This is a genomic window from Kitasatospora sp. NPDC059327 (genome assembly GCF_042752535.1).
Classification (GTDB): Bacteria; Actinomycetota; Actinomycetes; order Streptomycetales; family Streptomycetaceae; genus Kitasatospora.
On the sequence record NZ_JBHYYB010000002.1, the window covers coordinates 49,162 to 104,826 of the forward strand.

Annotated in this window: 52 protein-coding genes, 1 pseudogene and 1 riboswitch (1 of these 54 only partly in view); of the genes and pseudogenes, 22 read left to right on the forward strand and 31 right to left on the reverse strand. The window is 73.0% G+C overall.

Annotation, left to right across the window (positions count from 1 at the left end):
* Positions 1-188: 188 nt before the first annotated feature.
* From ACFXHB_RS01415 to ACFXHB_RS01445, 7 genes are all read right to left on the reverse strand, one after another.
* On the reverse strand, positions 189-800 hold the full coding sequence (locus ACFXHB_RS01415; RefSeq protein WP_380571248.1) for a hypothetical protein: 612 nt from the start codon (positions 798-800) through the stop codon (positions 189-191).
* 179 nt (positions 801-979) lie between these two features.
* Positions 980-1,783: an exodeoxyribonuclease III gene (locus ACFXHB_RS01420; RefSeq protein ID WP_380571249.1), complete on the reverse strand. Its 804-nt coding sequence runs from the start codon at positions 1,781-1,783 to the stop codon at positions 980-982.
* A gap of 121 nt (positions 1,784-1,904) precedes the next feature.
* A complete protein-coding gene (ggt, locus tag ACFXHB_RS01425; protein WP_380571251.1) occupies positions 1,905-3,692 on the reverse strand; it encodes a gamma-glutamyltransferase in 1,788 nt (595 codons plus the stop codon).
* A gap of 112 nt (positions 3,693-3,804) precedes the next feature.
* Positions 3,805-4,866, reverse strand: a complete 1,062-nt coding sequence (locus ACFXHB_RS01430) for an ROK family glucokinase (protein ID WP_380571435.1) — start codon at positions 4,864-4,866, stop codon at positions 3,805-3,807.
* A gap of 41 nt (positions 4,867-4,907) precedes the next feature.
* Entirely contained in the window at positions 4,908-5,792 is an 885-nt protein-coding gene (locus ACFXHB_RS01435; RefSeq protein WP_380571252.1) for an ATP-binding cassette domain-containing protein, read from the reverse strand.
* Positions 5,789-6,820, reverse strand: coding sequence for an ABC transporter permease (locus tag ACFXHB_RS01440; RefSeq protein ID WP_380571253.1), 1,032 nt, complete (start codon positions 6,818-6,820; stop codon positions 5,789-5,791). Before ACFXHB_RS01440 ends, ACFXHB_RS01435 begins: the two co-directional genes overlap by 4 nt.
* Positions 6,817-7,836: a sugar ABC transporter substrate-binding protein gene (locus ACFXHB_RS01445; protein ID WP_380571254.1), complete on the reverse strand. Its 1,020-nt coding sequence runs from the start codon at positions 7,834-7,836 to the stop codon at positions 6,817-6,819. Before ACFXHB_RS01445 ends, ACFXHB_RS01440 begins: the two co-directional genes overlap by 4 nt.
* Before the next feature lie 357 nt (positions 7,837-8,193).
* Here ACFXHB_RS01445 and ACFXHB_RS01450 point away from each other — a divergent pair, with 357 nt between their 5' ends.
* Positions 8,194-9,291 (forward strand): alpha/beta hydrolase, encoded by a 1,098-nt coding sequence (locus ACFXHB_RS01450; protein ID WP_380571255.1) that lies wholly within the window; start codon positions 8,194-8,196, stop codon positions 9,289-9,291.
* Between the two features lie 70 nt (positions 9,292-9,361).
* Here the strand turns inward: ACFXHB_RS01450 and ACFXHB_RS01455 are convergent, their stop codons facing one another.
* On the reverse strand, positions 9,362-10,954 hold the full coding sequence (locus tag ACFXHB_RS01455; RefSeq protein WP_380571256.1) for a PucR family transcriptional regulator: 1,593 nt from the start codon (positions 10,952-10,954) through the stop codon (positions 9,362-9,364).
* Positions 10,955-11,377: 423 nt separating this feature from the next.
* Between ACFXHB_RS01455 and ACFXHB_RS01460 the strand changes: the two genes are divergently transcribed.
* The 5 genes from ACFXHB_RS01460 to ACFXHB_RS01480 all read left to right on the forward strand — a co-directional run bounded on the left by ACFXHB_RS01460 (position 11,378) and on the right by ACFXHB_RS01480 (position 18,184).
* Positions 11,378-12,265 carry an FAD binding domain-containing protein gene (locus tag ACFXHB_RS01460; RefSeq protein WP_329490618.1) on the forward strand — a complete coding sequence of 296 codons (888 nt, stop codon included), beginning with the start codon at positions 11,378-11,380 and terminating at the stop codon, positions 12,263-12,265.
* Entirely contained in the window at positions 12,262-12,750 is a 489-nt protein-coding gene (locus ACFXHB_RS01465) for a (2Fe-2S)-binding protein (protein WP_380571257.1), read from the forward strand. The genes ACFXHB_RS01460 and ACFXHB_RS01465 overlap by 4 nt, the downstream gene beginning before the upstream one ends.
* Positions 12,747-15,119 (forward strand): xanthine dehydrogenase subunit D, encoded by a 2,373-nt coding sequence (gene pucD, locus ACFXHB_RS01470; RefSeq protein ID WP_380571258.1) that lies wholly within the window; start codon positions 12,747-12,749, stop codon positions 15,117-15,119. Before ACFXHB_RS01465 ends, pucD begins: the two co-directional genes overlap by 4 nt.
* A 310-nt stretch (positions 15,120-15,429) precedes the next feature.
* Complete coding sequence (locus ACFXHB_RS01475) at positions 15,430-16,920, forward strand: NCS2 family permease (RefSeq protein ID WP_380571259.1); 1,491 nt, start codon at positions 15,430-15,432, stop codon at positions 16,918-16,920.
* Between the two features lie 82 nt (positions 16,921-17,002).
* Positions 17,003-18,184 carry an XdhC family protein gene (locus ACFXHB_RS01480; RefSeq protein ID WP_380571260.1) on the forward strand — a complete coding sequence of 394 codons (1,182 nt, stop codon included), beginning with the start codon at positions 17,003-17,005 and terminating at the stop codon, positions 18,182-18,184.
* A gap of 41 nt (positions 18,185-18,225) precedes the next feature.
* On the opposite strand, the gene ACFXHB_RS01485 is transcribed toward ACFXHB_RS01480, so the two are convergent.
* Positions 18,226-18,519 carry a hypothetical protein gene (locus tag ACFXHB_RS01485; RefSeq protein ID WP_380571261.1) on the reverse strand — a complete coding sequence of 98 codons (294 nt, stop codon included), beginning with the start codon at positions 18,517-18,519 and terminating at the stop codon, positions 18,226-18,228.
* Between the two features lie 161 nt (positions 18,520-18,680).
* Between ACFXHB_RS01485 and ACFXHB_RS01490 the strand changes: the two genes are divergently transcribed.
* Complete coding sequence (locus ACFXHB_RS01490) at positions 18,681-18,974, forward strand: hypothetical protein (RefSeq protein ID WP_380571262.1); 294 nt, start codon at positions 18,681-18,683, stop codon at positions 18,972-18,974.
* A gap of 1 nt (position 18,975) precedes the next feature.
* Here the strand turns inward: ACFXHB_RS01490 and ACFXHB_RS01495 are convergent, their stop codons facing one another.
* Together ACFXHB_RS01495 and ACFXHB_RS01500 are read right to left on the reverse strand one after the other, a co-directional pair.
* Positions 18,976-19,596, reverse strand: a complete 621-nt coding sequence (locus tag ACFXHB_RS01495) for a LysE family translocator (RefSeq protein WP_380571263.1) — start codon at positions 19,594-19,596, stop codon at positions 18,976-18,978.
* A 48-nt stretch (positions 19,597-19,644) separates the two neighbouring features.
* Positions 19,645-19,848: a cold-shock protein gene (locus ACFXHB_RS01500; RefSeq protein WP_380571264.1), complete on the reverse strand. Its 204-nt coding sequence runs from the start codon at positions 19,846-19,848 to the stop codon at positions 19,645-19,647.
* A 113-nt stretch (positions 19,849-19,961) separates the two neighbouring features.
* Here ACFXHB_RS01500 and ACFXHB_RS01505 point away from each other — a divergent pair, with 113 nt between their 5' ends.
* Positions 19,962-20,939 carry a helix-turn-helix transcriptional regulator gene (locus tag ACFXHB_RS01505; protein WP_380571265.1) on the forward strand — a complete coding sequence of 326 codons (978 nt, stop codon included), beginning with the start codon at positions 19,962-19,964 and terminating at the stop codon, positions 20,937-20,939.
* Here the strand turns inward: ACFXHB_RS01505 and ACFXHB_RS01510 are convergent.
* Complete coding sequence (locus tag ACFXHB_RS01510) at positions 20,930-21,844, reverse strand: SDR family oxidoreductase (protein ID WP_380571266.1); 915 nt, start codon at positions 21,842-21,844, stop codon at positions 20,930-20,932. The genes ACFXHB_RS01505 and ACFXHB_RS01510 overlap by 10 nt on opposite strands.
* A gap of 113 nt (positions 21,845-21,957) precedes the next feature.
* Between ACFXHB_RS01510 and ACFXHB_RS01515 the strand changes: the two genes are divergently transcribed.
* Positions 21,958-22,206, forward strand: coding sequence for a ribbon-helix-helix protein, CopG family (locus tag ACFXHB_RS01515; protein WP_380571267.1), 249 nt, complete (start codon positions 21,958-21,960; stop codon positions 22,204-22,206).
* Here the strand turns inward: ACFXHB_RS01515 and ACFXHB_RS01520 are convergent.
* The 13 genes and pseudogenes from ACFXHB_RS01520 to ACFXHB_RS01580 form a co-directional block, all read right to left on the reverse strand.
* Complete coding sequence (locus ACFXHB_RS01520) at positions 22,164-22,580, reverse strand: PIN domain nuclease (protein WP_380571268.1); 417 nt, start codon at positions 22,578-22,580, stop codon at positions 22,164-22,166. The genes ACFXHB_RS01515 and ACFXHB_RS01520 overlap by 43 nt on opposite strands.
* Positions 22,573-22,770 (reverse strand): type II toxin-antitoxin system VapB family antitoxin, encoded by a 198-nt coding sequence (locus ACFXHB_RS01525; RefSeq protein WP_380571269.1) that lies wholly within the window; start codon positions 22,768-22,770, stop codon positions 22,573-22,575. The genes ACFXHB_RS01520 and ACFXHB_RS01525 overlap by 8 nt, the downstream gene beginning before the upstream one ends.
* Before the next feature lie 79 nt (positions 22,771-22,849).
* Positions 22,850-24,571 (reverse strand): SDR family oxidoreductase, encoded by a 1,722-nt coding sequence (locus ACFXHB_RS01530; protein ID WP_380571270.1) that lies wholly within the window; start codon positions 24,569-24,571, stop codon positions 22,850-22,852.
* A complete protein-coding gene (locus tag ACFXHB_RS01535; RefSeq protein ID WP_380571271.1) occupies positions 24,568-25,470 on the reverse strand; it encodes a M24 family metallopeptidase in 903 nt (300 codons plus the stop codon). The genes ACFXHB_RS01530 and ACFXHB_RS01535 overlap by 4 nt, the downstream gene beginning before the upstream one ends.
* A 13-nt stretch (positions 25,471-25,483) precedes the next feature.
* Positions 25,484-26,572 (reverse strand): PDR/VanB family oxidoreductase, encoded by a 1,089-nt coding sequence (locus ACFXHB_RS01540; protein WP_380571272.1) that lies wholly within the window; start codon positions 26,570-26,572, stop codon positions 25,484-25,486.
* Positions 26,573-26,591: 19 nt separating this feature from the next.
* Entirely contained in the window at positions 26,592-27,506 is a 915-nt protein-coding gene (locus tag ACFXHB_RS01545) for a metal-dependent hydrolase (protein WP_380571273.1), read from the reverse strand.
* 240 nt (positions 27,507-27,746) lie between these two features.
* On the reverse strand, positions 27,747-28,526 hold the full coding sequence (locus ACFXHB_RS01550) for an IclR family transcriptional regulator (RefSeq protein WP_380571274.1): 780 nt from the start codon (positions 28,524-28,526) through the stop codon (positions 27,747-27,749).
* Positions 28,527-28,783: 257 nt separating this feature from the next.
* Entirely contained in the window at positions 28,784-30,244 is a 1,461-nt protein-coding gene (locus ACFXHB_RS01555) for a catalase (protein ID WP_380571275.1), read from the reverse strand.
* Between the two features lie 267 nt (positions 30,245-30,511).
* Positions 30,512-31,564, reverse strand: a pseudogene (gene alc / locus ACFXHB_RS01560) (allantoicase); the annotation flags it as partial.
* Positions 31,561-32,940: an allantoinase AllB gene (gene allB, locus ACFXHB_RS01565; RefSeq protein WP_380571276.1), complete on the reverse strand. Its 1,380-nt coding sequence runs from the start codon at positions 32,938-32,940 to the stop codon at positions 31,561-31,563. The gene allB and the pseudogene alc, both read right to left, overlap by 4 nt.
* Before the next feature lie 114 nt (positions 32,941-33,054).
* On the reverse strand, positions 33,055-34,197 hold the full coding sequence (locus tag ACFXHB_RS01570; protein WP_380571277.1) for a glycerate kinase: 1,143 nt from the start codon (positions 34,195-34,197) through the stop codon (positions 33,055-33,057).
* A gap of 408 nt (positions 34,198-34,605) precedes the next feature.
* Positions 34,606-35,493, reverse strand: a complete 888-nt coding sequence (locus tag ACFXHB_RS01575) for a 2-hydroxy-3-oxopropionate reductase (protein WP_380571278.1) — start codon at positions 35,491-35,493, stop codon at positions 34,606-34,608.
* 54 nt (positions 35,494-35,547) lie between these two features.
* Entirely contained in the window at positions 35,548-36,390 is an 843-nt protein-coding gene (locus tag ACFXHB_RS01580; RefSeq protein ID WP_380571279.1) for a TIM barrel protein, read from the reverse strand.
* Positions 36,391-36,660: 270 nt separating this feature from the next.
* On the opposite strand from ACFXHB_RS01580, the gene ACFXHB_RS01585 reads away from it, so the two are divergent.
* The 7 genes from ACFXHB_RS01585 (at position 36,661) to ACFXHB_RS01615 (ending at position 42,548) form a co-directional block, all read left to right on the forward strand.
* The gene (locus ACFXHB_RS01585; protein WP_380571436.1) at positions 36,661-36,906 is read left to right on the forward strand and encodes a thiamine-binding protein; all 246 of its coding nucleotides are present in this window, start codon (positions 36,661-36,663) and stop codon (positions 36,904-36,906) included.
* Entirely contained in the window at positions 36,903-37,283 is a 381-nt protein-coding gene (locus ACFXHB_RS01590) for a helix-turn-helix domain-containing protein (protein ID WP_380571280.1), read from the forward strand. Before ACFXHB_RS01585 ends, ACFXHB_RS01590 begins: the two co-directional genes overlap by 4 nt.
* Before the next feature lie 226 nt (positions 37,284-37,509).
* Positions 37,510-38,013 (forward strand): 2-oxo-4-hydroxy-4-carboxy-5-ureidoimidazoline decarboxylase, encoded by a 504-nt coding sequence (gene uraD / locus ACFXHB_RS01595; protein WP_380571281.1) that lies wholly within the window; start codon positions 37,510-37,512, stop codon positions 38,011-38,013.
* Positions 38,014-38,073: 60 nt separating this feature from the next.
* Positions 38,074-38,409: a hydroxyisourate hydrolase gene (gene uraH, locus ACFXHB_RS01600; protein ID WP_380571282.1), complete on the forward strand. Its 336-nt coding sequence runs from the start codon at positions 38,074-38,076 to the stop codon at positions 38,407-38,409.
* 26 nt (positions 38,410-38,435) lie between these two features.
* Entirely contained in the window at positions 38,436-39,350 is a 915-nt protein-coding gene (pucL, locus tag ACFXHB_RS01605) for a factor-independent urate hydroxylase (protein ID WP_380571283.1), read from the forward strand.
* A 265-nt stretch (positions 39,351-39,615) separates the two neighbouring features.
* A complete protein-coding gene (locus ACFXHB_RS01610; RefSeq protein WP_380571284.1) occupies positions 39,616-41,094 on the forward strand; it encodes a nucleobase:cation symporter-2 family protein in 1,479 nt (492 codons plus the stop codon).
* Between the two features lie 68 nt (positions 41,095-41,162).
* Complete coding sequence (locus tag ACFXHB_RS01615; protein WP_380571285.1) at positions 41,163-42,548, forward strand: 8-oxoguanine deaminase; 1,386 nt, start codon at positions 41,163-41,165, stop codon at positions 42,546-42,548.
* A 161-nt stretch (positions 42,549-42,709) separates the two neighbouring features.
* On the opposite strand, the gene ACFXHB_RS01620 is transcribed toward ACFXHB_RS01615, so the two are convergent.
* Complete coding sequence (locus ACFXHB_RS01620) at positions 42,710-43,954, reverse strand: MFS transporter (protein ID WP_380571286.1); 1,245 nt, start codon at positions 43,952-43,954, stop codon at positions 42,710-42,712.
* 55 nt (positions 43,955-44,009) lie between these two features.
* Here ACFXHB_RS01620 and ACFXHB_RS01625 point away from each other — a divergent pair, with 55 nt between their 5' ends.
* Complete coding sequence (locus ACFXHB_RS01625) at positions 44,010-45,026, forward strand: helix-turn-helix domain-containing protein (RefSeq protein ID WP_380571287.1); 1,017 nt, start codon at positions 44,010-44,012, stop codon at positions 45,024-45,026.
* A gap of 58 nt (positions 45,027-45,084) precedes the next feature.
* Here the strand turns inward: ACFXHB_RS01625 and ACFXHB_RS01630 are convergent, their stop codons facing one another.
* A complete protein-coding gene (locus ACFXHB_RS01630; protein ID WP_380571288.1) occupies positions 45,085-45,471 on the reverse strand; it encodes a gamma-glutamylcyclotransferase in 387 nt (128 codons plus the stop codon).
* Between the two features lie 141 nt (positions 45,472-45,612).
* Positions 45,613-47,265 (reverse strand): malate synthase A, encoded by a 1,653-nt coding sequence (gene aceB, locus ACFXHB_RS01635; RefSeq protein ID WP_380571289.1) that lies wholly within the window; start codon positions 47,263-47,265, stop codon positions 45,613-45,615.
* Positions 47,266-47,466: 201 nt separating this feature from the next.
* Between aceB and ACFXHB_RS01640 the strand changes: the two genes are divergently transcribed.
* Positions 47,467-48,264, forward strand: a complete 798-nt coding sequence (locus ACFXHB_RS01640; protein ID WP_380571290.1) for an IclR family transcriptional regulator — start codon at positions 47,467-47,469, stop codon at positions 48,262-48,264.
* A 210-nt stretch (positions 48,265-48,474) separates the two neighbouring features.
* Entirely contained in the window at positions 48,475-49,035 is a 561-nt protein-coding gene (locus tag ACFXHB_RS01645; RefSeq protein WP_380571291.1) for a hypothetical protein, read from the forward strand.
* Positions 49,036-49,124: 89 nt separating this feature from the next.
* Here ACFXHB_RS01645 and ACFXHB_RS01650 read toward each other — a convergent pair whose 3' ends face one another.
* Entirely contained in the window at positions 49,125-50,396 is a 1,272-nt protein-coding gene (locus ACFXHB_RS01650; RefSeq protein ID WP_380571292.1) for a hypothetical protein, read from the reverse strand.
* 2 nt (positions 50,397-50,398) lie between these two features.
* Positions 50,399-50,563: riboswitch (cyclic di-AMP (ydaO/yuaA leader) on the reverse strand.
* 1,149 nt (positions 50,564-51,712) lie between these two features.
* Between ACFXHB_RS01650 and ACFXHB_RS01655 the strand changes: the two genes are divergently transcribed.
* On the forward strand, positions 51,713-52,042 hold the full coding sequence (locus ACFXHB_RS01655; RefSeq protein WP_360639011.1) for a hypothetical protein: 330 nt from the start codon (positions 51,713-51,715) through the stop codon (positions 52,040-52,042).
* 63 nt (positions 52,043-52,105) lie between these two features.
* On the opposite strand, the gene ACFXHB_RS01660 is transcribed toward ACFXHB_RS01655, so the two are convergent.
* On the reverse strand, positions 52,106-53,248 hold the full coding sequence (locus ACFXHB_RS01660; RefSeq protein ID WP_380571293.1) for an alpha/beta hydrolase: 1,143 nt from the start codon (positions 53,246-53,248) through the stop codon (positions 52,106-52,108).
* A gap of 310 nt (positions 53,249-53,558) precedes the next feature.
* Positions 53,559-54,179 carry a TetR family transcriptional regulator gene (locus ACFXHB_RS01665; protein ID WP_380571294.1) on the reverse strand — a complete coding sequence of 207 codons (621 nt, stop codon included), beginning with the start codon at positions 54,177-54,179 and terminating at the stop codon, positions 53,559-53,561.
* A 498-nt stretch (positions 54,180-54,677) separates the two neighbouring features.
* Here ACFXHB_RS01665 and ACFXHB_RS01670 point away from each other — a divergent pair, with 498 nt between their 5' ends.
* Both ACFXHB_RS01670 and ACFXHB_RS01675 read left to right on the forward strand, forming a co-directional pair.
* Positions 54,678-55,442, forward strand: a complete 765-nt coding sequence (locus tag ACFXHB_RS01670) for an SDR family NAD(P)-dependent oxidoreductase (RefSeq protein ID WP_380571295.1) — start codon at positions 54,678-54,680, stop codon at positions 55,440-55,442.
* Between the two features lie 184 nt (positions 55,443-55,626).
* Positions 55,627-55,665 carry the 5' portion of an FHA domain-containing protein gene (locus tag ACFXHB_RS01675; RefSeq protein WP_380571296.1) on the forward strand. Its footprint extends 957 nt past the window's final position, so the window shows 39 of its 996 coding nt (coding positions 1-39); it begins with the start codon at positions 55,627-55,629; the stop codon falls past the right edge of the window.

Genomic DNA, 55,665 nt, shown 5'->3' on the forward strand with positions numbered 1-55,665 from the left:
CGCGGGCGCGGGGGCGGGGGCGGGGGGGGGGGGGGCGGCGGGCCCGTGGGGTGCCGGGGCCGCCGGCGCCGCCGCGCCCCCCCCGGGGGGGGCGGGGGGCCGCGGGTTCCCCCCACCGGCGGCGGCCCCGGCGCGGGCGGGCCCGCCCCCACCGGGGGTCGGACGTGGGGCGCCGTGCCGCGCGGCCGTCAGGCGGACCCGGCGCCGGCGCGTCGCCGCAGCAGCCAGAAGCCGCCGACACCGCCGACCACCAGCGCCGCGCCGCCCACCAGCTCGGCGGGGTCGGCCGCGACCGAGCCGCCCAGGCCGGTCTGGACGGCGCCGTGCGGGGCGACCTGCTGGCTGCCCGCACCGGACTGACCGAGCGAGCCGGCCCACTCCCCCGCCGCCTTGCCCCACTCGCCGAGGCTCCCGGCGGGCGAGGAGGATCCGGAGGTGGCGGCGACGGTGGTCACCGTGACGGTGGTCGAGAAGGCGCCGCCGTCGGGGCAGGTGCCGTCGACCTTGCTGTCACCGGCGGACTTGCCCGCCAGCCGGGCGGAGCCGGTGTGCCGGCCGTCCGAGCCCAGGGTGAGGGTGGCCGGGCCGCCCTCGAAGGCCGGGGAACTCGCGGTGATGGTCTTGGCGGTGGGTTTGTCGGACTTCTCACAGGAGACCGTGACCGTCACGGTCTGGCCCGGTGCGGCCTGGGACGGGCTGACCGTGGCCGCGCCGTCCTTGGCCAGCGCGAGGGGGGCCGTCAGGCCGGTCAGCACCGTCGCGCCGATCAGGGCGGCGGCGGCCGTACGCGTGGGGCGCATACCGGAACCTCCGGGATTCTCGGGCGCAGCCGGGGACTCCGAAGTCCTCGTGAGCGAACAACTACACCCAGTCATTCACCGACGGTAGGCACACACCGGGCGCCCGGCCACCGCTCTGGACCGTTCGGGCGAGCCCCCGCTACCGGGCGTGACGCCGGGCCCGGTCGGCCCGGTCGGGCTCAGAGGTCCAGATCGACCACGACCGGGGCGTGGTCCGACGTGCCCTTGCCCTTGCGGGCCTCGCGGTCCACGAAGCTGTCCGTGACGGCGTCGGCGAAGGGCTTGTTGGCGTAGGTGAGGTCGATCCGCATGCCCCGGTTCTTCGGGAAGGCCAACTGCCGGTAGTCCCAGTAGGTGTAGGGGCGGTCGTACTTCAGCGGACGGGGCACGACGTCCTGCAGACCGGCCTCGCCGAGGGCGGCGAGGGCGGCGCGCTCGGCCGGGGTGACGTGCGTCAGGCCCTCGAAGGCCGCCACGTCGAAGACGTCCTCGTCGGTCGGGGCGATGTTGAAGTCCCCGAGGACGGCGAAGGGGCGCTCACCCGCGGCGTCCTCCAGCGAGGCCCGGCGCAGCGCGTCCAGCCACTCCAGCTTGTAGCGGTAGTGGGCGTGGTCCACCTCGCGGCCGTTGGGCACGTAGACCGACCAGACCCGGACCGGGCCGCAGGTCGCGGCGACGGCACGCGGCTCGACGTCCGGCAGCAGGGCGTCGTCGGCGAGGTAGCCGGGCTGGTCGGGGAGGTCGCGCACGACGTCCTCCAGGCCGATCCGGGAGACGATCGCCACACCGTTCCACCGGCCGGTGCCGTGCGCGGCGGTCTCGTAGCCGAGCTCGCGGACCGGCTCGTGGGGGAAGGCGTCGGTGGAGCACTTGAGCTCCTGGAGGCAGAGCACGTCCGGCTTGGCGCTCTCCAGCCATTCCAGCAGCTTGGGCAGCCGCGCGGTGACGGAGTTGATGTTCCAGGTGGCGATGCGGACGGTCACGGCGGGCGGCCTTCCCGGTGGTACGGACGAGGGTGGGCGCCCGGCAGGACGCCCACCCCGAATCTACCGCCCGGCACCGACAGGCCCGGGGGGCCGCCGCGACCGGGCCGCGGCGGCCGCCCTACGGCGCGGGGCGCACCACCGCCGCCGAGCCGCCGCCGCGGCGCACCGGCTCGGCGGCCGCGACCCAGCGGCCGTCCGGCAGCCGTTCGACACCGGTCGCGGCGCCGATCTCGGGCGTACTGGTGAAGACCTGGCCGAGCGCCTCCAGCCGGGCGCGTTCGGGCAGGGCCAGGAAGGCCGGCTCGGCCTGGGTGGCCGCCGTGTTGCGCTGGCTGGCGCGCGGCACGGCGATCGCCTGTTCCAGGCTCAGGCCCCGGTCCAGGCGCCCGAGCAGGACCTGGAGCGTGGTGGTGATGATGGTCGCACCGCCGGGCGAGCCGGCCGCCAGCACGGGCTCGCCGTCGCGCAGCACGATGGTCGGCGAGAGCGAGGAGCGCGGGCGCTTGCCCGGTCCGGGCAGGTTGGGGTCGGGCACCCCGGGGGTCAGCGGGGTGAAGCTGAAGTCGGTCAGCTCGTTGTTGAGCAGGAAGCCCCGGCCGGGGACGGTGATGCCGCTGCCGCCGGTCTGCTCCAGGGTGAGGGTGTACGAGACGACGTTGCCCCAGCGGTCGGCCACGGTCAGGTGGCTGGTGCTCAGGCCCTCGTAGGGCTCGGGCTGGACCGCGCCGGCGTTCGCGCAGTCGGCCGGGTGGCGCGGGTCGCCGGGGGCGAGCGGGCTGGTGAGCGCCCGGTCGGGGCTGATCAGGCAGGCCCGGGAGGCGACGTACCGCGGCGAGAGCAGTTCCTTGGTCGGCACGTCGTTGAAGGCCGGGTCGCCGACCCAGCGGTTGCGGTCGGCGAAGGAGATCCGGGAGGCCTCCAGGAAGTGGTGGTAGTACTGCGTGCCGTCGTACCGGGCGACGTCGCCGTCCTCCAGGATGCCGAGCGCCTCGCCGACGGTGGTGCCGCCGGAGCTGGACGGGGCGATCGAGTAGAGGTCGTAGTCGCGGTAGGCGACGTGGGTGGGCTGCTGGCGGCGGACCTGGTAGGCGGCCAGGTCGGCGGCATCCACCTGGCCGGGGCGGGCGTTGCGGCCGGCGGCGGGGTCGACCGGCGGGTGCTGGATGGTCCGGACGATGTCGGCGCCGAGGTCGCCGCGGTAGAGCGCGGCGGTGCCCTCCGCGCCCAGCTGCCGGTAGGTGGCCGCGAGCTCGGGGTTGCGGAAGGTGGAGCCGACGACGGGGAGCTTGCCGCCGGGCAGGAAGAGCTTCGCCGTGGCGGGGAAGTCCTTGAACCGGTCCTGGTTGAGCGCGGTCTGGTCCTGGAAGGTCTGGTCGACGGCGAAGCCCTGCTCGGCGATCCGCTGGGCGGGCTTCAGGGCGTCGGCGAAGGAGCGCTTGCCCCACTGCCGCACCGCCGTCTCCCAGGTCGCCGGGGAGCCGGGCACGCCGATCGACAGCCCGCTGGTGACGGCGTCCGCGAAGGGCAGCGGCTTGCCGCCCTCCAGGAAGAGCGACGCGTCGGCCTTGCGGGAGGCCGTCTCGCGGCCGTCGATGGTGTGCACCCGGCCGGTGTCGTGGTCGTAGTAGACGAAGTACCCGCCGCCGCCGATGCCGGCCGAGTACGGCTCGGTGACGCCGAGCGCCGCCGCGACGGCGACGGCGGCGTCCACCGCGTTCCCGCCCTTGCGCAGCACCTCGATCCCGGCGGCCGTGGCGTCGGCGTCCACACTGGCGACCGCGCCGCCCCAGCCCACCGCCTCGGGCACCTTGGGCGGTGGGGCGGCCGCCCCGGCCGGCCCGGCCGTGGCACAGACCAGAGCGGTGGCAAGCAGGAGCGGCGGGGCGATTCGGGCCAGAGCTCTCATCCGGAGGCCTCCTGAGTCGACGTCAACTCCGTTGTTTCACAGGAGGCATGGCCCGGACAACAGGGCACCTCGGCTACCAACGGGTAGTTGACGTACGGCCCGGGGGGGGGGGCTACGGCACCGCCCGCTCCACCCGGCGGCGCTTGATGGTGCGGAAGCGGCGGGCGACCTGGCGGGCGAGGTCGGCCGCGCCGACCAGTCCCGCCTCGTTGCCGAGGGCCGCGTGCGCGATCGCGGCCTCGGGCCGGAAGCCGCGGCCGGTGAGGGTGCGCCGGAAGGCGTCCCGGGCCGGGGTGAGGAGGAGGTCACCGGCCTCGGAGACACCGCCGCCGATCACGAACCGGCCCGGATCGAGGGCGGCCGCGAGGTTGGCGATGCCGACCCCGAGCCAGGTGCCCACCTCGTAGAGCAGCTCGGTGGCGGTCGGATCGCCGTCCCGGGCGGCCTCGGTGACCAGCGGACCGGTGATGCCCTCGACCGCGCCGCCGGCCAGCGCCAGCAGCGGCTGGACCACCGGCGACTCCTCGGCGACCAGCTCGCGCGCGTCGCGCACCAGCGCGTTGCCGGAGGAGTACTGCTCCCAGCAGCCCCGGTTGCCGCACGGGCAGCGGTGGCCGCCGGGCACCACCTGCATGTGCCCGAACTCCCCCGCCAGCCCGTACTTGCCCCGGTCGACGTAGCCGTCGCGGACGACGGCTCCGCCGATGCCGGTGCCGAGGGTGAGCATCACCATGAGGTCCTCGCCGCGCCCGGCCCCGAACCGCCACTCGGCCCAGGCCGCCGCGTTGGCGTCGTTCTCGACGATCACCGGGAACCGCAGCCGCTCGCTGAGCGCCTGCTGGAGGGGCTCGTTGCGCCAGTTCAGGTGCGGGGCGAAGAGCACCCGGGAGCGCTCGGCGTCGACCCAGCCGGCCGCGCCGATGCCCACCGCGTGGACGTCGTGCCGGTCGGCGAGTTCGAGCACCAGCTCCACGATGACGTCCTCGACGACCCGGGGGCTCTTGCTCTTGTCGGGCGTGTCGGTGCGCAGCTTCTCCAGCACCTTGCCCTCGCCGTCCACCACGCCCGCGACCACCTTGGTGCCGCCGATGTCGACGCCGATGGTGGGCAGCCGCAGGAGGCCCGCGGGCAGGGCCCGGCGGCGGCGCTCGGCGCGCGGCCCGAGACCGAGCAGGCTGGGCAGGACCGGGGGCCGGGTGGCGGTGTTGGGGCTGGTCACGGCTGCGGACGCTCCTCACGGGAATCAGCGGGGTCATCGGGATCAGCGGGGCCGTCGGGATCACGGGGGCCACGGGCGCCGGGGGCGCCGATGCCGGGGGCGTCGGTGCCGGGGCGGGCCAGCTCGTGCGAGAGCTCGGCGAGGTCGGAGCCGCCGGCCATCTCGGTGGTGAGCTGTTCGAGACCGATCTCCGCCCGCGGGTGGCTGCCGGCCGTCCGGCCCCGCTTGAGCAGGGTGAAGTGGTCGCCGACCAGGTAGGCGTGGTGCGGGTTGTGGGTGATCAGCACCACCCCGAGGCCGGCGTCGCGGGCGGCGGTCACGTACTTGAGCACCACCCCCGACTGCTTGACGCCGAGCGCGGCCGTCGGCTCGTCCAGGATCAGCACCTCGGCGCCGAAGTGGACGGCCCGGGCGATCGCCACGCACTGGCGCTGGCCGCCGGAGAGGGTGCCGATCGGACGGTCGACGTCGTGCAGGTCGATGCCCATCCGGGCGAGCGCCTCCCGCGTGGTGGCGCGCATCCCCGCGGCGTCCAGGCGCAGCCCGCCCCAGCGCCGGTGGCCCTGCTCGGAGCCGAGGAAGAAGTTCCGCCAGACCGGCATCAGCGGGACGACCGCGAGGTCCTGGTAGACGGTGGCGATGCCGCGGTCCAGCGCCTCGCGCGGGGATCCGAACCGGACCTCCTCGCCGCCGACGGTGAAGCGGCCCTCGTCGTGCTGGTGCAGCCCGGCGATGATCTTGATCAGGGTGGACTTGCCGGCGCCGTTGTCGCCGAGCACGCAGCTGATCTCACCGGCCCGCAGGGTGAGCGAGACGTCCTGGAGCGCGCGGACGGTGCCGTAGGTCTTGCCGACGCCTTCGAGGCGGAGCAGCTCGGTCATCGGGGCCCCCGTTCGGCGCGGCGCTTGACCCAGGTGTTCAGCAGGGCGGCGAGCAACAGCATCGCCCCGAGGAAGAACTTGAACCAGTCGGGGTTCCACTGGGCGTAGATGATGCCCTTGCTCGCCATGCCGAAGATCAGCGCGCCGAGCGCGGAGCCGACCACCGAGCCGTAGCCGCCGGTGATCAGGCAGCCGCCGATGACGGCCGCCACGATGTAGATCAGCTCGTTGCCGACGCCCTCGCCGGACTGCACGGTGTCGAAGGAGAAGAGCAGGTGCTGGCCGAGCACCCAGGCGCCGAAGCCGACCCCGAGGTAGAGCACGGTCTTGGTCCGGGCGACGGGCACGCCGACCGCCCGTGCCGCGGCCGCGTCGCCGCCGACCGCGAAGATCCAGTTGCCGAAGCGGGTCCGCAGCAGCACCCAGCTGCCGACCAGCAGCAGGCCGAGCCACCACCAGACGGTGGCCTTGACGGTCAGTCCGCCGACGGTGACCTCGGAGGCGAACAGCCGGCGGCAGGCCTCGAAGCCCTCCATGTCGGAGATCGGCTTGGTCGAGACGGTGCCGGAGACCAGCTTGGTGACCCCGAGGTTGGCCCCGGTGAGCATCAGGAAGGTGCCCAGGGTGACGATGAAGCTGGGCAGCTTCGTCCGGCTGAGCATCCAGCCGTTGAAGCCGCCGACCGCCAGCGTCACCAGCAGCGAGACCAGCACTCCGACCCAGGTCACCGCGGTGAGCTGGTAGGAGACCATCGACGAGGTCAGCGCGGCGGTGGTGACGAGCACCCCGGCCGACAGGTCGAACTCGCCGCCGATCATCAGCAGCGAGACCGGGACGGCCATGATCCCGATGGTGGAGGCCGCGTACAGCACGGTGCCCAGCGAGGAGACCCGCAGGAACGGTTCGGCGGTGGCGGCGAAGACCAGGAAGACCGCGACGGCGGCGATCAGCGCGCCCAGCTCCGGCCGGGCGAGCAGCCGTCGCAGGGCCGCCGGGCGCTCCTGGACGAGGAGGTCGGTGGTGCTCAACGCGTCCCCCTGGCGACGTACTCGGCGAGCGCGTCGGCGTCGTCCCGGGTGAGGATCTGCGGACCGGTCAGCACGGGCTTGCCACCGCCGAGCATGTCCAGGTTGGAGCGGTAGAGCCAGAGCAGGTCGACGCCCTCGTAGCCCTGGAGGTACGGCTGCTGGTCGACCGCGAAGCCGACGGTGCCGGACTTGAGGCCGGCCACCACCTGGGTGCCCAGGTCGAAGGTGTCGAGCTCGACGGGGCGGCGGGCGTCCTGGATGGCCTGCAGCCCGGTGGCGGCCATCGGGCCGGAGAGCGTGAGCACGGTGTCGATGGCCGGGTCGGCCTGCAGCTTGGCGGAGACGGCGGCCCGCGCGTCGGGCATGTTGACGCCGTCCACGTAGAGCACCTGGAAGCCGCCGCCGGCCTTGGTCTGGGCGCCGGAGCAGCGCTGCTCCTGACCGACGTTGCCCTGCTCGTGGATCACGCACAGGACGTTCTTGCGGCCGCGGGTGGCGAGCTCGGCACCGGCCGCCTGGCCGGCGGTGGACTCGTCCTGGCCGATGTGGGTCAGCGCGCCGAACCGGGCGGAGTACTCCTGGCCGGAGTTGACGGTGATCACCGGGATGCCGGCCGCCCTGGCCTTGCCGAGCACGTCGGCGAGCGCCTCCCCCTTGGCGAGGGTGACCAGCAGGCCGTCGACCTTCTGGTCGATGGCGGCCTGGACGAGCTGGACCTGGTTCTGGGTCTGCGCGTCGTTGGAGTACAGGAAGGTGATGTTGTCCTTGGCGGCGGCCTGCTCGGCGCCCTTGCGCACGGTGTCCCAGAAGGCGTCGCCGGCGCCGGCGTGGGTCACCATGGCGATCTTCCAGCGCGGAGTGGTGACGGCACCGCCACCGGCGGCCGCGGCCCGGTCGCGGGCCTGCTCGGCGCGGAGGCCTCCGGTGCTGCTGCAGCCGGCCACGGCGGCGAGTACGGCGAGGGCGGCGCAGGCGGGCCAGAACCGGCGGGAAGGGCGAAAGCGGGTTGTGCTCATCCCTATAGTCTCGCTGCCCGCCGCACGGGCGATTGCACCGCCTCGCCCGCCGCCCGGGTCCGTCCGGGCGGTATCGTGCCCTCCCGGGCCATTCCTGGGAGTCCGCTGGGCGCACCGTCCGGACGGGGGCCGCCAGGGTGGCAGACTGGGACGGGCCCGGAAAGGGAGCACCGCGGAAACGTGATGTTCCTCTCAGGTTCCATCCAGATTCGGACGGCAACCGATCCCGCGTTCCCGGCCGTCTGATGCCATTGGAGCGCGTTCCGGGCGAGTGGGGCCCCGGACGGCTTTGAACCCGGATACGAGAACTTGATGCAACTGACAGGCACGCCATTCCTCATCTGCACGATCATCCTCGTGCCGATCTCCATCGCGGTGGCCTTGCTGCTCTGGGGCAGGGTGCGCGGACCGGAACCGGTGCGGATCCTGTCCAGGCTTGCCATGATCGTCTTTTGCCAGATCACCGCTGTGACGACGGTCTTCGTCATGGTCAACAACGCCAACCTGATCTACGGCAACTGGGACGACCTGCTCGGCACCGGGAACCACGTCCGGGCGGTACCGCCCGTGCCGCCGGCCGACGGGGGCAACGGGGCGGGCGGGGAGCGGGCCGGCGGCGACGCCGCCAAGCAGCCGCCCAAGGTCCAGCAGCAGTTCCGCGGCGTGGACGACCCGAAGGTGCCCAACGACGTCCAGAAGACCGACCTCAAGGGGCAGCTGTCGGGCGTGGACGGCGAGGTGCTGGTCTGGCTGCCGCCGCAGTACCACGACCCCGCGTTCAAGGACAAGAAGTTCCCGGTCGTCGAGCTGATCCCGGGCTTCCCCGGCTCGTCCTCCACCTGGTACGGCACCCTCAAGGTCTCCGAGCAGCTGAAGCCGCTGATGCAGGAGGGCAAGGTGGCACCGTTCATCCTGGTCTCGCCGCGCACCCTGCTGCTGGGCAACAGCACGGACGCCGGCTGCACCGACGTGCCCGGCAAGGTCAACGCCGACACCTGGCTGACCCGTGACGTCCCGCAGATGGTGCTGGACAACTTCCGTGCCGAGCCGTCGCCCGACCGCTGGGCGGTCGCCGGGTACTCGGCCGGCGCCCACTGCGCCACCAAGCTGTCCCTGGCCCACCCCAACCGCTACCGCGCCGGCATCAGCCTCTCCGGCTACAACGACCCGGCGACCGAGAAGGACTCGCTGGTCGGCAAGGACGCCAAGCTGCGCGAGGCGAACAACCCGGTCACCATCGTGCGGACCGCCGCCCAGCCGCCCAAGGTCGCCCTGTACATCAGCGGCAACAAGGGCGACGGCTACGAGGACGGCCAGGCGATCGCCGCCGTCGCGAAGGCCCCGACCACCGTCCAGGTCCAGGAGACCACCGGGCCGCACTCCAGCGACGTCTGGAAGAACATGGTGCCGGGCGTCTTCCAGTGGCTCACCTCGATCATCCCCGCCCAGCCGTAGCCGGGCCGCACCGTCCGACCGGGCCCGCCGCGGCCGCCGGTGGCGTCGCGGCGGGCCCGGTCGCGTCGGCTCAGGCCAGTTCGAGGGCCAGGTAGAAGTCGACCCGGTCCTCCAGCCGGGAGAGGTCCCGGCCGGTCAGCTCCTCGATCCGGCCGATCCGGTAACGCAGCGTGTTGACGTGCACGTGCAACTGGGCGGCGCAGCGGGTCCACGAGCCGTCCGACCGCAGGAACGCCTCCAGGGTGCGGACCAGGTCCGCCTGGTGCTCGATGTCGTACGCGATCACCTTGTCCAGCAGCCGGCTGCGGAAGGCCCGGCGGACCTCGTCGGGGACGGCGGCCAGCAGCAGCACGTGCGAGGCCAGCTCCTCCGGGCCGGCCACGCAGACCCGGCCGACCCGGGCGGCGGCGATCCGGCGGGCGTGCCGGGCCTCCTCCAGGGCGCCGCGCAGGCCGCCCGCCTCGGGGGCGGGGGCCGAGACGCCGAGGGTGATCCGGCCCTCCGAGCCGAGACCGGCCTCCAGCGGGGCGAGCAGCTCCCGCAGCGTGTCGGCGGGCACCGCGCTGTCCAGCGCGGGCAGCACCACGACGGCGCCGCTGCCGGCCCCGGCGACCAGCGCGCGGTCGGTGACGCCGTTGAGAGCTTCCTCCAGGATCGAGCGCACCGCGCCCTCGGGCAGGCCGGTGCCGTCGGCGCTGAGGACCAGCCAGGAGCCGTCCGGCGCCTGCGGCTTGGGCTCGGGGCTCTCGTAGCGGGCGGCCATCGCGGAGGAGGCGTACAGCGTACGGCTGATCTCGCCCTGGTCGGCGTCGCGCTGGAGCAGGGTCAGCACCTCGTCGGCGAGGCGGCGGCGCAACCGGCGGCCCTCGTCTCGCCGCTGACGCTCCGCGGCGACCAACCGGGCCAGGTTCTCGGCGAGTTGCTGGCGCTTGGTGGTCCATTCGGTGACGTCGCCGGCCACCGCGAGGACCCAGTCGGCGAGCGGCGCCTGGACGTCGACGACGGCCGGCGCGGGCAGCAGCGAGTAGGCGCCGGTGGCCAGCCGCGCCCGGTGCGGGGGCCGGCGGCGCTGGCGCTGGGCGCCGAGGTGGGCGCGGACCAGTTGGTCGCGGTCCTCGGCCGAGAGCCGGTCGACCGGGCCGGCGATCACCGCGCCGGTCGGGGTGAGCACCCAGCAGTCGAGATCGAGGTCGCCGCCGAGCAGGTCGAGGACGGCGTCCAGACCACCGCCGCCGGCGGCGGAGACCAGCAGGCGGTGGCGGTCGACCAGGGCGGCCAGATCGGCGGCGCGGTCGGCGGAGACCTGTCGGCCGATGAACTCGGTGACGGTGCCGAAGGCGATGTCGTCGGGTACCGCCAACAGCGGCATCCGGTGCCGGCGACACGCCTCGACGAGGTCCTCGGGGACGGGGCCGACCTCGGCCTCGCCGGCCGCGAGGGCCACCGCGCCGCCGGCCACGATGGTCCGCACGAACCGTTCGGAGTCGGCCGGCCCGGTCCGCCAGAGCATGCCGGTGAGCACCAGCTCGCCGCCGTGCAGATACCGGCCGGGGTCGTGCAGGTCCGTGGTCATGACGCCGCTGACCTGCCGGTCGAGCTCGTCCTCGGCTGCGAGCAGGCGCAGTCTCGGGGCTCCGGGGGCGAGCAGGTCGCGGACACGCATCCGGGACTCCTAACGGGCTTGGGGTGAGGGTGGGGGCCCGAGCGCGCGGTTCGGGGGGTCACAGTGTGCCCGAACATCTGTGCTCGGTGTTACGTCCCATCGGACGCCCGGATCACGGGGCCGTAGCTTGGGAATCACGACCGGATTACGGTCGTAGACAGCGCCCGGAAAACTGCTGGGCTGCGAGATTGTCCTCCTTAGAGGAACGTACAGGATGCCGGGCGGGACCACAGCCGGGGCTTCATGCCATCGGTGACTGCCAGTGGGCCCCGTCACAGCGGTTCACTGGCCACACGCCGCCGGACACACCCCGGTGACCAGGACCCGACGCGGAGGCGACGAAGCGGAGAGCGAGGTCCGAACACCGAGTTCCGGGCACTGTGCCCACCCGTCCGGCCGGCAACGACTTGAGGAGACACCCGCATGGAGTTCCTTCGGCCCGCTACCTGGGACGAGGCACTCGCGGCGAAGGCTGAGTACCCGACCGCGCTGCCCATCTCGGGCGGTACGGACGTCATGGTCGAGATGAACTTCGACGTGCACCGGCCATCCGCGATTCTCGACCTGAACCGCATCACCGAGCTGACCGAATGGTCGAACGACGGCGATGTCGTCCGGCTCGGCGCCTCCGTCCCCTACTCCCGGATCATCGACGAGCTGTCCGGCCCGCTGCCCGGCCTCGCGCTGGCGGCCCACACCGTCGGCTCGCCGCAGATCCGCAACCGCGGCGGCGTCGGCGGCAACCTCGGCGGTGCCTCCCCGGCCGGCGACGCGCACCCCGCGCTGCTGGCCGCCGGCCGCGACGTGTTCGTCGAGGCGGACTCCGTGCGCGGCACCCGGATGATCCCGATCGACGAGTTCTACGTCGGCGTCAAGCGCAACAGCCTGGCGGCCGACGAGCTGATCAGGGCCGTGCACATCCCGGTCGCGGACGGCCCGCAGCAGTTCTCGAAGATCGGCACCCGCAACGCCATGGTGATCGCGGTCTGCGCCTTCGGCTTCGCGCTGCACCCGAAGAACGGCACCGTCGGCACCGGGATCGGTTCGGCCGCCCCCACGCCGCGCCGCGCCGTCGAGGCCGAGGAGTACTTGCGGGGCGTGCTCGCCGAGCGCGGTCTGTGGGAGTCCGGCGAGCTGCTCGGCGCCGAGGTGATCCAGCGGTTCGGCGAGCTGGTGAAGGCCGCCGCCTCCCCCATCGACGACGTCCGCGGCACCGCCGACTACCGGCGGCACTCGCTGGCCGTGATGGCCCGCCGCACGCTCACCTGGACGTGGAACGACTACAGCAAGCAGATCAGGAGCGCGGCATGAGGGTCACTTTCACCGCCAACGGCAAGCCGGTCGAGGCCGACGACGTGTGGGAGGGCGAGAGCCTGCTGTACGTGCTGCGCGAGCGGGTCGGCCTCCCGGGTTCGAAGAACGCCTGCGAGCAGGGCGAGTGCGGCTCCTGCACGGTCTACCTGGACGGCGTCCCGGTCTGTTCGTGTCTGGTCGCGGCCGGCCAGGTCCAGGACCGCGAGGTCCGCACCGTCGAGGGCCTGGCCGACGAGAAGGGCGAGCTGGGCCTGGTCCAGCAGGCCTTCATCGACGCCGGCGCCGTCCAGTGCGGCTTCTGCACGCCCGGCCTGCTGGTGCAGACCGACGCGCTGCTGGCCAGGGACGCCCAGCCGAGTGACAACGACATCCGCGAGGCGCTGTCGGGCAACCTGTGCCGCTGCACCGGCTACGAGAAGATCATGGACGCGGTGCGGCTGGCTTCCGCCCGCACGTGCGCTGACAAGGCGGCTTCGGAATGAGCACTCGTACCATCCAGGGGCAGAAGAACCTCCAGAACATCAACCAGGCGTCCAAGGACGGCATCGGCGGCTCGCCGCTGCGCCCGGACGGCAACCTGAAGGTCAAGGGCGAGTTCGCGTACTCGTCCGACATGTGGCACGAGGACATGCTCTGGGGTATGGCGCTGCGCTCGCCGCACCCCCGGGCCAACATCCTCTCGGTGGACATCTCCGACGCGCTGAAGGTCCCCGGCGTGTACGCGGTGCTCACCCACGAGGACATCCCCGGCACCAAGTTCTACGGCCTGGAGATCCAGGACCAGCCTGCCCTGGCGATCGACAAGGTCCGCTACCACGGTGAGGCGATCGCGCTGGTCGCGGCCGACCACCCGGAGACGGCCCGCCGCGCGGTGAAGAAGATCAAGGTCGAGTACGAGGTGCTCACCCCGATCACCACCGAGGAGCAGTGCCTCGACCCGCAGACCCACGGCTACGTGCACGAGCCGCACGAGTTCAAGTCGCACGGGTACGACAACATCTGCCACGAGCAGCGGCTGGTCTCCGGTCTCGGCGTCACCGACGAGGTGCGGGCCCTGGCGGACGTCATCGTCAAGGGCAGCTACGAGGTCGGCATGCAGGACCAGGCCTTCCTCGGCCCGGAGTCCGGGCTGGCCGTGCCGGCCGAGGACGGCGGCATCGACCTCTACATCGCCACCCAGTGGCTGCACGTGGACCGCCAGCAGATGGCTCCCGTGCTGGGCCTGCCCGAGGAGAAGGTGCGCCTCACGCTGGCCGGTGTCGGCGGCGCCTTCGGCGGCCGCGAGGACATCTCGATGCAGATCCACGCCTGCCTGCTCGCCCAGCGCACCGGCAAGCCGGTCAAGATCGTCTACGCCCGTGACGAGTCCTTCTACGGCCACGTGCACCGCCACCCGGCGAAGATGACCTACGAGCACGGCGCCACCCGGGACGGCAAGCTGGTCTTCGCCGACTGCCGGATCGTGCTGGACGGCGGCGCGTACGCCTCCGCCTCGCCCGCCGTGGTCGGCAACGCCGCCTCGCTCGGACACGGCCCGTACGTGATCCCGAACGTCAAGATGCACGCCATCGCGCTCTACAGCAACAACCCGTCCTGCGGGGCGATGCGCGGCTTCGGCGCCGTCCAGGCCGCCTTCGGCTACGAGACGCAGATGGACCGGCTGGCCGCCGAACTGGGCATGGACCCGGTCGAGCTGCGCCAGTTGAACGCGATGTCCGAGGGCGACTTCATGCCCACCGGCCAGCAGATCGACTCGCCCGCCCCGGTCGCCGAACTGCTGCGCCGGGTCAAGGACATGCCGCTCCCGCCGCCGCTGGACACCGAGCACCTGGACGTCCGCCAGCTGCCCGGCGCGCTCTCCAACACCTCGCACGGCGAGGGCATCGTGCGCGGCGTCGGCTACTCGGTCGGCATCAAGAACGTCGGCTTCTCCGAGGGCTTCGACGACTACTCCACCGCCCGGGTCCGCCTGGAGGTCATCGGCGGCGAGCCGGTCGCCATGGTGCACACCGCGATGGCCGAGGTCGGCCAGGGCGGCGTCACGGTGCACGCCCAGATCGCGCGCACCGAGCTGGGCGTCGAGCAGGTCACCATCCACCCGGCCAACACCGAGGTCGGCTCGGCCGGGTCCACCTCCGCGTCCCGGCAGACCTACATGACCGGCGGTGCGGTGAAGTTCGCCGCCGAGGCCGTCAAGCAGGCGCTGATCGAGAAGGGCCGCCGGCGCTACGGCTGGACCCAGAACGACCTGTCGCTGGTCGGCGGCAAGGTCGTCTCGCAGTCGACGGGCGCCCTGGTCTCCATGGTCGACCTGCTCGGGGACGAGGCGATCGACCTCACCCGCGAGCACCACCACCGCCCGACCGTCCCGTTCGACAAGGTGACCGGACAGGGCTTCGGCCACGTCCAGTACACCTTCTGCGCCAACCGCGCGGTGGTCGACGTGGACGTCGAGCTGGGCCTGGTCAAGGTGGTCGAGCTGACCGCCGTCCAGGACGTCGGCAAGGCGCTCAACCCGCTCTCGGTGGTGGGCCAGATCCAGGGCGGCTGCACCCAGGCGCTCGGCCTGGCCGTGATGGAGGAGATCATCGTCAAGGACGGGAAGGTGCGCAACGCGTCCTTCACCGACTACCTGATCCCCACCATCCTGGACACCCCGCCGATCCCGGTGGAGATCCTCGAACTGCCCGACCCGCACGCCCCGTACGGGCTGCGCGGGGTGGGCGAGGCGCCGACCGTCTCCGCGACGCCGTCGATCGTGGCCGCCATCCGCAACGCCACCGGCCTGGCGCTCAACCGGATCCCCGTCCGGCCCGAGCACCTGACCACCGAGACCCCCGGGGCGCTGTAGCCCCCGGCCCCACACCTCCCCGGGGCGGCGACAGTCTTCCCCGCCGCCCCGGGGCAGTTCCACCCACGCGGTGAAGAGCACCACCCACGCAGTGAAGAGCACCACCCATGCACCACTTGACGCAAAGCGAACGCATCCTCCCGCTGCCTCTCCCACGCCGGGGTTCTGCAGCGGTGCGCACCACCTACGCACCGCAGGCACTGCCACAGAGTGCACCCAGTGAGTCGAATCGTCCCCCTGTGCCAACATCGTTGACTGGCTGTCAGGTCGGCTCGCCCACCCCAACCCCCTTTGACACTTGGGAGTGGACATGACCAGGATCCCCACGGAGCCCGGCACCACTGAAGACAGACCCACCGAGGACGACACCCCCACGTCGGCCCCGGTCGCACCGTCGAAGAACGCGCTGGACGCGTACTTCAAGATCTCCGCACGGGGATCGACGATCGCCAATGAGCTCCGCGGTGGTCTCACCACCTTCATGGCGATGGCCTACATCGTCCTGCTCAACCCGATCCTGCTCGGCGGCGCCGACAAGACCGGCCTCAAGCTCGACCACTCCCAGCTGACCACCGCCACCGCGCTGGCCGCCGCCGTCACCACCATCCTGATGGGGCTGATCGGCAACGTCCCGCTGGCGCTGGCCGCCGGTCTCTCGGTCTCCGGCGCGGTCTCCGCGATCGTGGTGCCGAACACCACCTGGCCGCAGGCCATGGGCCTGTGCGTCGTCTACGGTCTGCTGATCGTGCTCCTGGTCGTCTCCGGTCTCCGGCAGAAGATCATGGACGGCATACCGCTGCCGCTCAAGCACGCCATCACCATCGGCATCGGCCTCTTCGTCGCCCTGATCGGCCTGGTCAAGGCCGGCTTCGTGCACCACGGCCCGGACCCGTACGGCCCGCCCGTGTCGCTCGGCCCCAAGGGCGAGCTGGTCGGCTGGCCCGTCCTGATCTTCGCGGTCACCCTCCTGACCATCTTCGTCCTGCTCGCCCGCAAGATCCGCGGCGCCATCCTCATCGGCATCGCCGGCGGCACCGTGCTGGCCTTCATCGTCAACGCCACGGTCGACCTGCCCGAGCACACCTGGGCCAGCTCGATCCCGGAGTGGCCCGGCAGCCCCGTCGCCGCACCCGACTTCGGCCTCTTCGGCAAGGTCGACCTGTTCGGTGCCTTCGGCAGCCAGGGCATGGGCGCCATCAGCGCCTCCGTCGCGGTCTTCACCCTCGTGCTGGCGGGCTTCTTCGACGCGATGGCCACCATCATCGGCGTCGGCACCGAGGCGGGTCTCGCCGACAAGCAGGGCCGGATGCCCGGCCTCTCCAAGGCGCTGTTCATCGACGGGGCCGGCGGCGCGGTCGGCGGCCTGGCCGGCGCCTCCGGGCAGACCGTCTTCGTGGAGTCCGCCACCGGCGTCGGGGACGGCGCCCGGACCGGGCTCGCCTCGACCGTCACCGGCGCGCTCTTCGCCCTGATGCTGTTCTTCTCGCCGCTCGCCGGCATCGTCCCGGTCGAGGTCGCCTCCGCCGCCCTCGTCGTCATCGGCTCGATGATGATGAGCCAGGCCCGCCACATCGACTGGTCGGACCGTGAGATCGCCATCCCGGCCTTCCTCACCTGCGTCCTGATGCCCTTCACGTACAACATCACCGCGGGTGTCGCCGCCGGCGTGATCTCCTACGTGACCATCAAGGCCGGTACCGGCAAGTGGCGCGAGCCCGGCGTACTGATGTGGATCCTGACCGCGGTCTTCGTCGTCTACTTCGCCCTCACCCCGGTCAAGTCCTGGCTGGGCGCCCACTAGCGGCACCGCCGCCGTACGGGATCGTTTCCCGTACGGCGGCACCTCCCGTTCCGTCTTCCGAGGTGTTAAGGAGCTCCCCGACATGCACGACATCGCCGAGCAGCTGCAGGCCTGGCACGCGTCCGGGCGTTCCTTCGCCGTGGCCACGGTGGTCGGGGTCTCCGGCAGCGCACCGCGCGACCCGGGTGCCGCGCTGGCCGTCGACGCGGCGGGCGAGGCGATCGGCAGCGTCTCCGGCGGCTGCGTCGAGGGGGCCGTCTACGAGCTCTGCCGGGACGCCATCGAGTCCGGCGAGCCGGTGCTGGAGCGGTTCGGCTACAGCGACGAGGACGCCTTCGCGGTCGGTCTGACCTGCGGCGGCGTCCTGGACGTCTTCGTCCAGCCGGTCGTCCCCGGCGCCGACGCCGCGCTCGACGCCGGCATCACCTACATCGCCTCCGGCACCCCGGTCGCCCTGGCCCGGGTGATCGCGGGCCCCGGCGCACTGCTCGGCGCCACCGTCGCCGTCACCGCCGACACCCACCACGGGGCGCTGTCCCCCGCGCCCTCGACCGTGGCGCCGCTGGAGCGCGCCGCGGTCGCCGAGGCGCGGGCCATGCTCGACGCGGGACGCACCGGCCGGCTGGTCCTCGGCCTGGACGGGCGTCCCTGCGACGACCGGGAGCAGGGCACCGTCACCTTCTTCGTCGAGTCCTACGTCCCCGCGCCGCGGATGATCGTCTTCGGCGCGATCGACTTCGCCGCCGCCGTGGTGCGGATCGGCAAGTTCCTCGGGTACCACGTCACCGTCTGCGACGCCCGGCCGGTGTTCGCCACCGAACGGCGCTTCCCCGAGGCCGACCAGGTGGTGGTCGACTGGCCGCACCGCTACCTGGACTCCCAGCTCGACCGGATCGACGGGCGGACGGTGCTCTGCGTCCTCACCCACGACGCCAAGTTCGACATCCCGCTGCTGGAGCGCGCGCTGCGCCTGCCCGTCGGCTACGTCGGCGCGATGGGCTCGCGGCGCACCCACCGGGACCGTAACACCCGGCTGCGCGAGGTCGGCCTGACCGACGCCGAGATCGGCCGGCTGCGCTCCCCGATCGGCCTGGACCTCGGTGCCCGCACCCCCGAGGAGACCGCCGTCTCGGTCGCCGCCGAGATCGTCGCCCACCGGCGGGGCGGCAGCTGCCTGCCGCTGAGCGGCGGCCACGGGCCGATCCACCACGACCTGGCGCGGGCCGGGCAGCCGGCCGGGGACCCGCGCCCGCACGCGGCCTGACCCGCACGCGACCTGACCCGGTCGCGCCCGGTCACCGCGGTTCAGCGCACCACGTACTGGACCTCGCGGATCAGCGGCGGCGCGGTCGGGATGCCGACCTCCTGGAGGATCGGCATCAACACCGCCGCGAAGTGCTCGAAGGCCTCCCGGGACTCCCACACGTCGGTGACGTGCCAGCCGCCCTCCGGAATCGGACCGGCCACGTGCACCACCAGCCCGCGCACCGGCCAGTCCGACGGCGCGTTCAGCCCGGCGCCGCCGGTCAGCCGGTCCACCGCCTCCTCGTACTGGTCCCGGGTGGTGTCGGGGAATTCGAACGTCGCGATGATCGTCATGGGCTGCTCCCGTCCGGTGGGCTCCGTCGCCTCCCATGCAGCCCCGCCGCCGACCGCCCGGCCATCCCGGCGCCACCACCCGGGTGACGTTGCGTGGCCGCCGCGACAGCGGGACGCTGGAGACCAGGACTCACCCCGAGCCCGGGGAAGGAGCACGGACCATGCGTGCCCTGCTGGAAATCACGATGGACACCGAGACCGCCAACCGGCTGATCGCCGACGGCGCGGTCGCCGAGAAGTTCGACCGCATCATGGGCGACCTCAAGCCCGAGGCCGCCTACTTCTTCGCCCGCGGCGGCCGACGCTGCCAGATCGTCGTCATCGACGTCGCGGACGAGGCCGCGCTGCCCTCCGTCTGCGAGCCTTTCTGGCTGGAGTTCAACGCGGACGTCGACGTCCACCTCTGCATGAACGCCGACGACCTGCGCGTCGGGCTGGGCCGGCTCGACCGCTGACCTAGTCGGCGAGCGCCAGCCGCAGCCCGAAGCCCACCACCACGGCACCGGTCACCCGGTCCAGCAGGCGGCGCGCGGCGGGCCGGCTCAGCCAGCCGCGCACCACCCTGGCGAAGCCCACCAGCACCGCCGACCAGAGCATCCCCTCCACCACGTGGACGCCGGTCAGCGCCACCCCGGCGGCGAAGTGCGGGGCACCGGCGGGGATGAACTGCGGCAGCACCGCGACGTAGAACACCCCGACCTTGGGATTGAGCAGATTGGTGAGCGTGCCGCGCCGCCAGCCGGAACCGAACCCGCCACCGGCCGGCGCCCGCTCCGGCTCGGCTCCGCCGCCCCGGTTGCGCAGCATGCCGATCCCCATCCAGACCAGGTAGGCGGCCCCGGCCCAGCGCAGGATCTCGTACGCCGCCACGGAGGCGGTCAGCAGGGCCGTCACCCCGGCCGAGGTGAGGGTGCCCCAGATCAGGGTCCCGGTCTGGATGCCGAGCACCACGCCCCAGGCCTGCCGGCGCTCCCCCAGGGCGGAGGTGCGCAGCACCAGCGCGGTGTCGAGCCCGGGCGTGAGGGTGAGCAGCCCCACCACGAGGGCGAAGGACCACAGGGCGGTCGTCATCTCCATGAGCCTTGATCGTAGGGCCTCGGCGGGCGTGGGCGGGCCGCTCCCCGGCTACAGCGGCCGTACCCGCTCGGCGACCCGGCGGCCCTCCTGCTCGGTCGGGTCGTACTCCACCCGGCGGCCCTCGGCGAGCACCCGGTCGCCCTCGCCGACGATCGAGTCGAAGTACACGTACAGGGCGGGCCCGTCCTCGTCGGGGGTGATCAGGCCGTAGCCGTGGTTCGCGTGGTAGGACTGCACGGTGCCGGTGGCCATGAGGGTTCCTCACTTCCGCTGGGTGATGGAAGTCCTGGGTACCAAACGCCCGGCCCGGATCGGGGGCGACACTCCCTGGACCCGGGACCGGCCCGACCGGAAGGGGTGGAGCGATGCGGGCCGCACGGGCCATCTCCCTGCTGTTGCTGCTCCAGGCCCGGCGGACCATGACCGGCGCCGAGCTGGCCGCCGAGCTGGAGGTGTCCGAACGCACCGTCCAGCGGGACGTCCTGGCGCTCGCCGAGGCCGGCGTCCCGGTCTACGCCGACCGCGGCCGGGCCGGCGGCTACCGGCTGCTGGACGGCTACCGCACCCGGCTGACCGGGTTGGACCGGGCCGAGGCCGAGGTGCTGCTGCTCGCCGGACTGCCCGGCCCGCTGGGCGACATGGGGCTCGACGCCCCCGCGCTGGCCGCCCGGCTGAAGGTGCTGAGCGAGCTCGGCGAGGCGCCCGCCAGCGGGGTGCGGCGGTTCCACCTGGACGCGCCCGGCTGGTTCCGCGACGCGCCCGTACCGCCGCTGCTCACCGAGGTCTCCCGGGCCGTCTGGGGCGAACGGCTGCTGCGGGCCCGGTACCGGCGCGGCGCGGACACCGTCGAGCGGACCCTGCACCCGTACGGACTGGTGCTGAAGGCCGGCACCTGGTACCTGGTGGCCAGGCCGGAGGGCGCGGACGGTGCCCGGGTGTACCGGGTGTACCGGGTGGACCGGTTGACCGGCGCCGAGCCGCTGGACCGGCCGGCCGCCCGGGAGGAGGGCTTCGACCTCGCCGCGTTCTGGGCGGCCAAGGCCGAGGAGTTCGCCCGCTCGCTGCTGCGGGAGAGCGTCCTGGTCCGGCTCAGCCCGCTCGGGGCCGAGCGGCTCCCCCACCTGCTGGAGCCGCTCGCCGCCCGGCAGGCGCTGGCCGGCGCCGGCGAGCCGGACGACGAGGGCTGGATCACCGTCCGGCTCCCGGTCGAGTCGGCGGAGGTCGCCTACGAGGAGCTGCTGCGCCTCGGCCCGGAGGCGGAACTGCTCGAACCCCCGGCGCTACGGCGGCGTTTGGCGCTGGCCGCGGCCCGCACCGCCGCGCGCTACGGCGTTCAGCGGTAGCCGGCCGGGTCCAGCGGGCCGTCCGCCGTCTCCGCGTCCACCAGGTAGCTCCAGGCGTCCGGGCGGCTGCCGTCCAGGTCGGTGAAGCCGTACTCCTTCGCCAGGGCGCCGCCGGAGAGCGAGGTGCCGTTGAAGCGTGCCACCGCGGGGTCGCCGGCCAGGGCCACCACGGCGCGGCCGATGTAGCCGGGCGACTCCGAGATCCCGAAGTCAGGCTGCTGCCGGGTCGCGTCGCGCCAGGTCTCCTCGGTGACGCCGAAGTGCTCCAGCATCATCTCCGAGCGCAGCCAGCCGGGAGTGAGCGCGACCGCCGTCGCGCCGCGCGGGCCGAGCTCGTGGCCGAGGGCGAAGGCCATCCGCAGCACCGAGGACTTGGCGAGGTCGTAGAACAGGGAGTTGCGGTAGCGGGTGGCGTTGTACTCGGCGGTGCCGTCGGTCATCTCCACCACCAGCCCACCCGGTCGGCGCAGCAGGAGCGGCAGCAGGTGGTGGTTGGTGATCGCGTGCGTCTCGACGGCCAGCCGCAGCAGTCGCAGCCCGTTGTCCAGGTCGTGCTCCCAGACCGGCTTCTCCCACTCGAAGAGGTTCTCGCCGCCCCAGATGTCGTTGACCAGCAGGTCGAGCCCGCCCTGCTCGGCCCCGACCCGCTCCGCCACGGCCGCCACCTCGGCGGGGACGAGGTGGTCCGCCCGCACCGCGATCCCCCGGCCGCCGGCCGCGGTGACCAGCTCCGCCGTCTCCTCCAGGGTCTCCGGCCGCCCGTACTCCGAACGGTGGCCCCCGGCGCTGCGGCCCGTCACGTAGACCGTCGCCCCGGCGGCTCCCAGCTGTACCGCGATCCCCCGCCCGGCTCCCCGGGTCGCCCCGGCGACCAGTGCGACCTTGCCCTTGAGCGGCTCCGTCATGTCGTGCCCTTCCGTGGTGCTTCCTCCGACACCGTCGATGCTGTCGTGGAATCCCGACACCTGCTGTCGGGATTCCACGGAAACCCAACGGCTTCACGTGGAAGGATCTCGGTGTGCCACTCAAGCGCGTCACCGTGTCCGTGGAGACCGAGGACCTCGCCGTGCTCCGGGCCGCCGCGGCCCGATCGGGGACGACCGTGTCGGCGCTGGTCCGCGACGCGGTCCACCTGGCCGCGATGTCCAGTCGGACGTGGGACGAACCGTTCTTCAGCGCCACGTACACGCCGGTGGCCGAGGCGGCGGACGCACCCGGTCCGGGTCAGTCCGCGGTACCCGGCGGGACGACCCAGCGGGTCGGCTGACCGGTGACGGCGGCGATCGTGTCGTAGTCGCCGTCGTAGTGCAGGACCGTGGCCCCGTGGCGCTCCGCGGTGGCCGCGATGACCAGGTCGGCCAGGGACAGCGCCCGCCAGTTGCCGACGGAGGTGAGGAGGGCCTGCACCTCGGCGGCGCGGTCCCACACCTCGTCGGGTGTCGGCAGCCAGTCGAAACCGCGCAGACCCTCGCGGATCCGATCGGCGTCGGACTTGGACCGGGCGCCGTGCAGGATCTCCAGCTCGACGGCGCCGCAGAGCGCGAGCAGTCCCTCGTTGAACAGCAGGTCGACCACCGCCCGGACCGGCGGCTTGGCGTAGCGGGCGAAGGCCGACTTGTCGATCAGGAAGCGCTCAGTCACCCTGGTCCACCGGTCCGGTGAGATCGGGCAGGCCGCCCTCCGCGAGCCAGGAGAGGAACTCCCGCCCCTTGCGGCGCTTGACCGCGTCCTCGAGGGCCGCGTTGACGGTCGCCACCTTGGTCGAGGTCCCGAAGATCTCGGCGGCCTCGGCCAGCAGTTCGTCATTGACGTCTATCACGGTGCGGGTCATGGCCGACCTCCCGGAGCAGCGCGGGCCTGCGATATCAATTCTCATCGTATCCGATATCACAGGCCCACGGGCCCTCCCCTCAGGTCACGTTGAGGCGGGCCGCCAGGCGCAGCAGGCCCGGGGAGAGCCGGCTCAGGAAGCGGGCGGCCTTCGCCTCCGGGGTGACCGGGACGACCGGCTTGCCGGTGCGGACGGCGCGCAGGATCGCGGCGGCGACCTTCTCGGGCGGGAAGCCGCGGCGGGCGTAGAGCTTGGCGGCGCGGGCCTGCTTGGCGGCCTGCTGGTCGGCGGTGGTGGCGGAGAAGGTGGAGGTGCGGGTGATGTTGGTGTTGACGATGCCGGGGCAGATGGTGGAGACGCCGACGCCGTGTCCGGCCAGCTCGGCGCGCAGGCAGTCGGAGAGCATGAAGACGGCGGCCTTGCTGGTGGCGTAGGCGGTGAGCGCCTTGGACGGCAGGTAGGCGGCGGCCGAGGCGAGGTTGACGATGTGCCCGCCCTCGCCGCGGTCGGCCATCAGCGAGCCGAAGGCGCGGCAGCCGTGGATGACGCCCCAGAGGTTGACGTCCAGGACGCGCTGCCACTCCTTCTCGGTGGTCTCCAGGAACGTCCCGGAGTGGCCGATGCCCGCGTTGTTGACCATCACGTCGGGCACGCCGTGCGCGGCGGCCACCGCCTGGGCGAAGGCGTCGACGTCGGCGCCGTCGCTGACGTCGACCCGGTAGGCGTGGGCCGGCGGGCCGATCAGGGAGGCGAGTTCGGCGGTGCGCCGGGCGGCGTCGAGGTCGAGGTCGCAGACCACCACCCGGGCGCCCTCCTCGGCGAAGGCCAGCGCGGTGGCCCGGCCGATGCCGCTGCCGCCGCCGGTGATGACGACCAGGGGGCCGGCGGCGGCCGGGTCGGGGGCCTGTCCGGCGTCGACACCGGCGGTGAACTCGCGGACCATCCCGGCCACGGCGGTTCCCTTCTCCAGGAGGGCGGACCAGTGGGTGGCGTGCAGGGAGCGGCGGGTGAGCCTCGGCACCCAGCGCTCCAGCCCCTCGAAGAGGAACTCGCCGACGTAGTGGTCCCGGGTGAGGGTGATCAGCTGGACCGGCACCTCGGTGGACCGCTCGCGCGGGTCGCGCAGGGTGGGGCGCATATTGGCCCGGTAGAGCTCGATGCCGCGCACCGCGTCCCGGCGCAGGGTGGGCTGCGGGTGGTTCGGGCGCGGGGTGACCGCCTCCAGGTCGCGCAGCACCCGGGGCCAGGCGCGGGCCAGGCCGAGCCGCCAGATGCCGGGCGCGAGGTAGGGCAGGTGGAAGGCGGTGATGTACCAGGAGTGCGCGCCCTGGGCGAGCAGCTGCTTGAGGTGGCGCGGGGTGGGGCGGCGGTAGCGCTCGCGCATCCAGTGCCCGATGTGGTCCAGGCAGGGGCCGGACATGGTGGTGTAGGAGGCGAGCCGCCGTTCGGCGCCGGGCGAGGTGACGGCCTCCCAGGACTGCAGCGAGCCCCAGTCGTGGGCCACCACGTGCACCGGGCGGTCCGGGCTGACGGCGTCGGCGACCGCGAAGAGGTCGGCGGCCAGGTGCTCCAGCCGGTAGCCCTCGCGCGAGGCGGGCACCCCGGACTCGCCGGCGCCGCGCACGTCGTAGCGGACCACGTGGTGGTCGCGGGCGAGGTCGGCGGCGATGTCGTCCCAGACCACGTGGGTGTCCGGGTAGCCGTGCACCAGCAGCACGGTGGGCGCCTCGGGGTCGCCGTCCTCGAAGACGGCGAGCGGCAGCCCGCCGGAGAGGACGGTACGGCGGCGGGTGGTCGTCATCGGGTCGCCTCCTGGGCGGTCGCCTCGGTCCGGGCAGCGGTCCAGCGCCGCACGTGCGGCAGGTCGTCGTCGAGCCAGTGGGCGCCCCCGTGCTCGTCGTCAGGGGTCTCGGTGACCACCAGCAGCTCCTCGAACTTGATGCCCACCGCGCGGAAGCCGATGTGCGGCTCCACCGCCCACAGGCCCGGGGTCGGCGCGTGCCGGGAGGACCGGCCGTCCGCCCAGAGCGGCGAGCGTCCCTGCAGGCGCTCGCCGATCAGCTCGCGGCCGAGCGTCTGGAGTGTACGCACCCCGAAGCCGAACACGTTCACCCCGGCGGGGCCGCGGCCGGTCGTCCTGGTGACCTGGTGACCGATCACCCGCCCCGGGTAGACCCGGTGGCGGTTGTCGTAGCCGTGCGCGGCGATCTGCGCGTCCACCGCCGCGTACACCTCGTCGAGCGGGCGGCGGGCCCGGACCTCGGCGAGGATCAGCTCGCGGTACACCTGGAGGTCGGCGGCGAGCCGGTCCCAGACCGGGTTCTCGCCGACCTTGCCGCCGTAGCCGATGTCGGCGGTGTAGCCGTCCACGATCGGCGCGCAGTCCAGCACGTACGGCATGCCCTCGGCGAGCCGGCGGTCGCCGGCGAAGAACTGCAGCGGGGTGTGGAAGTGCCGGAAGGCGGTGCGGTCGCCGAACCAGGCGAAGGGGACGTGGAAGAAGTCCTGCACCCCGGCGGCGACCAGGCGCCGGCGCAGCTCGGCCGTGGTCTGCCGCTCGGTCACGCCCGGTTCGATCCAGGCGGCGACCTGTTCGGCGCAGTGGTAGGCGAGTTGCTGGACCTCGCGGAAGCGGTCGAGGTCCTGGTCGGTGTACGGGAAGGCCGGGGTGCGGGGCACGGCCGGGGGGCGAAGCAGCACGGGAGCTCCTGTGCTAGAGGTCGAGGACGAGGGTCTCGCCCTCGGCGGCCCGGGAGACGCAGGGCAGCAGGGCGCCGGCGGCGCGCTGCTCGGGGGTGAGGCGGCGGTCGCGGTGGTCCGCGGTGCCGGACAGCAGCCGCAGCTCGCAGGTGCCGCAGAACCCCTGGTGGCAGGAGTACGGCAGCTCGGGCCGTGCCTCGCGGAGCACGTCCAGCGCCGACCGGTCGGCGGGGACGTCCAGGGCCGGGCCGTCCGCGCCGAGGCGGACGGCGAACGGCTCGCCGCCGGTGATCGGGGCGGCGCCGAAGCGCTCGAAGTGCAGGGCCCCGGCCGGCGATCCGTCGAGGGCCCGCTGGACGGCGGCCAGCATCGGGGCCGGGCCGCAGCAGTAGACGGCGGCGCCGGGCGGCGCGTACGCCAGCAGCTCGGCGCCGGTGGGCACGGCGCCGTGCTCGTCGTCGGTGCGCAGGTGCACCCGGCGCGGGTCGAGAGCCCGCAGCGCCTCCGTGTACGGGACGGTGTCGGCGCTGCGGCCGACCTGGACGAGGTGCCAGTCCAGGCCGTGGCGCCGGGCCTCGTGGACCATCGGCAGCAGCGGGGTGATCCCGATGCCGCCCGCCAGCAGCAGGACGGCCGGTTCGGCGCAGAACGCGAAGCCGTTGCGCGGGCGGCGGGCCGTGAGGCGGGCGCCGGGGTGCAGCTCGGCGTGGATCTCGACGGAGCCGCCGCCGCCCCCGGGCAGCCGGCGGACCGCGATCCGGTAGGTGGTGCGGTCGCCGGGGTCCCCGCAGAGCGAGTAGTGGCGCTCGCGGCCCGAGGGCAGCGCGAGGCGCAGGTGCGCGCCGGGCTGCCAGGGCGGGAGCGCCCCGCCGGAGGGGTCGCCGAGCGACAGCTCGACGACGTCGGTGGCGACCTCCCGACGGGCGGTGACGACGAGTCGCAGCGCCGGGGTGGGGCGGCCGAGCGGGCGCCGGGGGTTGCGGCGCAGCAGCGGGCCGCCCAGGGCGGGGCTGTAGCGGTCGCCGAACGCGGTGAGGCGGCGCATGAAGCGGTCCGCGCGGGGGCGGCCGTAGAGGTCCGGGGGCGGGTTGTGCAGGTCCATCCGGGCGACTCTCCTGGCGTCAGTGGGCGGCGGCGCGGGCGGCCGGGGAGGTGGCGAGGTACCCGAGGGCCTGGCTGGAGGAGCCCTCCTGGGTGGGGTGGTAGCCGGGCCGCAGGTAGCGCAGGCCGGAGCGGAGCGAGCGGACCGGGTCGGGCAGCAGTCCGCGCCTGGCGAGCTGCCGCGCCTCGCGCCAGCTGGGCCTGATCCGGCCGTCCAGGGTGGGGTCGGCGGCCAGCAGGAAGCGGGCGCCGCGTACCCAGAGGTGGACCAGCAGCGGCCCGGAGACGGCCATGCCGCGGATCCGGCGGCCGTAGCCGGGGTCGAGGTGGACCATCAGGTCGTAGGCGACGCTGCGGTGTTCGACCTCCTCGGCGCCGTGCCAGCGCAGCAGGTCCAGCATCGTCGGGTCGGCCTTCGCCCGGTCCAGGCCCGGGGAGTTGAGCGCCCAGTCGCCCAGGAAGGCGGTGAAGTGCTCGATCGCGGCGACGAACGCGACCCGCTCGATGACGTTCTCGCGCTGCCGCGCGGGCGCCAGGCCGGGCTTGTCCCCGAGGACGCGCTGGAACAGCCAGGCGATCTGGCGGACGTAGGGGCGCGGGTCCAGGCCCTGGCCGAGCAGGTGCTCCAGCACCTCCTGGTGCGCCTGGGCGTGGATGGCCTCCTGGCCGATGAAGCCCAGCACCTCCTCGCGCAGCTGCTCGTCCCGGATCAGCGGCAGCGCCTCCTTGAACACCTTGACGAACCAGCGCTCGCCCTCCGGGAGCAGGAGGTGCAGGACGTTGATGACGTGGGTGGCCACCGGCTCGTCCGGGATCCAGTGCAGCGGCAGCCCGGACCAGTCGAAGCGGACGTCCCGGGGCTCCAGGACGAGACCGTCGTGGACCCGGGCGGCGGGTGCGGAGACGGCGGGAACGGGTGTGGTGGTGCGGGGCATGGAGGCCCTCCTGACCTGGGGCGGCGGGGTGGCTCGGCTCGCGCGGCTCCAGGCAACCTACTCGCGGGTAGAGCCGGCTACAAGGGCTTCGGCACCTCTTATCGACATCGAGTCTAATAAGTGATGTGCACCGCGCGGCGGCCCGGGAAACGCGCAAGCCCCGCCGGATCCGACGGGGCTTGCGGGCGCGGCCGGCCGGAGCGGGCCGAACGAGGGCGGGTCGGGGCGGCTCGGGGTGGGTCAGACCGCCATCGCCAGCATCAGCGGAGCGGCCCGGGCGGCCAGCAGCTCGGCGGCCGCCTTCAGCCGGTGCACGTTGCCGACCGGCATCGAGGTGGCCAGGCAGCCGACCGTGCTCCCCGCCGTCACCGGCACCGCGGCGCAGACGGTGCCGAGCGCGTACTCCTGGATGTCCAGCACCGGCACGGTGGCCGGCTGACGCTCCAGCCGGTGCATCAGCTGGTCCGCGTCGACGACCGTCCGCGAGGTCAGCCGGGCGACCGGGTGGCGGGAGAGGTGGTCCCGGCGGGCGTCGTGGTCGAGCTGGCTGAGCAGGCACTTGCCGATCGCGCTGGCGTGCGCGGTGGCCCGGAAGTCCACCCACTCCTGCACCGCCGGCGCGTGCTCGGCGGCGGCCACCGCCTCCACCGACAACTCACCGTCGTGGTAGCGGGTGAAGTACACGGCCGCGCCCAACTCGTCCCGGAGTTCGGCGAGTTTGCGGTCCAGCCGGGCCCGCACCAGCTGCTCGCGATTGTGCTGGCCGAGCAGCGCGAAGGTGCCGCCGAGCACCCAACCGCCGTCCTGGCACTGCAGATAGCCCTCGATCTCCAGGATCTCGGCGAGCCGGCGGACGGTCGGCAGCGCCAACGACGTCTCCCGGGCGAGGGCGACCAGGGTGGCCCCGCCGGCGTGCCGGTCGACGGCCTCCAGCAGTCTGAGGGCGTGCTGCAGGGAGGTGAACGGACCGGGCACGCCCTGGTCCATCGTGGCGTGGCGACCCGGGGCTGGTGTCGACATGTCGTCCCCTTCCGATGTCCCCCGCGGAGTTACCCGCGGGTGTTCTCCAGCCTAACCACCCCGGAGCCCCGACCGTTGCCGCTCGGCGGATATTCGTGCAGGTACGGTAAAGAACTTGACCGGCACCGGGGTTTGGTGGTCGGCCCGGACAGCACAACGGCCCCTCCCCCACTGCCCTGGGGGGAGAGGCGCGATGTGCGGCCGCCGGGGTGCGGGCCCCGGCGGCCGGTGAGGGTGGTTCGGAAGGGGCCGGTGGGTCAGGCCTCCTCGCCGGCGCGGAGCTTGGCGACGGCGGCCTCCAGGCGGGCGCCGTACTCCTCGTCGGCCGCGTGGAAGTGGGCGAGGTTCTTCTCGACGATGTCGTCGCGCGTCACCTGCGCCAGGAAGCCCGCGATGTTGTCGATCAGACGGGTCTTCTCACCGGCCGACATCAGCCGGTAGAGCTCACCGGCCTGGAAGAAGTCGTCGTCCTTGGTGTGGGCCGGCGTGGTGTAGGTGCCGGTGTGGCCGTCCAGGCGGACCGGCGCGGCGAGCGCGCTGTCCGTCTGGGCCGGGCCGTCGTACGAGTTGGGCTCGTAGTTCTTGCCGCGGCCCGACTTGTTGACGGCCGAGTAGCCGTCCCGGCCGTAGTTGTTCGCCTCGGTCGCCTTGGGGGCGTTGACGGCGAGCAGGGTGTGGTTGACACCGAGGCGGTAGCGCTGGGCGTCCGCGTAGGCGAACAGGCGGCCCTGGAGCATCTTGTCCGGGGAGGGACCGATGCCGGGCACGAAGTTGTTCGGCGAGAACGCGGACTGCTCGACGTCGGCGAAGACGTTCTCCGGGTTCTTGTTCAGCACCAGGCGGCCGACCTTGACCAGCGGGTAGTCGGCGTGCGGCCACACCTTGGTCAGGTCGAAGGGGTTGAAGCGGTAGTCCGCCGCCTCGGCGACCGGCATCAGCTGGACGTAGAGCGTCCAGCTCGGGAACACGCCGCGCTCGATGGCCTGGTGCAGGTCGCGCTGGTGGCTGTCGGCGTCGGCGCCGAGCACCTCGGCGGACTGGCCGCCGTCCAGCGAGCGGATGCCCTGGTTGGTCTTGAAGTGGTACTTCACCCAGAAGGCGTCGCCCTGCTCGTTGACCCACTGGTAGGTGTGCGAGCCGTAGCCGTTCATGTGGCGGTAGGAGGCCGGGATGCCGCGGTCGCCGAAGAGCCAGGTGATCTGGTGGGTCGAGGCCGGCGAGTGGGCCCAGAAGTCCCAGACGTTGTCGGCCTCCTGGACGCCCGTGAACGGGTCGCGCTTCTGCGAGTGGATGAAGTCCGGGAACTTGATCGGGTCCTTGATGAAGAACACCGGGGTGTTGTTGCCGACGAGGTCGTAGTTGCCCTCCTCGGTGTAGAACTTCAGCGCGAAGCCGCGCGGGTCGCGCACCGCGTCGCTGGAGCCCAGGTTGCCCGCCACGGTGGAGAAGCGCAGGAACACCTCGGTGCGCTTGCCCACCTCGGAGAGGAAGTCGGCCCGGGTGTACCGCGAGACCTCGTCGGTGACCTCGAAGTAGCCGTAGGCGCCGGAGCCCCGGGCGTGCACGACGCGCTCCGGGATGCGCTCGCGGTTGAACCGGGCCAGCTTCTCCAGGAGCTGCTGGTCCTGGATGAGCAGCGGGCCGTACTCGCCGGCCGAGGCCGAGTTCTGGTTGTCGGCGACGGGCGCGCCCGACTCCGTGGTCAGGATCTTGGACATGGAGGGTCCTTCAGGGTCGACAAAGACGTGCGTGGAGAGGAGGTTGACGGCGACTCAGACGCCGAGCAGGCGCCAGACGGCCGAGCGGCGGCGGGAGGAGTGCTCGCCGTCCGGGCCGTCACCCGGCCGCAGCGCGGCGACGGCCGCGGTGGCCGCGGCCCGGTCCGCCAGCGGGCGGGCGGCCGTCAGGTCGGCGGCCTCCGCGCCGGTGAGACCGGCCTCGGTGAGCGCGGCGACGGCCTCGGCGGCCGGGACGGCGTCGAACCAGCGCAGTGCGAGGCCCGCGCGGCCGGCCTCGGTCAGGCGGCCGGTGAGGCGGAGGCGGGCGAGGCCGCCGTCCGGGTGGACGTTGATCCGCACATGGGTCACCGGGCGGCCGACGTCGAGCCGGAAGCGGTGCCGGGTGTCGGGCTGGAGGCGGGTGCGGGGCAGGATCTCGAACCAGCCGTCGCGGTCGGTGGTGGGATCCCCGCCGGCCGAGGCGTCGTAGCCGGTCAGGTCGGCCCAGCCGGGGGCGTTGGCGACGAAGTGGGTGGTATCCACCTCGGCGGCCAGGACCTCGCCGCCCCCGGCCAGGGCGATCTGCACCCAGTCGTTGGCCTTGTCGCGCCGACGCCGGGTCTCCCAGCCCTCGCCCATGACGGAGGCGCGACCGGGAGCGTTCAGGTTGTGCGGGGAGGAGAAGTAGCGGTCGGACGCCGCCTCGGCCACGCCGCCGTACTCCTGGGCGGCCAGGTCGAAGGTGAGGCCGTCCAGCTCGCGCGGGTCGGGCAGCACCTCGCCGTGCACCCGCAGCCGGGCGACCCCGCCGTCCGGGAAGATGTTGAGGCGCACATGGGTGAAGCGGGTCTCGTCGCCGATCGCGAACTCGTGCGCGGTGTCGCCCTGGAGCGGGGTGCGCGGGAGCAGTTCGACCCACTCGGCGTCCGCGAGCTCCGCCGGCGACGGGTGCCCGGGGACGGCCGCGGCCTCGACCGAGGCGCTCTCCGGGTAGTTGCCGGTGAAGTGGGCGGTGTCGACGATCAGACCCCGGATCACACCGGCGACACCGAGCCGGACGATCGCCCAGTCGTGGTCCTCGTCGGTGGGGTGCGGCTGCTCGGCGCCGATGCCGCGTCGGCGCCTGGACTCCCAGCCGTCCATGATCTGGCCCTTGTGGCCGAAGGTGTGCGCCCGGAACTCGGCGGGCTTGGCGACCAGCAGGTTCTCCGCGTCGGCGAAGGTGTCCTCGTTAGTGGCGACGACGCCGGCGCCGAGCAGCCGGGAGGCCAGGTCGACCAGCTCGGTGAACGGAGCGCTCGGGGTGTTGACGGTGCTCACTGGGTCTCCTGGTGACGGGTGATCCGGCGGCCGAAGGGCTCGGCGGCGGTGTCGACCACCCGGCCGCGCAGCCAGGTGGTGCGGACGGCGCCGGTCAGCGTGCGGCCCGCGTAGGGGGTGACGGGATTGCGGTGGTGCAGCTCGGCGGCGTGCACCGCGAACGCGCCGTCCGGGTCGAAGGCGACCAGGTCGGCGTCGTGGCCGACGGCGATGGCACCCTTGGTGCCGGTGAGGCCGACCAGGGCGGCCGGGCCGCTCGCCATCCAACGGACCACGTCGGACAGGGTGTGGCCGCGGCGGCGGGCCTCGGTCCAGATCGCCGGCAGGCCGAGCTGGAGGGAGGCGATGCCGCCCCAGGCGGCCGCGAAGTCGCCGCTGCCGCCGAACTCGGGCAGCAGCTTGAGGTCCGGGGTGGACGGCGAGTGGTCGGAGACGATCGCGATGAACTCCCCGGCGGCCAGGGCCGCCCAGAGTGCCTCGCGGTTGCCCTCGTCCCGGATCGGCGGGCAGCACTTGAACGCGGTGTCGCCGTCCGGCACCTCCTCGGCCGCCAGGGTGAGGTAGTGCGGGCAGGTCTCGGCGGTCACCCGGACGCCGTCCGCGCGGGCCTGGCGCAGCAGCGGCAGCACCGCGGCGGAGGAGACGTGCAGGATGTGCACCCGGACACCGGTGCGCCGGGCGGTGTCGAGCAGCCGGGCCACGGCCGCGGTCTCGGCGTCGGCGGGCCGGGAGGCGAGGAAGTCGCGGTAGTGGACGCCGGGTTGCTGGGGGGCGGCGGCGAGGACGGCCGGGTCCTCGGCGTGGATGATCGCCAGGGCGCCGATCCGGGCCTGCTCGGCCAGCGCGGCCTCCAGGTCGGCCTGCTCGACGTGCGGGAACTCGTCCACCCCGGACGGGGCCAGGAAGCTCTTGAAGCCGAACACGCCCGCGCGGTGCAGCGGTTCGAGGTCCGGGACGTTGCCGGGGACGGCGCCGCCCCAGAAACCGAGGTCGACCCAGGCCTGACCTTCGGCGATCTTCCGCTTGGCCTCCAGGCCGTCCACCGTGGTGGTGGGCGGGATGGAGTTCAGCGGCATGTCGATGATCGTGGTGACACCGCCGGCGGCGGCGGCCCGGGTGGCGGTGGCGAAGCCCTCCCACTCGGTCCGGCCGGGCTCGTTGACGTGCACGTGGGTGTCGACCAGACCGGGGAGCAGGGCGGTGTCGCCGAGGTCGGTCAACTGCCGGTCGCCGGCCAGCAGCGCGCCGTGCTCGGCGATCTGCTCGATCACGCCGTCGCGGATCAGCACGTCAGCGGGACGCTCGCCGTCCGGCAGGACGACCCGGCGGGAGCGGATCACCGCCGTCGTGCTGACGGACGCCTCGCTGGGGGGCATGGGGGACCTCCGAAAACCTGGGTACGAGTGGGGTGTGCCGAAGGAATGCCCGGAGCCTAGGGCCGCCTTCAACAAAACGTCAATGTAGGAAGGTACGAGAGCCGGACCGTCGGATCAGTCGCCCAGCAGCGCGGCCGCGAGCCGTTCCCCGGCGACCTCGGCCAGCTCCGCCGCCCGGGACATGCTGTCCCCCGGCTGCTCGGCCAGATCGGTGAGCGCGTACGCGGTGGTGAAACCGGCCGCCCGCCACTCGCGCTCGGACAGCTCCAGCCGTCCGGCCACCGCGGCCACCCGAACCCCCGCCCGGGTGGCCGCCGCGGCTACGCCGGCGGGTGCTTTGCCATGGAGCGTCTGAGCGTCCAGGCAGCCCTCGCCGGTCACGACGAGGCGTGCCCCACGCACGGCCTCGTCGAAACCCAGCAGTTCGAGCATCAACTCGATGCCGGGTCGCATGGTGGCGCCGAGCAGGGCGAGGGCGGCGAAGCCCACCCCGCCCGCGGCCCCGGCGCCGGGGGCCTCCCGGACGTCCCGGCCGACGGCCTCGCCGACCGCGTCGGCGAAGCGGGTCAGCCCCTCCTCCAGGACCACCAGGTCCTCGGCGTCGGCACCCTTCTGCGGCCCGTAGACGGCGGTCGCGCCGCGCGGGCCGAGCAGCGGGTTGTCCACGTCGCAGGCCACCACGACCTCGACGCCGGTGAGCACGTCGGCCAGCGGCCCGAGGTCGATCCGGGCCAGCTTGCGCAGCGCGGCGCCGCCGGGCGGCAGCTCGACGCCGTCGGCGTCCTGGAGGCCGACGCCGAGCGCCTGGACCATGCCCGCGCCGCCGTCGGTGCAGGCGCTGCCGCCGAGGCCGAGCACGATCCGCTTGGCCCCCAGGCTCACCGCCCGGCCGATCAGCTGACCGACCCCGAAGGAGCCGGCCGCGAGCGGGGCGGTCCGGCCGCCGGGGAGCCTGGCCAGCCCGGAGGACTGCGCCAGCTCGACCACGGCGGTGTCGCCCCGGACGGCGAGCGCGGCGTCCACCGGCAGACCGGTGGGGCCGGCCACCTTGGCCGGGATCCGGGTGAAGCCGGCTGCCAGCGCGGCGGCCAGGGTGCCCTCGCCGCCGTCGGCGACGGGCAGTTCGCGGACCTCGACACCGGGCGCGGCACGGCGGATGCCGGCGGCGATCCGGGCGGCGACCTCGGCGCCCTCCAGGGTGCCCTTGAACTTGTCGGGAGCTACGACCACATGGCCCTGGGTGGGGGTGGCGGGCATGGTGCGGGCCTCACTTCCGGACGGCTCTGGCGTTGGTTCGTCAAGCATGTGCCCCGAAGGGCCGGGGCGGTGGCCCCGAGGGCCGCCGCGGGCCCGTGGGGCCGGTGCGGCCGGTCCGGTCCCGGAGGACCGGGGAGCGACCCCCTCCCCGCCGTTCCCCTCGTCCCGCTTCCGACGTACGAGAGGCTCCCCTCGGCGAGGGAGGGGGCCGGGCGGCGCACTGACACGACCGAAGTGTCCCCGACAGGGAGTGCGCGCCGCCGGTTTGGTCGATCGGCAGGAGGCGGATGAGCCCCGGCCCACCTGCCGATCGGGCCTGGCCTCCTGGTGGCGCGGGCACGACCGGATAGGTACACGCCACCAGGAGGAGTCAGTGGTACCGCGGGGGTACCGTCACTGCCGCGAGGGTCAGGCGATCTCGCGGCCGGAGAGCCGCTCGACGCCGCGCAGCAGCGCCGAGTGGTCGAGCGAACCGTCACCGTTGGCACGAGCGGAGGCGACCAGCTGGGCGACCACGGCGCCGACCGGCAGCGCGGCACCCACGGCACGGGCGGCGTCGGTGACGATGCCCATGTCCTTGTGGTGCAGGTCGATCCGGAAGCCCGGCGCGAACTCGCGGTTCAGCATGTTCGCCTTCTTGCGGTTCAGCACGGTGGAGCCGGCCAGGCCGCCGCCGAGCACGTCCAGCGCGGCGGCGAGGTCGACACCGGCGTTCTCCAGGAACACCACGGCCTCGGCGAGCACCTGGATGTTGACCGCGACGATCAGCTGGTTGGCCGCCTTGACGGTCTGGCCGGCGCCGGCCGGGCCGACGTGGACGACCGTGGTGCCCAGCACGTCGAACAGCGGCTTGGCCTCGGCGAAGTCCTCGGCCGCGCCACCGACCATGATCGACAGCACCGCCTCGACGGCGCCGGCCTCGCCACCGGAGACCGGGGCGTCCAGGGTGCGGACGCCCTTCGCCTTGGCGGCGGCCTCCACCTTGATCGAGGTCTGCGGGGTGATGCTCGACATGTCGATGACGAGCGTGCCGGGCTGGACGTTCTCCAGCACACCGCCCTCGCCCAGGACGGCCTGCTCGACGTGCGGGTCGGCCGGGACCATGGTGATGACGACCTCGGCGTCCTTCACCGCGTCCGCGATGCTGTTCGCACCGTGGCCGCCGGCCGCCACCAGGGCGTCGATCTGCGGCTGGGTGAGGTTGTAACCGGTGACGTGGTGGCCGGCCTTGACGAGGTTGGCGGCCATCGGGCTGCCCATGATGCCGAGGCCGATGAAGGCGATCTTGCGGCTCATCGCGTCGTTCCTTTGTACGTGGAGGGGTGGGGTGCGGTGACGGCCCGGTGGGACCTAGGCGGCGCGGTGCTCGCGCGGGAGCCACTCGAAGCTGTCGGCACTGACGCCGCCGGCCGGGCGGTACTCCAGGCCGATCCGGCCGGTGTAGCCGGCGGCGGTCAGGCGGGCGAAGAGGTCCTCGAAGTCCAGCTCGCCGGTGCCGGGCTCGTTGCGGCCCGGGTTGTCGGCGATCTGCACGTGGCCGAAGCGGTCGGCGTAGGTGTCGATGACGGCCGCCAGGTCCTCGCCGTTCTTGGCCAGGTGGTAGAGGTCGCAGAGGAACTTCGCGTTGCCCAGGCCGGTCGCGGCGTTGACCTTGTCGACGACCTCGACCGCGGCGGCCGCGGAGACCAGCGGGTAGTCCGGGGACTCCGGCTTGTTCAGCGCCTCGATCAGCAGGATCGCGCCGATCTCGTGGGCGGCCTTCGCGGCGACGACGAGGTTCTCCAGCGCGAGCGCGTCCTGCTCGGCCGGGTCCACGCCCTCGATCCGGTTGCCGTACAGCGCGTTGAGCGCCGTGGTGCCGAGCGAGGCGGCCAGCCCGGCGGCGATCGGGACGTTGGCGCGGAAGCGCTCCTTCTCGGCCGGGACCGAGACGGTGCCGCGGGCGCCCTTGCTCAGGTCGTCCAGGAAGTTGAGACCGGTGAGCCGCACACCGGCGTCGGTGAGGGCCTTGCGGAGCGCGTCCTGCTCGGCCTCCGACGGGGCGTGCTCCTCGCCGAACGGCCACCACAGCTCGGCGGCGGTGAAGCCGGCGGCGGCGGCCGCGGCCGGGCGCTCCAGGAGCGGGAGCTCACTGAACAGGATCGACAGGTTGACGGTGAAGCTGTGCGCGGCGGCGGCAGTCACGTCAATCACCTCTCATCTCTCTTCCGTCTTTCCGCAACTTCCACGATCCGGAAGAGCGATTCTGCTTGGTGGAAGCATGTCCGGCGCGTCGAGCGAGTGTCAAGACCGCCGCAACATTTTGTTGAAGAGGCCGAAACCGATCCCCCGCCCGGAGCGCTCCCTGTTCGATCGACCGGCCACCGGCCGGCCGCCGGTCGAACGGTGGGCGGACGGCGACCGGATGCCGACCGGCCGATGACCGGGCGCGCCCCCGCTCGCTAGAGTGAGCAGGTGCGATTGATGGTGGAGTTCACGACAGAACCGTTCGAACTGGACACGTTCCCGGAGCACGCCGTGGCGGCTCGGAAGGTGGTCGACGAGGCCGGCCTGGCCGTCGCCGTCGGCCCCTTCGGGACCGGCGCGGAAGGCGAGGCCGACCAGGTCCTGGCCGCCGTGACCAAGCTGCTCCGGGAGACCCTGAACGCCGGAGCGACCCGGATCTCGGTCCAGGTCAGCGTGCTCGGCGAGGAGGGCGGCGCACCGTGACCGAGCACGTGGACCACCCGCTCGCCGCGGCGATAAAGCCCCTGCTGGACGCCGTCGGCGCGACGCCCGTGCCGCTGGCGGAGGCGAAGGCCGAGGACGTCCTCCTGGAGTGGGAGGGCACCCCGGCCCTGGCCGTCCGGCTGCCACACCTGAGCAGCGCGCTGGACCGGCTGCTGGCCGAGATGGCCCGCCAGTTCGACGGCCGCCCGCTGGCCGAGCTGGACCGCTGGGAGAAGCAGCGCGTCGTCGCCCTGCTGGAGGAGCGGGGCGCCTTCACCGTCCGCCACGGGGTGGAGACGGTCGCCTCGGCGCTCGGCGTGAGCCGCTTCACCGTGTACAACTACCTCAACCGCCAGGACGGGACGAAGTCCGGCTGAGTGCGCGACGCCCCGGTCCGGCCGAAGCGGCCGACCGGGTGAACCCCGCCGGCCGGGCCAGTCTTCACCAGCCCCCGGCGGGGCACACTTGTCGCATCGCACACGAAACCCCCCGGCAACCGGCGGCGGTTCAAAACGTAACCACCAACCGTTCAACAAAGTGTTGACGGCCCGGTTGGGTGGATCTAGCTTGTGCGGGTGGCACCACTCTTCAGGAGGTCCACCCGTGACCAACCACCCCCACGCCCTTGACGCCCTGGCGGCGGCCGACGCCGCCGAGCTGCAAGAGATCCTGCTGGAGATCTGCTCCAGCCCCACCTGGGCCGGCGCCGTGGCGTCGGCCCGGCCCTGGTCCGACCGTACGGCCCTGCTCGACGCCAACGCGACGGCCATGGCCGCGCTGACGGCCGCCGACCTGCACGACGCGATGGCCGGCCACGCCCGGATCGGCACGCCCAAGGCGGGCGACGCCACCTCCGAGCGCGAACAGGCCGGTATCCGGGGAGTGGACACCGCACTCCTCGACGAACTGCGCGAGGCCAACACCGCCTACGAGGCGAAGTTCGGCCACGTGTTCCTGATCTGCGCCACCGGCCGCACCGCGGACACGATGCTCGCCGCCCTGCGGGAGCGCTACCCCAACGACACCGCCACCGAGGCGGAGATCGTCCGGGGCGAGCTGCGCAAGATCAACGACATTCGGATCAACCGTCTGCTCGACGAGAACTGACATATCGTCAGACAGTTCCGACGTATCGTCACACCTGCCATCAGTAAGGTCACTTCACCCATGACTGGCATCTCCACCCACGTGCTCGACACCAGCCTCGGCCGCCCGGCCGAGGGTGTCCCGGTCGAGCTCGCACTGCACACCGAGGGTGGCTGGAAGGTGCTCGGCACCTCCGCCACGGACTCCGACGGCCGGGCCAAGGACCTGCCGGCCGCGGAGGCGGGCTCGGTCGTCCGGCTGCTCTTCGACACCACCGCGTACTACGCGCGCTCGTCCCAGGAGCAGCCGTTCTTCCCCGAGGTCGCGATCGTCTTCACGGTCGCACCCGCGCAGCAGCACTACCACGTGCCGCTGCTGCTGAACCCGTTCGGATACTCGGTCTACCGCGGAAGCTAGACCGCTTGATTGATTGGGAGCCTGTCATGGCCCACGTGCTCGGTCAGAACCAGTACGGCAAGGCGGAGAACCGCATCGTCCGCGTCTACCGTGACAGCACCCGTCACGAGATCAAGGACCTGAACGTCTCGGTCGCCCTCTCCGGCGACCTCGACGACGTCCACCTCACCGGCTCGAACGCCAACTGCCTGCCCACCGACACCACCAAGAACACCGTCTTCGCCTTCGCGAAGGAGTACGGGATCGAGTCGGCGGAGCAGTTCGGCATCCAGCTGGCACGCCACTTCGTGGACAACAACGAGCCGATCCACCGCGCCCGGATCCGGATCGAGGAGTACACCTGGGACCGGATCAAGACGCCGGACAACTCGGCCCGCTTCATCGGGTCCGAGGAGGTCGGCCACTCCTTCGTCCGCCAGGGCCAGGAGACCCGCACCAGTGAGATCGTCTACGACGGCGAGCGCGTCCAGGTCATCTCGGGCCTCAAGGACCTCGTCGTGATGAACTCCACCAACTCGGAGTTCTGGGGCTACATCAAGGACAAGTACACCACCCTGCAAGAGGCCTACGACCGCATCCTCGCCACCCAGGTGACGGCGCGCTGGAAGTACGGCTTCGACGGCCGGGACGAGGAGCCCCAGCCGAACTGGAACCGCTCCTACACCCACGTGCGGCGGCACCTCCTGGAGGCGTTCGCCGAGACCTACTCCTACTCGCTGCAGCAGACCCTGCACTCGATGGGCACCCGGGTCCTGAACAACCGTGCCGAGGTGGACGAGGTCCGCCTGGAGCTGCCGAACAAGCACCACTTCCTGGTCGACCTGGAGCCGTTCGGGCTCAAGAACGACAACGAGGTCTACTACGCCGCCGACCGCATGTACGGCCTGATCGAGGGCACCGTGCACCGCGAGGGCGTCGTCCCGGTGATCCCGGTCGCCTGACCTCCCCCACCCCATGAACCCCGCCCGGCACCGCCGCACCCTCCGGCCTCCCACGGCCGGCCGGCGCCGGACGGTTCGCAGTACCCGTAACTCCTGCACCAGTAGTTTCTCCACCCCCCACCCACCGGAGATCGTGCCCGCCTCACGGCGGCCGGCCCGGGGTGCTGGAGAAGCGCCCCGAGGGATCCTTGCTCCGCCGTCCCGCCCTCGGGGGATCTCCAGCACCGCGGGCGCGCCGAGAGCCAGGGCACAAGAGGGGCTCGACATGGCACTCCGTTCCACCCGCACCACAGACGGCGGTTCCACCCCGGACAGAGACATCGTCCACCGGCCTCCCGGCCCGGAAGGCGTGTCAACCAACCTCCCCGACACGCCTTCCGGGCCAGGAGTCCACCCCGTGGACGAGCTGCTGCCGCCGGTGAAACTGATCTCCACCGGACTGCAGCACGTCGCCGCGATGTACGCGGGAGTCGTCGCTCCCCCGCTCATCGTCGGCGCCGGCGTGGGGCTCTCCCCCGCCGAGCTCGCCCTGCTCATCTCGGCCAGCCTGTTCACCGCCGGACTGGCCACTCTCCTGCAGACCCTCGGCTTCTGGAAGATCGGCGCGCGGCTGCCGTTCGTGAACGGCGTCTCGTTCGCGGGTGTCGCGCCCATGATCGCCATAGCCAAGGAGCACGGACCGAAGGACGCCCTCCCGGTGATCTTCGGAGCGGTGATCGTCGCGGGGCTCCTGTGCTTCCTCGCGGCACCGTACTTCTGCAAGCTGATCAGGTTCTTCCCGCCGGTCGTCCAGGGCACCGTGATCACCCTCATCGGGGTGTCCCTGCTGCCGGTGGCGGTGAACTGGGCGCGCGGCGGCTCGCCGGGCGCCCCCGGATTCGGCTCCGTGCGGGCCATCGGCCTCGCCGCGATCACCCTCCTCGCGGTGGTGCTCTGCAACCGGCTGCTGCGCGGTTTCTGGCAGCAGCTCTCCCTGCTCATCGGACTGGCGATCGGCACCCTGCTCGCCTTCCCGCTCGGCCTGGCCGACTTCGGCGCGGTCCAGGACGCGAAGGTCTTCGCGCTCCCCTCCCCGTTCCACTTCGGCGCCCCCGTCTTCGACGCGGCCGCGATCGTCTCGCTCTGCATCGTCATGGTGGTCTCGATGACCGAGTCCACCGCCGACATGCTGGCGCTCGGCAAGATCGTCGACCGCGAGGCCGACGAACCCACGCTCGCCGCGGGCCTGCGGGCGGACGGGCTGGCCACCGCGCTGAGCCCGGTCTTCAACGGCTTCGCCGCCAGTGCCTTCGCCCAGAACATCGGGCTGGTGGCACTGACCAAGATCCGCAGCCGCTTCGTGGTCGCGGCCGGCGGAGGCATCCTGATCCTGCTCGGGCTCTTCCCGGTGCTCGGATCGCTCGTCTCCCTGGTACCGCAGCCCGTCCTGGGCGGCGCCGGGATCGTGCTCTTCGGCACGGTCGCGGCGAGCGGCATCCGCACCCTCGCGGAGGCCGGCATGGAGTCCAGCTCGAACACCATCCTGGTGTCGGTCGCGCTCGGGGTCGGGATCATCCCGATCGCGGTACCGACCTTCTACGACGCTTTCCCGGAGGCCGTCCGCACCCTGCTGCACTCCGGGATCTCGGCCGGCAGCGTGATGGCCGTCCTGCTCAACCTGCTCTTCCACCACGTCGGAGTCGCCCGCCGGTCGCCGGCCGACGGGAAACCCGCGACGACGGTGCCGACGGCGACACCGTCCTGACCGGTTGACGGGGGGCGCGTGCCGCTCATCGCGCGCCCCCCTCAACCCTCCCCCATAGGAGTAAGACCATGGCAGTCCAGCCCCCGCCCGCCGACCAGCGGATCGTGATCGAGAACGTCGCGATCGCGACGGTCGACGCCAACGACACCGAGTACGCCCGCGGCCACGTGGTCGTCCTCGGCAACAAGATCGAGTCGGTCGGCGACGGCCCCGCCCCGCAGTGGCTGGACAACGTGGTACGCCGGATCAACGGCGAGGGTCACCTCGTCACCCCCGGCCTGGTCAACACCCACCACCACTTCTACCAGTGGATCACCCGCGGGCTCGCCCAGGACAACATCCTCTTCGACTGGCTGGTCGCCCTCTACCCGACCTGGGCCCGGATCGACGACAAGCTCGTGCACGCCGCCGCCCAGGGCTCGGCCGCCGCGCTGCTCAAGTCCGGCTGCACCACCGCCTCGGACCACCACTACGTCTTCCCGAAGGACGGCGGCGACATCCTCGGCGCCGAGATCGAGGCCGTCCAGGAGCTCGGCATGCGCTTCACCGCGCTGCGCGGCTCGATGGACCGCAGCAAGAAGGACGGCGGCCTGCCGCCGGACCACGCGGTCGAGAACACCGAGGAGATCCTGATCGCCTCCGAGGCGGCCGTGGACCGGTACCACGACTCCTCCTTCGACTCGATGCTGCAGATCGCCATCGCGCCCTGCTCGCCCTTCTCGGTCTCCACCGAACTGATGCGCGAGGCCGCCCTGCTGGCCCGTCGCAAGGGCGTCCGGCTGCACACCCACGGCTCCGAGACCGCCGAGGAGGAGGCGTTCTGCAAGGAGCTGTTCGGCATGGGTCCGACCGACTACTTCGAGTCGGTGGGCTGGCTGGGCGAGGACGTCTGGATGGCGCACTGCGTCCACATGAACGACTCCGACATCGCCAAGTTCGCCGAGACCGGCACCGGTGTCGCGCACTGCCCGTCCTCCAACGCCCGCCTGGCCGCCGGCATCGCCCGCGTCCCCGACATGCTGAAGGCCGGCGTCCCGGTCGGCCTCGGCGTGGACGGCACCGCCTCCAACGAGTCCGGCGAGCTGGGCACCGAGCTGCGCAACGCGCTGCTGATCAACCGTCTGCACGGCTCCCCGAGCGCGCTCACCGGCCGCCAGGCGCTGCGCCTGGGCACCATGGGCGGCGCCCGGGTGCTCGGCCGGCACAACGAGATCGGCTCGATCGAGGTCGGCAAGCTGGCGGACCTCGCCCTGTGGAAGATCGACGGCATCATGCACTCCTCGATCGCCGACCCGATCGCCGCGCTCACCCTCGGCGCCCTGCCGCCGCTGGCCGCCCTCTTCGTCAACGGCAACGCCGTCGTCGAGAAGGGTCAGCTGACCACGGTGAACGAGGACAAGATCGCGCAGGCCTGCGCCCGCGCCGCCAAGGAGCTCGCCGCCCGCCCCGTGTAACCCCTGAACTCCGGGCCGCCCAGGGACGGTGCGTCACCCGGACTCCGTGCGCCGCCCCTCGGGGAAACGCACGGAACACAGCCCCGGACCCACGGCGAGGGTCCGGGGCTGTGGCGTGCCCGGCGACCCGCTCCCACCCCCGTGGGGCGCGGGCCGCACGATCAGTGGGCCGCGGCCGGTGCCCCCGCACCCCGGGTGGCGGCCGGAAGCACGGCGCCCGCGAGCACGAAGACGCCCGCCAGGACCGCCCAGCCGGCCTGACCGTGATCGACCACGGTCAGGCCGACCACCAACGGGCCGATCACGTGGGCCGCCGCCTGGCCGCTCATGAACACCCCCTGGTACTCACCGTGGGCCCGCGGATCGGCCAGATCCAGACTCAGGGTCCAGCCACCGGCGGAGGTGAGCAGCTCGCCGAGGCTGTGCACCAGCGCCCCGGCCAGCACCGCCCCCACCGCCAGGGCGGCCGAACCGCGCGCGGCCGCCGCGTAGAGCAGACAGCCCACCGCCAGCAGCAGAGCGCCCCGGGCGCAGGCCCTCGCCGCGGACGGGACGTCGGCGACACCGCGGCTGGCGCGGACCTGGAACACCACCACCAGCAGGCAGTTGACCACGTTGACGGCGGCGACGGCGGCCGCCGGAGCGTCCGTCGCGAGCACGATCCACAGCGGGATGCCCACCGTGAGCACCGCGAACTGCAGCTCCAGCACCGCGTGCAGTGCGGTGATCAGCAGGTAGCGGCGGTCGCGCAGCGCCGTACGCCGGCGCGCCGGGTGCGGGCCCTTCTCCCGACGATCCGCCACCCCCGTCGTCGGCAGGCCGGCCAGCAGCGCCGTCGCGCCCAGGAAGCTCACGGCGTCCAGCACCATCACGGCGACGTACCCGGCGTAGCTGTCGGACTGCAGCGCCAACGCCGCGCCGCTGGACCCGATCACCAGACCCGCGTTCATCACCGAGCGCAGCAGGGCCCGCGAACGCACCTGGCTCTCCGCCGGCAGCGTCCGGGCGATCAGCGCGCTGCGCACCGCCGCCGCGCCGCGTTCCAGCACCGTCGCCACACAGGCCAGCGCCACGAAGGCGGCGAACGAGTGCACGAACGCGTAGCCGACGACGGCGACCGCCTCCAGCGGCCCGACCACCGTCAGCAGCCGCCGGGCGCCCACCCGGTCGGCGAGCCGGCCCATCGGCACCCCGGCGAACACCCCGCAGACGCCGGCCATGCTCAGCCCGAGCGCCACCCCACCGGGGGTCAGGCCGACCGAACGGGTCAGGAACAGCACGCTGACCGTCACGAACAGGCCGTTGCCGACGGTGTTCACCAGGCTCATCAGGGCGAGCCGGCGCAGCAGGGGGTCGGCGGGCAGCAGTCGACGAACGGCCGGAGGTGGCACCGCGGTGGAAGTCATGGCACCAGGACAGCGGGCTTCCCGAACCGGTGGAACTGATTTACCGTTACGGTCAATGTTCGAGTTCCACTTGGGCGTCGACGACCTCGCCGCCACCTGGTTCGGCTACTCCGCCCTGCAGGAGACGGTGTTGAGCATGCGCGCCCGCCGCTCGCCGGGCCGCTATCCGGAACAGCGGCCGTGGATCGCCGGCTGGCAGGACCGCTACGAGACGCTGGACACCGAGCTGTTGGAGTCGATGATCGCGCCGGTCGGCTTCGTGCCGGACTTCCTCACGCCGCGGCCCGCCGGTCCGCGCCCGGACTTCGCGGCCGAGCTGGCGCGGCTGGCGGCCACCCCGGCGGAGGTGGTGCGGGCCGACGTGCTGGAGGCGTACCGGGGCGGCGGCACGGCGAGCCCGCTGCCGCCGGTGCTGGCCGCGTTGATCGACGACCCGGCGGCGCTGACCGCCCGGGTGGCCGAGGCGCTGGACGCGTACTGGACCCGCTGCCTGTCCCCCACCTGGTGGCCGCGGGCCCGGTCGGTGCTGGAGGCGGACATCGCCCACCGGGGCCGGATGCTCTCGGAGCGCGGGGCGGAGGGCCTCTTCGCGGACCTCGACGCCAGGCTCACCTGGCACGCCGGGGTGCTGCGCCTCGTCGACCCGCACCCGGCCGTGAAGGCGGTGGGCACCACGGTGGATGTCGCCGGCCGGGGGCTGGTGCTGATCCCGACGCTGTTCGGGCTCGGCGCGCAGACCGACGTCACCCAGGCCGGGCCGCCGCTGGTCTGCTACCCGGCGCGGGGCCGGGCGACGATGGCGGAGGGGCTGGGCCCGCCGCGGCCGGAGCGGGCGGGCGGAGCCCTGGAAGGGCTGATCGGTGCGCCGCGGGCCCGGCTGCTGGCGATGCTGACCGTCCCGGCGAGCACCACGGAGCTGGCCCAGCGGATCGGGGTCACCCCGGGCGCGGTCAGCCGCCACCTGGGCGCGCTCGCCTCGGCGGGCCTGCTCGAACGCACCCGGCACGGCCACCGCGTGCTGTACCGGCGCAGCCGGCTCGGCGACGCGCTGGCCGCGGGCGGGGAGGTGTGACGACGGTGCCGGCGGACGACGGCGTCCGCCGGCCGTCCGCCGGCACCGGGCGGGCGGGTCAGGCCGTGCGGCCGAGGGTGGCGAGGTAGGCCCGCCAGCCGCCGTACTCGGTGATCTCGCGGTGCACCCCGCGGTCGAGCTCACCGCGGGCCAGCAGCATGGAGAGGCAGGGCGTGCCGTCCGCGAGGGTGATGACGCCCAGTTCGAGCTCACGGGGCTCGCCCGGGAGGATCACGTCGCGCAGGTGTGCGAGGGGGACGTCGTACAGCTCGCCCTCGACGGCGGTGTCGACGGCCGGGTCGGCCAGCAGGCCCGGGCAGACGTCCCCGATCGAGAAGAAGCGGTAACCCGGTGCGGTGCGGACCGGGCCGACCAGCGCGTCGGCGACCGAGGCGTGGAAGGGACCGCCGACCATGGCCTGGCCGTTGAAGAAGATGCGTGCCACGAGGGTTCCTCCGGAAAAGGGCCGTTCCGCACGGCGACGAGAGGACAGGTGGATTCGTCGCCGTACGGAACGGAGCAAAGGGGCGCGTCGACTGCTACAAGCCGGCAGACGGCAGCGGCTGCGCGCGCGGATAGATTGGGATCAGCCCAGCAGGGGCAGCGCGGGCAGGGTCAGGAAGTCCGCGAACTCCTCGGCCAGGGCGACCTGTTCGAAGAGCTTGGCGGCCTCGCGCCAGCGCCCACCGGCGTAGGTCTCGTCGCCCAGCTCGGCCCGGAGCGCGGCCAGCTCCTCGGCCACCAGGCGGCGCACCAGCTCGGCGGTGGCCTTCTCCCCGGTGTCGGAGAGCACCACGCCGTTGTGGATCCACTGCCAGATCTGCGAGCGGGAGATCTCGGCGGTGGCGGCGTCCTCCATCATGTTGAAGATGGCGACGGCCCCGAGACCGCGCAGCCACGCCTCGATGTAGCGGACGCCGACCTGGACGGCGTTGTGCAGGCCCGCGTGGGTGCACCGGCCGCCGGCGCCGGCGATGTCGAGCAGCTGCTCGGCGGTGACGGGCTCGGCCGGGCCCGGGTTCGCCTTCTGGTGCGGGTGCTCGCCGAGGACGGCGTCGAAGGAGGCGCGGGCGACCGGGACGAGGTCCGGGTGGGCGACCCAGGAGCCGTCGAAGCCGTTGCCGGCCTCGCGGTCCTTGTCGGCCCTGACCTTCTCCAGGGCGGCCGCGTTGACCTCCGGGTCCCGGCGGCTGGGGATGAAGGCGGCCATGCCGCCGATGGCGTGCGCGCCGCGCCGGTGGCAGGTCCGCACCAGCAGCCGGGTGTAGGCGGCCATGAACGGGGACGCCATGGTGACGCTGTTGCGGTCCGGCAGGATGTAGTGCTCGCCGGCGTCGCGGAAGTTCTTCACGATCGAGAACAGGTAGTCCCAGCGGCCCGCGTTGAGCCCGGCCGCGTGGTCGCGCAGCTCGTAGAGGATCTCCTCCATCTCGAACGCCGCGGTGATGGTCTCGATCAGCACGGTGGCGCGGACGGTGCCGTGCGGGATGCCGAGCGCGGCCTGGGCGTGGGTGAAGACGTCGTTCCAGAGCCGGGCCTCCAGGTGGCTCTCGGTCTTCGGGAGGTAGAAGTAGGGGCCGGAGTTCGGGTCCTCGGCGCCGCGCGCGAGCAGCCGCGCCGCGTTGTGGAAGAAGTAGAGCCCGAAGTCGAGGAAGGCCCCCGCGACCGGCCGGCCGTCGACCAGCAGGTGGTTCTCGTCCAGGTGCCAGCCGCGCGGGCGGACCACGACGGTGGCCAGCTCGGCGGCGGGCTTGAGGGCGTAGGCCTTGCCGGCCGAGGAGGTGAAGTCGATCCGGCCCTCGAAGGCGTCGATCAGGTTGATCTGACCGCTGACCACGTTCTCCCAGGTCGGCGAGGTGGCGTCCTCGAAGTCCGCGAGCCAGACCCGGGCGCCGGAGTTGAGCGCGTTGATGACCATCTTGCGGTCGGTGGGACCGGTGATCTCGACCCGGCGGTCCTGGAGGGCGCGCGGGGGCTCGGCCACCGTCCAGTCGCCCGCCCGCACAGCGGCCGTCTCGGGGAGGAAGTCCAGGGTGCCGGCCCGGGCGATCTCGGCCCGTCGGGTCCTGCGGCGCACCAGGAGCTCCTGCCGGCGGTCCTCGAACGCGCGGTGGAGGCCGACGACGAAAGCGACCGCCTCCGGAGTGAGCACCTCCTCGGCCCGGTGGACTCGCGGACCGGCGACAGTGACGACCGGAGCGGCGGGGGAGACGCCGGCGGGTCCCTGATCTGTAGCCATGAGCAGGACACTCCTAAGACGGTTGAGCATGGCGAAGGGAGTTCCGGTGGGAACTTCCTTGATCTGAACCGATCTGAACCCCACGTGGTGGGGGGTTCGATTCTGTAAGGTGGAGACTAGTTTCCGCGATACAGAATTTCAACGGTTTGTTGAGGTGATCGCAGGGACTCTACTCCTCTCCCGACAGCGAAGGGAACGCCGGTGGTCGCGACCCCCGACACAGCATCGACGACGGGCACGGACCGCGCGAGCGGCGGCGTGCAGTCCGTCGAGCGCGCCTTCCTGCTCCTGGAGGCGCTGGCCGATGCCGGCGGTGTGGCGACGCTCAGCGAGCTCTCCACCTCCTCCGGGCTGCCCATGCCAACCATCCACCGCCTGGTTCGTACCCTCGTGCAGCAGGGCTATGTCCGCCAGGACACCGCGCGCCGCTACACCCTGGGGCCCCGGCTGATCCGGCTCGGCGAGACCGCCGGGCGGCTGCTCGGCAGCTGGGCCCGCCCCTACCTGGCCGAACTGATGGAGGCCACCGGCGAGACGGCCAACCTGGCCGTCCTGGAGGGCGGCGAGGTGGTGTACGTCGGACAGGTGCAGTCGCGGCGCTCGATGCGGATGTTCACCGAGGTCGGCCGCCGGGTGCAGCCGCACTGCACGGGTGTCGGCAAGGCCCTGCTGGCCCAGCTGCCCGAGGAGGAGGCGCGGGCGGTGCTCGGCCCCAACCCGCTGCCGGCGCACACCTCCTACACCGTGACCGACCCACAGGAGCTGCTGGCCCAGCTGGCGGAGGCGCGCGAGCGCGGCTACGTGGTGGACGACCAGGAGCAGGAGATCGGGGTGCGCTGCATCGCGCTCGCGGTACCGGGCGCGCCGACCCCGACGGCACTCTCGGTGTCCGGCCCGGAGGCCCGGATCCGGGCGCTGGAGGAGCAGGCGGGCGCGGCCTCGCTCGTGCCCGTGATGCACCAGATCGCGGCCCGGCTGGGGCAGGTCCTGGCGCCCTGACGCGGCGTCATCTCCAGTGCCCCGGGCGGGAGGTCGCCGGATCCGGCGACCCCGCCGTCCTCGCCCGGCGGCTTCCGGTACCGGGGTTCGCCCGTTCGGGCGGCCCCCGGGCGGGTTGGAGCGGCGGCGGCAGGCCGGTCGGTCACGCTGGGTGCGGGCGCGCTCCGCGACGGCGCGGGGCGCCGGAACGCGAGGGCAGGGTGAGCGGCCATGGCACGGAGACGGTCCGTACGGGGTTTCATCAGCAGGTCACTGACGACGGGGTGCGCCCTGGTGGCGATGGTCGGCGGGACGGCCCTGGCCTGTCCGGCCGACGATCCCGCGCCGAACGCCGAACAGCCCGCCGGGGCGGTGGTCGCCGTACCGGCCCCGTCCGACTCCGACCTGGAGGTGGTCCGGCTCGACCCGGACCCCGCCGTGCCCGGCGGCACCACCACGCTGCACGCCTTCGTCGCCAACCGCGGCCCGGACCGGACGGCCTCCCCGTTCACCGTGGTGATCACCCTGCCGGAGGGGGTGACGGCCGAGGAGCCGTTCTTCCCGGAGGACTGCTACACCTTCCAGAACGGCCACCGGGTGCGCTGCACCTTCCCGGCCGGGCTGCCGAAGTTCCGGAGCGCGACCGCGCTGATCCCGTTGCGGCTGGCCGCCACCGTGCCGCTCGGCGAACTGGCGGGCGGCTACGTCGCGGTGCGCGGCGACGACGACCGCAACGAGGCGAACAACCGGCAGCCGTTCACGATCCAGGTCGTGGAGACCACCGAGGGTTGAGCCGGGCCCGGCCGCCCGTGACGGGCCGACCCGGGCCGTACCGTGCTGAGCCGTGGTGGCCCAGGACGGTACGGCCCGGGTCGTTCCGCCTAGCGGTAGACGCGGACGTAGTCCGCGGCGAAGGTGATCGGGGCGGTGCCCGTCGGCGCGGGGTGGTACTGGCCCGCGCTCAGCGAGAGGTTGAGGATCAGGTACGCCGACCAGTTGGCGCCGACGCCCTTGCCGTCCGAGTAGACCTTGGTGCCGTTGACGTACCAGTCGACCGAGTTGGCGCCGTAGGAGGTGCCGATGGTCACCCAGCCGTCCTTCGCGATCGCCTTGGCGTCCGTGTAGTACAGGTGGCCCGGGTTGACGTGGTTGGTGAGCTCCAGCAGGTTCGGGTTGTCGGGGTGGTACTCGAAGGAGTCGATCTCCCCGTTGCCGTTCTTCCACGTCCAGAGCGCCGGCCAGGCGCCGGTGCCGGCCGGGAGCTTGACCCGGGTCTCGGCGTAGTCGCCGGTCTTCACCTGGAAGCCCTCGCCGGAGTACTCGGTGGTGAGCAGCCCGGTGTCCCAGGACTGCTTGCCGTTCTCCAGCTTGTTGGCGCCCGGCTTGGCGGTGAAGGTGGCGACGCCGCCCGAGACGCTGACGTTGTTCTTGTTCAGCCAGTCGAGCTTGTTGTCGTCCGGGTTGTGGTTGCCGTAGCGGTACGCGCTGCTCTTGTCCCCCGTCCAGCGGGAGCCGTAGGCGATCGGGCCGCTGAACTCGTCGGACCAGGTGAGCTTCTTGCCGGCGACGGGAGCGGTGGTGGCCGGGGTGCTCGTCGTGGCGGTCGCCGACGGCGAGGGGGTGGGCGTGGAGGTGGCCGTGGGGGTCGGCGTGGCCGTGGGGGTCGGCGTGGGCGACGGGGTGGTGGTGCCGTCGGAGACCACGAGCCGCTGCGAGGGCAGGTTGTGCCAGGCCCCCGCGGAGTCCTGCCAGAAGCCGAACTGGGTGTAGGTGCCGACCGGCAGGGTGCGGGCACCGGTGGTGATCGACAGGCCGCCCGGGCAGATCCGCGCGTTGGCGACGTTGCCGGGGAAGTCCAGGTTGCGGCCGGCCCCGTCGCGCACGCCGACGCCCAGCGTCTTCGCGGTGAAGCAGGCCGAGGAGTGGACGGTGAGCGAGGCCGTGGAGGCCTTGCCCGCGACCATGGCGGCCGGGGCCAGCTTGTCCTGGGTGACGGTCGGCGCGGTGGCCGCCTGGGCTCCGGTCAGGGCCGGGACGCCGAGCAGGCCGGCGCCGCTGATGGCGAGCGCGCCGGTGGCGGCGAGGGCGGCCTGGCGGCCGCGGTGGGTGGGGCGGGCGTGACGCGGCGTCGCGCGCCGGGCAGGCTTCTGCATGGCGGTGTCCTCTGTGACGCCTGCGAGGTGAGCTGTCGGGTTCGGGCAGAGGTCGCCCGGCCGCCTGTGGAGCGGCTTCACCCCTAGCCTCGGTCCGCACGCGGGAGCGCGCGGGCCGGGCACTGACCTGGGTCCCCCGCTCCCGTCCGCTGTGGTGCTCGACTGCCGGCCGGCGGGTGGACAGGACTCGGCGTCCCGACGGCGGGGTCCGCGAAGGCGGACCCGTGCAGGCTAGGCAGGCCGTCCGGAAGGCGACAACTCCGGAGGGGATGTTGTCGCGCAGCTCACAGTGGAGCACCGTCGAGTTGATCAAGTGGGCGGTGGAGTTGATCAGTTGGCGGCACCGGCGACTGCCGCCCACGGCCTGTGCCTGGAGAAGGTTGTCGCCCTGCTTGTGGGCGAAGTCGATCGCGAACACCCGGTGGCCGTCGGCGGCCAGGTACTGGGCGAGCCCGGTGGACGGGCAGGCCGACGCCCCGGCGGCACCGCAGCCGCCCCCTGCGTCGGGGGCGGCCCAGGCGCGGTCGGCGTTGTCGTTGGCACCGTGGACGAGCAGCACGGGGGTCGCCCGGGTGCCGGCGTCCCAGCCGGCGGCGGAGTACAGCAGGAAGCGGCCGGAGTACGGCCGGGGGACTCCGCCGAACCAGGTGAGGCGGGCACCGTCCCGGTCGCCGCGACCGTCGGGCGGGTACTGCTCGGCACGGAAGCCGGGCGTGGTGTCGAGGTAGCGCTCGACCTTGGCCCAGCCGTTGCCGGGGGCCGGGAAGCTCGCCTCCAGGGCGGGGGCGGCGGTGTCCGGGGGCGCGGCGGCGGCGGTGGGAGTGGTGGCTCTCGCTGTGGCCGGTGGTGCGCCGAGGAGCAGCGCGGCGACGGTGAGCAGGGTGGTCAGGACGGCGGTGACGGCGGCGGGCGGACCACCGGGGGCGGACCGGGCGGGGGCGGGCCGGGCGGGGGCGGGCCGGGCGGGGGCGTCGGGCGACGCCGGGGTTCTCGGTGCGGACGGTGCGGCAGGGCATCGGCGGCTCCCTGGTCGGGCGCGGGCAGGACCGGGCCCGCGTCCCGGTGGGCCGGTGGGCCGGTGGGCCGGTGGGCCGGTGGGCCGGTGGGCCGGTGGGCCGGTGCCGGCACCGTACGGCCGGACCGCCGGGGCGCCGATGTGCCGGTGCCACACCCGACCGCCGGACCGCGTGGCGTCCGGCCCCGTGGCGTCGGGCCCCGTGGCGGGGTGCCCGCAAGTTCGCCGCGAAGGTCGGCCGGTCCGATAGGTTGGGGGTTCAGCCGTACCGCACAGACAAGAGACGAGGACCCGTCCCGCCATGACCGCGCCCCTGCCCGCCTTCGCCGGCCGCACCTACCTCTTCCAGGTCGACAACGGCGCGGCCTTCCGCAACGCCTACTCGCCCGACGGCAAGCGGCTGCGCTGGGAGGGCCTCGGCGAGTCGGCGGGCCAGTGGGAGGACGTGGCGCTGCACATCGCCGAGATCGGGCCCGAACTGTACTTCGTCAGCTGGACCGAGCAGAGCGGCATCACCGTCAGCCATGTGATGGACCTCGGCAAGCTCACGGTGCGCGCGTTCTGGACGTACGAGGGCGAGGGCGGCCGGGTCGGCGAGCTGCACACCGGGACGCTGGAGCCGGTGGCCTGAGCCGACGGACGGACGGGCCGACGGCTCAGGCCGACCGCCTGAGCCGGCCGAGCGGTTGCCCGGTCAAACGGCGTGGTCCGGCACCTTGAGGTGCTGGGAGAGCCACTCCAGCGAGGACGGCAGCAGCCTGCTCCACGTCTCGAAGTTGTGGCCGCCGGTCTTCATCATGCTGTAGGAGACCTTCATCGGGTGGTGCGCGGCGGCCACGAAGGCCTCGGTGTCCCGCCGGTAGTCGCCGTCGCCCTCCCGGGTACCGGCCAGCAGCACGGACACCCCGGGGTGCGGCAGGTTCTTCAGCCGCCACATCAGGTCGGCCTCGTTGCGGCGCTGCTGGCTTCCCTTGAAGAGGTCCCCGGTGGTCGGGTCGTCGGCGGCCTGGTAGTAGCCGGAGAGCGAGACGGCGGTCGGGAAGACCTCCGGGTGACGCATGGCGAGCTTGAGGGCGCAGTAGCCGCCGGTCGAGTTCCCCATGAAGCCCCAGGCCTGCGGGTCGGCGGAGACCCGGTACGTGGCCTGGATCGCGGCCGGGACGTCCTTGGTGAAGTACGTCTCCGACTGCGCGCCGCCCGGGATGTCCTCGCACTCGGTGTCCTGCGGCAGCGCGGGCGAGGGGCGCATCAGCACCATCACGGTCGGCTGCATCCGACCCTCCTGGAGCAGCTTGAGCGCCGCGCCCGGGTAGTTCAGCCGGGTCACCAGGTTCTTCGCGATGCCCGGGAAGCCGGTGCTCACGATCACCGCCGGGAACTGCTTCTGCGCGTACTCCGGCTGGAAGTACTGCGGCGGCAGATAGACGTACCCCTCGGTGGAGAGCCTGGTGGCGGCGCCGTCGATGCGGACCTCGCGGATCTCGCCGGACTGCCGGGGGTCGCGACCGAGCGCCCCGCCGCCCTTGACCGAGGCGTGCCCGATGGTCTCCACCTGCAGGCGGCCGGAGGCGTCCGCCTTGTTCTGGATGACGACCGGGCCGTTGTCACCGGTGCCGAGCAGGTCGTCCCAGCTGCTGTAGAAGGCGAAGTAGTTGTTGGCCACCAGGCCGAGCGCCGCGAGCACGGTGAGCTGGGTGGCGAGCAGCGCGCCGATCCGGCCGAGCACCGCCTGCCAGGACTTCTTCGCCAGTCTCGGCCAGAGCCAGACCGTGGCGGCCGTCACCACGACGGCGATCAATACGGTCAGCGCCAACACCTTGTGGCTCGTCAGACCCATGTCCTGCTTGCTCCCACGCCTCGAACTCCCTCGTCCCCGCTGTAGGGACACCCGGGACGGCCGCCCCGGTTCCCCCGTCCACCGCGGAAGCCGCCGCCGAGGCGCGATCAACAACCCTAGCGCTCCACCGAGCCCGTCCGGACCCGCCGACCAGCGGGGAGCGCGGGCCGGTCCGACGGCGGGGCCGCCGTTGGGCGGACGACAGGCGGCCGGCAGGTGTCCGACGGGCGCACGGCGGGTGCACGGCGGGTGCCCGACGGGTGCACGACGGCGGATGGCATCACGAGGGGGGAAGGAAGCTGGGGATGCGTCAGCTGACGCTGCTCCAGAGGCGAAGTCCGGCCGTGAGTTCGCGCATGCACCGGGCGCCCAACTCCTGGGGTGAGCCCGGTCCGGCGGCGGGGGCGTCGGAGAAGGCCCACTCCTCCAGGGCCACCCGGATGGCGGTGGTCGCGGCGGCCGCGGCGAGCCGGATCTCCAGTTCGTCGGTGCCCCGGGGGCAGCGGGCGGTCAGCACCGCGCGCAGCCGCTCCTCCGAGTCGGCGTGCACCCGCTGCCAGACCGAGTCGAGACGGGGATCACGCAGGAGGTCGCGCGTCCAGTGCATGGCCTCGACGGACGGGGTGTCGGTGGGCGTCAGCGACTCGACCGCCGATCGCTCCAGCGCCTCGCGCACCGGCAGGTCGGCCGAACTCTCCGCGAAGAGCAGCACCCAGCGCCGGCCACCGGCCGCCAGCAGCGGGGCGACGGCGTCCTCCTTCACGGAGAAGTACCGGTAGAAGGTGCGCACCGAGATGCCGGAGGCGAACGCGATCTCCTCGGCCGTGGTCGCCTCGGCGCCGCGCTCGGCGAAGAGCGCGGCGGCGGTACGGGCGATCTCCAGCCGAGTGGTGTCGCGGCGGCGCTGATTCAGGGTGGGACGTCCGGTCACGCGGCCCAGCGTACGCGGACCGGCGAGCGGGATGGCGCGGCGTGCCGAAGTGGCGGGGCGTGTCGGAGTGGCGGGGCGTGCCGGAGTGGCGTGATCTGTCGAAGTGGCGTGCCGTGCCGGGGTGACGTGACGTGCCGCTGTGGCACGGCAGGCCCAGGTCGCAGGGCCTGCCCGCTTGGCAGGGCCTGGCCCAATGGCACAGCCTGCCTGATCGGCGTGCTGTGCCGGGGTGGCGTGACGTGCCGACATGACACGGCAGGCCCAGGTGGCACGGCCTGCCCGCGTGGCACCACGCGCCTGGATGGCACGGCGTGCCCGCGTGGCGCAGCACGCGGAGCGGCGCCGCCCGCCAGAACGGTCTCCATCGAGCGACGTGGCAGCTCAGGCCACCTGTCTTGTCGTGCCAGCTTGGCATGACATGACTTATTGGCACGTTATGCCACTTCGGCGTACCGTGTCAGGCGAGGTCGCGAGACCACGAACGAACGGAGTACCACCATGGAGCGCTTCAGCGGACGCAACGTCCTGATCACCGGCGGCGGCTCGGGCATCGGCCAGGCCACCGTGCACCGGGTGCTCGCCGAGGGCGGGCGGGTCGTCGCGGTCGACGTCAACGAGGACGGCCTGAAGGCCACCCTGGACCGGGCCGTCGCCGACGGCACCGCGGACCGACTGACCACGTCGGTCGTGGACATCGCGAACGAGGCCGCGGTCCGCACGGGCGTGGCCGAGGCGGTGGCCGGGCTCGGCGGGCTGGACGTCCTGGTCAACGCGGCCGGGATCCTGCGCTCCTCGCACACCCACGAGACCAGCCTGGAGTTCTGGAACAAACTGATCGCGGTCAACCTGACCGGCACGTTCCTGATGACCCGCGAAGCGCTCCCGGCGCTGCTCGCCGGCGGCCGGGGCGTGGTGGTCAACTTCAGCTCCACCTCCGCGACCTTCGCCCACCCCTACATGGCCGCGTACGCCGCGACCAAGGGCGGCATCCAGTCGTTCACGCACGCGATCGCCTCGGAGTACGCCAAGCAGGGCCTGCGCGCGGTCTGTGTGGCCCCCGGCAGCATCGACAGCGGTATGACCAACAACCCCGGCCTGCCCTCGGACGCCGATTTCAGCCTGCTGGCCAAGCTCTCCCCCGCGCTCGGCCAGGGCTTCGCCGGGCCGGAGACGGTGGCCGGCGTGATCGCGATGCTGGCCTCGGACGACGGCGCCTTCGTCACCGGCACCGAGATCCGGATCGACGGCGGCACCCATATGTGACCCCGGTTCGCGCCCGGGTTCGCGCCCCGGGCCGGACGGCGGGCCCGCGCGGCGGCCCCGGGGGGGTGTCCCGGGGCGCCGCGGTGGCCTTTACTGGAAGGGAGGGCACCCGAGCCGGCGGACGGACGCCGCACCGTGCGCCGCCGCCGGTGGTTCAGCGGCTCGCCCGGCAGGAGGCCGTGCCATGAGCTCACCTTCACGAGAGCAGGCCTTACCCCGTCTC

Coding starts and splice junctions, on each gene's coding strand:
- ACFXHB_RS01435 (WP_380571252.1), bottom strand. CDS start 5,792: ATGACCGAGCTGCTCCGCCTCGAAGGCGTCGGCAAGACCTACGGCACC.
- ACFXHB_RS01575 (WP_380571278.1), bottom strand. CDS start 35,493: ATGAGCCGCAAGATCGCCTTCATCGGCCTCGGCATCATGGGCAGCCCG.
- ACFXHB_RS01555 (WP_380571275.1), bottom strand. CDS start 30,244: ATGTCCAAGATCCTGACCACGGAGTCGGGCGCGCCCGTCGCCGACAAC.
- pucL (WP_380571283.1), top strand. CDS start 38,436: ATGGCCCACGTGCTCGGTCAGAACCAGTACGGCAAGGCGGAGAACCGC.
- ACFXHB_RS01550 (WP_380571274.1), bottom strand. CDS start 28,526: ATGTCGACACCAGCCCCGGGTCGCCACGCCACGATGGACCAGGGCGTG.
- ACFXHB_RS01510 (WP_380571266.1), bottom strand. CDS start 21,844: ATGACGGAGCCGCTCAAGGGCAAGGTCGCACTGGTCGCCGGGGCGACC.
- ACFXHB_RS01570 (WP_380571277.1), bottom strand. CDS start 34,197: ATGCCCGCCACCCCCACCCAGGGCCATGTGGTCGTAGCTCCCGACAAG.
- ACFXHB_RS01540 (WP_380571272.1), bottom strand. CDS start 26,572: ATGGACCTGCACAACCCGCCCCCGGACCTCTACGGCCGCCCCCGCGCG.
- ACFXHB_RS01475 (WP_380571259.1), top strand. CDS start 15,430: ATGACCAGGATCCCCACGGAGCCCGGCACCACTGAAGACAGACCCACC.
- ACFXHB_RS01625 (WP_380571287.1), top strand. CDS start 44,010: ATGTTCGAGTTCCACTTGGGCGTCGACGACCTCGCCGCCACCTGGTTC.
- ACFXHB_RS01455 (WP_380571256.1), bottom strand. CDS start 10,954: ATGCGTGTCCGCGACCTGCTCGCCCCCGGAGCCCCGAGACTGCGCCTG.
- ACFXHB_RS01670 (WP_380571295.1), top strand. CDS start 54,678: ATGGAGCGCTTCAGCGGACGCAACGTCCTGATCACCGGCGGCGGCTCG.
- ACFXHB_RS01505 (WP_380571265.1), top strand. CDS start 19,962: ATGCGGGCCGCACGGGCCATCTCCCTGCTGTTGCTGCTCCAGGCCCGG.
- ACFXHB_RS01490 (WP_380571262.1), top strand. CDS start 18,681: ATGCGTGCCCTGCTGGAAATCACGATGGACACCGAGACCGCCAACCGG.
- ACFXHB_RS01465 (WP_380571257.1), top strand. CDS start 12,262: ATGAGGGTCACTTTCACCGCCAACGGCAAGCCGGTCGAGGCCGACGAC.
- pucD (WP_380571258.1), top strand. CDS start 12,747: ATGAGCACTCGTACCATCCAGGGGCAGAAGAACCTCCAGAACATCAAC.
- ACFXHB_RS01495 (WP_380571263.1), bottom strand. CDS start 19,596: ATGGAGATGACGACCGCCCTGTGGTCCTTCGCCCTCGTGGTGGGGCTG.
- ACFXHB_RS01610 (WP_380571284.1), top strand. CDS start 39,616: ATGGCACTCCGTTCCACCCGCACCACAGACGGCGGTTCCACCCCGGAC.
- ACFXHB_RS01615 (WP_380571285.1), top strand. CDS start 41,163: ATGGCAGTCCAGCCCCCGCCCGCCGACCAGCGGATCGTGATCGAGAAC.
- ACFXHB_RS01660 (WP_380571293.1), bottom strand. CDS start 53,248: ATGGGTCTGACGAGCCACAAGGTGTTGGCGCTGACCGTATTGATCGCC.
- ACFXHB_RS01585 (WP_380571436.1), top strand. CDS start 36,661: ATGGTGGAGTTCACGACAGAACCGTTCGAACTGGACACGTTCCCGGAG.
- ACFXHB_RS01445 (WP_380571254.1), bottom strand. CDS start 7,836: ATGAGCACAACCCGCTTTCGCCCTTCCCGCCGGTTCTGGCCCGCCTGC.
- allB (WP_380571276.1), bottom strand. CDS start 32,940: ATGCCCCCCAGCGAGGCGTCCGTCAGCACGACGGCGGTGATCCGCTCC.
- ACFXHB_RS01545 (WP_380571273.1), bottom strand. CDS start 27,506: ATGCCCCGCACCACCACACCCGTTCCCGCCGTCTCCGCACCCGCCGCC.
- ACFXHB_RS01645 (WP_380571291.1), top strand. CDS start 48,475: ATGGCACGGAGACGGTCCGTACGGGGTTTCATCAGCAGGTCACTGACG.
- ACFXHB_RS01620 (WP_380571286.1), bottom strand. CDS start 43,954: ATGACTTCCACCGCGGTGCCACCTCCGGCCGTTCGTCGACTGCTGCCC.
- ACFXHB_RS01485 (WP_380571261.1), bottom strand. CDS start 18,519: ATGACGATCATCGCGACGTTCGAATTCCCCGACACCACCCGGGACCAG.
- ACFXHB_RS01460 (WP_329490618.1), top strand. CDS start 11,378: ATGGAGTTCCTTCGGCCCGCTACCTGGGACGAGGCACTCGCGGCGAAG.
- ACFXHB_RS01530 (WP_380571270.1), bottom strand. CDS start 24,571: ATGACGACCACCCGCCGCCGTACCGTCCTCTCCGGCGGGCTGCCGCTC.
- ACFXHB_RS01500 (WP_380571264.1), bottom strand. CDS start 19,848: ATGGCCACCGGCACCGTGCAGTCCTACCACGCGAACCACGGCTACGGC.
- ACFXHB_RS01655 (WP_360639011.1), top strand. CDS start 51,713: ATGACCGCGCCCCTGCCCGCCTTCGCCGGCCGCACCTACCTCTTCCAG.
- ACFXHB_RS01480 (WP_380571260.1), top strand. CDS start 17,003: ATGCACGACATCGCCGAGCAGCTGCAGGCCTGGCACGCGTCCGGGCGT.
- ggt (WP_380571251.1), bottom strand. CDS start 3,692: ATGAGAGCTCTGGCCCGAATCGCCCCGCCGCTCCTGCTTGCCACCGCT.
- uraH (WP_380571282.1), top strand. CDS start 38,074: ATGACTGGCATCTCCACCCACGTGCTCGACACCAGCCTCGGCCGCCCG.
- aceB (WP_380571289.1), bottom strand. CDS start 47,265: ATGGCTACAGATCAGGGACCCGCCGGCGTCTCCCCCGCCGCTCCGGTC.
- ACFXHB_RS01525 (WP_380571269.1), bottom strand. CDS start 22,770: ATGACCCGCACCGTGATAGACGTCAATGACGAACTGCTGGCCGAGGCC.
- ACFXHB_RS01650 (WP_380571292.1), bottom strand. CDS start 50,396: ATGCAGAAGCCTGCCCGGCGCGCGACGCCGCGTCACGCCCGCCCCACC.
- ACFXHB_RS01415 (WP_380571248.1), bottom strand. CDS start 800: ATGCGCCCCACGCGTACGGCCGCCGCCGCCCTGATCGGCGCGACGGTG.